We start from the raw sequence: 56,712 nt of genomic DNA on the forward strand, positions 1-56,712 counted from the left end.
GGTTGGGGCTGGGGCTCTACATCGTCGAGCAGGTGGTGAAGGGCCACGGCGGACGTATCGAGGTGAGCTCCACCGCCCAGGAGGGCACCACCGTCCGGGTGACGCTGCCCCGCATGCCGATGGAATGACGCGCTCAGCTGGGGCTCACCACCCGCTCCAGGGTGGCGCGCAACTCGAATAAATCCACGGGCTTGGGCACCGTGGCCCGGATGCCCTCCGGCAGGGGTTGGGAGCTTCCCGCCCCGGAGACCACCACCACCGGCAGGGTGCTCAGCCGCGCGTCCTCGCGCACGTGGCGCATCAGCTCCCAGCCACTCATCACCGGCATCATCAGGTCCAGGAGGACGGCAGCCGGCAGGGGCGGGCGGCTCAGGCGCTCCCAGGCGGACAGTCCGTTGCCCGCCGTCTCCACGGTGAAGCCCTCCAGGGTGAGGAACTCCTCCAACAGCTCCCGGCTGTCGGCGTGGTCTTCCACGAGGAGGACGAGGTTGGGCGTGGACATGAGGCCGTAGCCTTGTACTGAAGTCCAATGTCCGCCAGGGCCCCAGGGCGATGCGTCCGCCCGTGGACGTCTCGGATGTCCACCGCGACACGATGCGGGGGTTGGCAGTGATGTCTGGTTATTCGCGGATGTGTCCGGGGTGACTCATGGGGCCGTGGATGCACGGCGCCTGTCTTGGGGGGGGCCGTTCAGCGTGCAGGGCGGACTGGACGGCGGAAGCCGAGACATGAATGGGCAGTAGGGAGGGGGAGGCTGGCCATGCAGTTGGGCTTTGACAGCCTCGGACCTCTGAACGGGTACTGGCGTGACACGTCTGCCCATGACCAAGCGCGGTCAGGGGGGCGGTGATGACATCAATGCAATGCATCTGCCCGTGGCCCGGCGCCCTGTCGGACCTGTCGGGGAAACTGCGTCCTTCCTCCTGCACGAGGAGTTTCATGGGAGGTGCACATGTCTCTGAGTCGATTTGGGGCCGCGACGCTGATGCTGCCCTTGTTATTGCCCGGGATGGGGTGGGCGAAGGAATTCGCGGAGCCTCAGGCCGGCGAGGACGTGGCCATGCCCGCCGAAGCGCAGGATGGCACTCTGCCTCCGCCTCCTGACGAGAGCAGGCCTCTTGAGCGAGGTGCGCCATCTGAGGTCGCGCCGACGCCGCCAGACCGGGCCCCTGCCCCTGACGAGTTGCCCGTCCTGCCCCCTTCGGCTGCGAGGTGGGGCTACCTGCTGCGCTTGGAGGCCACCACGCTGACGCTACTGCCCAGGCGAGGTGTTGGCGAGGACGAGGGCTTCATTCAACTGGAGCCGACGCTGGTGATCGACGGCGGAGAGAAGTTTGGCCTCAACGCGGGTGCGCCGGTGCGGCTGCGCATGTGGGGAGGGGGAGAAGGGGCGGGCTTGGTTCGAAAGGAGGACTGGGACAGCCTGTCGGACTGGGGCCAGTTGGTGCGCGCCCTCAAGCTGGGCGCGGACACATCCCCCGTCGCGCTGTGGGTGGGGGCAATGGAGGGTTTTCACCTGGTCTCCGGGCACCTGGTGCAGCGCTACTCCAACCGCACGAACCCGGACTACCACCCTGCGGGTGCCCTTCTCACCGGCACGCTGGGGCCTCTGTACATGGAGGCATTCTCCTCTGACGTGCTGGGAGCCCGTCTCATGGGTGGGGAACTCGAGTTGGACGTGCAGCACGTCCTCTTCGGCCGGCCGAAGCAGCCGGGGCGCTACACCCTCTCGCTCTCCGCCATTCACGACTGGGGACGTGGGGAGGTGAAGTCGGCCGAGGTGACGCTGGCGCACCTGGACGCGACGGCGGTGCTGCTGGTGCAGCGCGAGGGGCGGCGCGCCCTGGAAATGCACGTGTTTGCCGGATGGGGCGGCCGCCCCGGTGCAGGAGGCGCCTGGGGTGCCGTGGCTGGCGTCGGCGCAGACTCGGTGACACCGACACTGGACTTGAGGCTGCGGCTGGAAGCACGCCGGCAGCATGGAGGCTTTCGGCAGGGTTATTTTGGCGCGGACTACGAGTTGGCGCGGTTGCAGGCGGCGGGCACCTCGGGCCTGCCGTTGGCCCACGCGTCCTTCCCGGAAGGGTACTCCGTGTATGCGGAAGCCATGGTGGCATGGGACGCGGTGTTGCTGGGCGAGGTATTGCAGCGCCACCTGCACCTCTCCATGGGCGCCGAGGCCTTCAGCTGGGGCCGCGTGGACGTGGACGGACGGCTGGCGGTGCAACTGCTGCACCGCAACCTGGAGGTGGCGGTGAAGGGACTGGCCGTGGGCATGCGTCAGCCGGGGGCCCGCTACCTGGCTTCTGGAGAGGTGCGCTGGCGCTTTTTGGGGGGACGGCTCTATGCGCTCGGGCAGGGCGGTACATTGCTGTACCCCACGGCGGAAGGCCCGTTGCGTCCGGGGGCATTCGCGTCGCTCGGCATGGGGGTGGACAATGGCCGCTGAGTCTCTGGGGAAGTGGGCGGCCATGTTGGGCACCATGCTGCTGGCGTCTGGGTGTGCCACGCTGACGCCTCTGTCCGGCCATGGAGTGGCGCTGGGCCAGGGGGCGCGCGTGTCACACGCCGGAACGTTGAGCCGCAGTGCGGGCAATACGTACCTGGTGGCCTCGTCCGCCGCCGCTTCGACGGATGAGGGCGAGGAAGCGCGGCTTCGTCGTCGCCGCCCTGGGCGCGCCTCCATGGGTACAGCCGTCATCGCGGCTTCTCCAGCCGATATGGCCGTGCTCGCGGTGGAAACAGGAATGCTGGAGGTGGACGCCTTCGAGAAGCTGTTGGTGCTGGCGGGCCTCGGCGACACCGACGTACTCCCTCCGCGCGTCAACCCCTTCACCCCAGAAGAAGCGGCTCGCCTGCTGGCATTGCTGGTGGAGACTCCGGTGACGCTAGGGAACTTCCCGCCTCGAATGGCCGTGGGCCACCTGTTACGCGAGGTGCTGGAGGGCAGAGAGGTGTCCCGGGCCGAACTGCTGCGCCGGGTAGCGCGCTTCCAGGGCGTAGCCGTACTTCGACCGGACGGCTATCTGGCGTGGGTGCGCAATGGGCGCACCCAGCAGAGGGTGGCCGAGGTGGAGTGGAAGGACGGGGCCTTCCGCGCGCACGGCTTCGAGTTGGGTCGTTTCTACGGCAGCCAAGGCGGCGTATTCCGCCTCCTCGACGCCCAATTCCGGGAGCTGAACGAAGGGGCGTATGCAGAGGTATATGACGACGCGGACGTCGTCAGTCGTACGTTAGACGGTGCGGAGGACGCCTTTGTCGAGCTGTACCACGCCCTGGGTCACTTCTTCACGTGTCCGACGGACAGCATCCTCGCGTTGCGACATCTGCCCGCGGGCGTGGCCGCCCTCATTGCGTCTTCCCCCGACTACTGGGCGCGCTTCCGGTACATGACGGCCGGCGAGCAGATGAAGGCGGTCGCCAGGCTGAGTACCTCCCTGTTGATTGCCGGGGGCTCCACCAACGATGTCACGCGGACTCTGACAAGCGCCATGGGTGGCGCCGAAGCCATGGTGCCCGTGCTCTCGCTCTCCGCCCAGGGCGCTCTGGCGATTCAGCGTGTCGCCATGCCGGTTGGGAAGATGGCCACAGTAGTGGGGGCAGGAGTTGGAACCATCGTTGTCCTCAGTCAGGCGGCAGGAAGTGGCGGTGGACCCAAGCTCAAGGGGAGCCTTACGGGACGAAAAACCACCCCAGGGCCGCATGACAAGGATCCAGCCAACAGTAAATCCATTCAGCGAGAGAATGAGTCGGCCGAGATTCTCGCAGATAATGGATATCACGTTGAGCAGAACCCGGCTCCAAAGCCCAATGGCAAGGAGCCTGACTATGAAATCAATGGAGAGTATGCGGACTGCTATGCTCCAAATGGGAGGAGAGTGAGAAAATGTGGGACTACGTCAGGGAGTCCAAAGTGGAGTCAGGGCAGGCGGATCGAATTGTCATGAACTTGGAAGACACTCCTGTGTCAGTCGCCGAGGTTCGGGAACAGTTTCTTAAATATCCCATTCAGGGGCTGAAGGAAGTATTGGGCATCAAAGATGGGAAGGTCTCCTTGATTTACCCTTGAAGCAGGTGCTCGGGGTTCAACAGGGCTGTTGCTGATGACAGATAGGCTTGTCCGACAGGAGTATGTCATGGGTCTTGAGAATGGGCTTAAGTTTGAAGCCGACATGGCGCCAATGCAGGCTCTTCGCCTCCTTGCCGACCAATTTGGTCTTTCATGGGGCGATGAATCTCATTTGATTGGACCCGCCCTATGGATTTGGGCCATGGGTCTCGATGAGGAGAGTCGGTCCCTGTTTGAGGAGGATTTCCACTTCAAGCCCACCATGCTGGTCGGCTTCAGACTCAATCCCAATAGCCCTGAGTATGCCGCCGGATGCCGAACTATGTTGCGCGCATCATTGCTCCTGCTCGAGCATGGCCGCGATGGTGTCCTCCTTTTCAATGGAGAGCACATCGTTTTGCAGCGCATCGGGGGCGTTCTAACGCTCAACGCCGACCGTGGAAACTGGACAGACGGCCTCCATTTGGCGAATGAGATCACTGTTCCCTACAAAATCCAGCCCCTAAATTCGCCATTGCTCTGATACGCAATCCCGGGTCGTGTCCCTATAAGTGTGTAGATGGCGAGGAGGGACGAGCGGGAAAGAGGGAAGCTCCTCGGTGAAACCAACCGAGCCGGTCTCCTCCTAGCAGAGGAGCCGAGGAGTTCCCCGACGTGGACGTTAGCGAGTTTGAAGCCCCGGCGCACGAAGAGGGGCAGGCCGACCTGCGTGCGCTGTTCCGCGGAGCCATCCGGATGACGCTGGAGGCGCTGCTGGAGGAAGAGGTGAGGGAGTTGGTGGGGGCTGGCCGGTGGCAGCGGATAGTGGGCCGGGTGGACGTACGCAATGGCAGCTACCTGCGCACGCTGGTGACGACGGCGGGGGCCGTGGACGTGGCGGTGCCACGCACGAGGCACAGTGGTAGCGCGGGGGACGTGCTGGGCCGCTACAAGCGTCGCAGTGGGGAACTCCCCGAGGCGAAGCTGCCGCGCTGCACGGTGCATCTGACCCGCAACGTGCTCGCCAAGGCCCCCTGGAGGCTGCGAGGACGGCTGGGCAAGGAGACGTCGGCCATCCTTCGAGGCACCCACCCTCCAGGACGCCAGGAAGCGACTGGCGGCACTCCAGGAGGGCCTGGGCCGCCAAGTGTCCGAGGCCATGGAGTGCCTGCGCGAGGGCTTCGCCGCCGCCACCTGCTTCTTCGCCTTTCCCAAGGCCCACTGGAAGCGCCTGCGCAGCACCAACGGCCTGGAGCGTCTCCACGGCGAGGTGAAACGCCGCATCCGCTCCGTCGGCGCCTTCCCGGACCGCGCCAGCGCGCTGCGCCTCATCACCGCTGTCGCCCTCGAAGTCACAGGCATCTGGGACGACCGCCGCTATCTCGACATGGACCTCCTGAAGTCAAACTCAGACACCGCTGAATGATACCGTCAAGGAGCCTTCCTCCCCCGAACCCCCTCCGAACCAACTACACACGATTCGGGACTTGACCGGCCACCTGTGGGAACACGGACGGCCGGAGGCACTTCGGACCTCTTGGTCGACGGTGTCCGCTATGATGTGTATACGCCTACAACCACAAACGCGAACCGCATCATCTCGGCAATTGCCAAGAAAAACTCCCAGGCGGAGGGCATCGTGCTCGATTTGAGCCAGACTTCGGTGACGAGAGCTCAACTCGGCAATGTGCTAGAGCGAGTGCGAGGCGTCGGGGCAAATAACATTCGGGATGTGATAATTTTGGGAGGAAATTAGTGCCTAGCTTGAGCTGCAGGTGTGGACAGCAGATTTCGTACGGCCAGATTCCTTGTCCCGATGAATGGCTGTTTGTGTCGGATGTGGACTTTGATCGATTTTCAGGCCAAGTTGACTCCGAGTCTGTTTACGCCGCCATGAGTAGCTTTCTGAAGTGCCCAAAGTGTCGACGGCTATGGGTGTTTTGGAATGGGTTTTCGGCTCCACCGGAAGAGTATCTTCCAGCTCAGCACTCTGAGAGGAAGGTGGCGCAGGCATAGTCACAAGCGTCTGGGGAGTGTCCCTCTCGCAGTCAAGACACGCGCGCCGACGGAAATAGGCGGGTGAGAGCGGCGTGTCGGTGAGGTGCTGCTATGTGACCTCGCGCAGGGGGGGCTGGCGAGCTTCTCCGCGCGCACCTCGGCGGGCGTCTTCCAGTCGAGCGCCTGGTGGGGGCGACGGGTGTTGTAGTGGCGCCCCCACGCCTCGAGTGTCATGGGCTGCGGGCCATTCACGACAGGCTGAGGCTGGAAGGTGCTCCAGCGCAGCGTGCCATCGCGCGCCCGCTGGTGCAGGGAGAACAACGCCACCGTGTGGTCCACCAACCTCCGTGCGCCACCTGCTGCGCGCACATGTACCGGGGCGCCTGCGGCGCCGAGGTCACCTGGGCGTCCAGGCGCGGCACTTGCCCCAACCCCACCGGCCCCCGCAGCACGTCCGCAAAGAAGGACTTCACCAGTCGCTTCGACAGGCGCATGGCCCCCGTCAGGTAGGTCGTCGACGCCACCAGCCTGGGGCCGAAACTCCCCGACGGGACGACCTCTCCGTGTTCGGCCCCATCCCGAACAGTCGCGCCACTTCGCGCGCACCCGTCCCCATGCGGTGCTGCCGCACCAGCTCTCTCAGCCCGTCCATGTCGGCTCTCCGGTAACTCATCCGCGCGCTGTCCCTGCCCGCGCCGCTCCGGCGGTGCTCATGGACGCGCGAGGATGCTCGCGTGAGGCTGCCGGGTAAGAACTCACCCGACAACGGACCTCGTTTCTTTCAACTCTGACCGCGATCCGCTTGGCCGACCCACTACGAACAACTGCGGTGACCCCGCTGCGGATCCACGACCCCGGCCCATGACACGGCTTGCTGCTGTTGGTGCTGTTGGCATTCAGTCGCGACTTGCCCCCTCCGCCAACCGCAGACCTCTGGACGGGGACTCTTGAGGGGTGTGTATTCATCGTCGATAATGACACCCAGGGGTGTCAGGCATGAATCGCCCCATGTCTGGATTATCAAGAGTCAAGGTGAGGTGTCGTCCATTACCCCGGTGGGGGCGCGGACTTCATACAGGCTGGTGGAAATAATTGTCTCCACGTGCACTGGGAGTCCGTGGTATCCGGGGAAACGAATCGACATAAAAGCGCTGCCTCGTTGAGAGGCATTTCCCCCTGCAGAGCAGGCGTGCTCCCGGCATGCCAGGAACCAGACATGACACGGAATCATGGCGTCTCGACGTTGACGGCGTTGTTTCTTCTGACGGGCTGTGAGGGGGCGCTCCCCGAGCAGAGCCCGGCAGACATCGACATGGAGGTCCTGCGTCAGGAGGCGAAGGAGACGGGGCTGGACCTGAGCGTTGTGGACCTGTCCGCCTCGTGCGCGGCGACGGCGCTGACGCTCTCCGCGGCCATCAAGAACGAGCGGCCCACGGGCATCGGGAACTCCACCGCGGCGGTGTACGCGGGGACGCCGGGGGCTGGCGGCGTGCGGCTGGGCACCATCAGCGTCCCCTGGCTGGTGGGAGGGGAGAGCTTCCCCTTCTCGCTGTCGTACACGGTGCCGGAGGGCACCACGAAGGTGGTGGTCGTCGCGGACGAGGACGGCACCTATCCGGAGGACGACGAGGACAACAACTTCGCCTCCATCGATTTCGAGATTCCCTGTGCCACCAACCAGCAGCCGGTGGCCAGCTGCCAGAGCGTCACCGTCCCCGCGGACGCGGCCTGTCAGGGCAGCGCCAGCATCGACAACGGCTCGTTCGATCCAGACGGCTTCCCGGGGCCGTTCTCCGTGGCGCAGTCGCCCGCGGGCCCCTACGGGCTGGGCACCACGAGCGCGCAGCTCCTGGTCTCCGACGGCGCGGCCACCAGCACGTGCTCGGCGAACGTGACCGTGGTGGACGTCAGCGCCCCCACGCCGGGCGCCAACCGCGGCCTGGTCATCCAGCCGGTCCTGGGGTCTGACTACGTGCTGGTGCCCCTGTCTGACTGCGCGATGCCGGCCGTCGACAACTGCGGCGGCGAGCTCGGCCTGGAGGCGTCGGCCAGCATCATCCGCGTGACCTCCGACGAGTCCAACGACGCCCTGTCCCTGCTCCGGCTGCTGGCGTGTGACGACATCAAGCTGACCCCGGACCGCAAGTCCGCGATGGTTCGCGCCGAGGCGGCCCTGTTGGGCAACGGCCGGGTCTACAACTTCACGTACTCCGTGAAGGACGTGTCCGGCAACAGCGCCATCGGCACCTGCAACGTGAAGGTTCCCGCGCTGCTGGCCAGCCCCGCCATCGATTCGGGCGTCGTGTACTGCCAGGGCGACGACTGCCCCTCCGGTTCGCGCTTCCCCGGGCTGCTCTGCTCGCTGCTGTAGTCGAAGCGCCGCCTCGCCCCTTGAAGTGGGGCGGGGCCTTTCCTCCGCCGGGGGCCCGGAGCACGGGGCCGCCGGCGTTGTTGCGCTTCAGCGCCAGGACAGCGCGTACTCCGTGTCGAGCAGGCCCAGCTCACGCCCCTGCACCCCGATGTCGCGCGCGCCCACGGCTTCCAGGACGGCGTGCAGGACACCCTCATGGTACGCCGTGGGCATGAAGTCCCGCTTCATGACGAAGCGGCCGCTGCGTGGGCCTGTCCACACCATGGTCCGCTCGCCGTAGCTCACCGCCGCCAGGAACCCGGTGGGGAGCTGTCCCAGCAGCAGCCGGGGCTCGTCATAGGCGAGCATCAGCAGGGTGCGGCCCGCGACGGACTCCAGGAAGTCATGCGCGGCCTTCTGGCCCATGACGCGATGAGCGGCGGCCAGGCCCCCGCAATGTTCGGAGAGCAGGTCGGCGGCCTGGAAGGCCAGCGGCAGGAATTGGGTGATGGGGTAGCTGAAGAAGTCGATGTAGCGCTTCTCCGGCAGGGACTGGCGGCAGCGCTGCTCCAGGGCGGAGCCGCCCACGCGCCGCACCGTCTCCAGGACCCCCCGGAAGAACATGCCGCGCGCGGTGTCCTCGGGGGTGGCGAGCGCGCAGCGCTGACGCAGCTCGCGCAAGGCATCCGGCTCCAGGGGCTGAGGCGGCGCGGGGTCTCGCGCCAGGCGCGAGGTCAATCTCAATTCCATTGCGGGGGGACTCCAGAAGAAAGGGGGGCGCCGTCAGGCCGAAGCCAGACGTGCTGTGCTCCAGGGTGGATGCCGGCCCCCACATGCGCGGCGAATGTCCTGGCCGCCCATGCCCAAACTCACGCGTCCGGCCGCGGGCCTCCGGTCCAGGAGGCTGCACAGACAGGTCGCGGAAGTGTTGCCGTAATGATGCACATTGCATGGAGTGGTTTCGCGAGGCAACCCTGGTCATTGAATTTCGGTGGAGGGATTGGCCGCCCCCTCAATGACAGACATGGCGAGTAGGGCCGGATGGACCCGGTGCCGGACGGGCCACGCGGGCTGGCGCCTGGACGTCTGTCCGGTGCATGGCGGCGTACCGGCGAGAGAATGTGTGGTGCCGGGTACGACACTTTTCGCTGAGGGTGCGAGGCGGGAGACTACCCTCCATATCGGTATTTCGCCTAAGGACGTGCTGGGTTATAAGTCGCAGGAAAACTCGTGACCGAGCGCGACCTGTTCCCGGGCAGGGCGTGAGCTTGGCCCGTACTCACAAGGTTGACGCAGTGAAGACCCACCTTGAAGGTCCTGCTCCTCCCCGCAAGCGGCCCCAGCCCCGAAGCCCGGCGGAGCGCGCCCGGAAGTCGCGCGAGCAGCTGGAGAGCCGCCTGGCGGAGAGCGTTGGCGAGGCGGCGCGAGGCGCGCGGCTGCTCGCGGGGCTTACCCAGGCGGATGTCGCGGAGCGTGTGGGTATCGCCGCGGAAGTCTATGGGCGCATGGAGCGGGGGAAGATGATGCCCAGCGTGCCGACCCTGTTCCGGCTGTGCCTGGCACTGCGGTTGTCGGCGGACGTCGGGCTGGGGCTCGCCACGGCGGCCAGCGTCGGCGCCGCGCTCTGGGAAGGAGACTCCGGGCACAGGGACCAGTCGCCGGAGATGCGGAAGGTGCTCCGAACGCTGCGGCGCATGTCGCGCAGCCAGCTCAACCTGATGAACCAGGTCGCGGCCGCCATCCTGCCTGAGCGGTGAGGGCCGGGCTCCGGACGGTGAGGCATTGACCGTCCGGAGGGGCGCTTCCCACGCGTGGATGGCGGTGCCGGTGTGCGTGCGTCCAGCCGAGGCCGGGACTCCGGGCACGTTGGGGAACCCAAGGCTGCGCTTGCCATTGGGCCGAGAGCAGGGCTGGCAATGCGCCGCGCCCAGGGCTGACGCGGCCCGCGCGGGTCCACCCCGAGGCGCTTGTCACTCCGACGTCTCCCTGGCCTCATGGGGGACAGGGTGCGCCGCGCCCTGCCTGGTGAGGGAATGACCCGCGGACTTGGGTGGTGGACAGTCAGGCGAGCAACGCGAACGGCGGCCGCCGTGGTGGCCCTGTTCATGCTTGGGACTCGGGCGCACGCACAGGACGCGGGGACGACGGAGGACGGGGGCGCGGCCCGGGCCGAGCGGGAGCTGCAACGCACCGACGCGGGCTGGGCCGTGGAGACGGATGCGCCCTTGTCGGAGGACGCGGGCGTTCCCGAGCCCGCGTTCACTCCGCCCGTGATGGTGCAGGACTCGCCCGCTCCCTATCCGCCGGGGCTGGCGTCCGACGGCGTCGCGGGGGGGGTGAAGCTGGAGCTGCTCATCGACGACGCGGGCCAGGTGGAGTCCGCCACGCTGGTGGAAGGGCTGCATCCCTTGTTGGACCGGGCGGCGCTGCACGCGGCGCCGTCGCTGCGCTTCGCCCCCGCCACCCTGGACGGCCTGCCGGTGGCCGTGCGCCTCTTCTTCGAGTACCGCTTCGAGGCGCCCGAGCCGGCCATGTCCGAGGGGGCCACGCCCGCGGCGCCCATCACCCTGAAGGGCCTGGTGCGCGCCAAGGGCAACCGCCGGCCGCTGGTAGGGGCCACGCTGGTGTCGGACGCGCATCCGGACGCGCCGGTGCAGGCGGACGTGGACGGACGCTTCGAGGCGCGCTGGCCCGCGGGCGTGCATGCGGTGCGCATCACCGCCCCCGGCCACAAGCCCGGCGTCTTCCGCGAGGGCCTGAAGGCGAACGAGGCGCTGGAGGTGGTGTACGGGCTGGAGCCGCTCATCATCAACCCGTACGAGACGGTGGTGCGGGGAGACCGCGAGCGCACGGAGGTGAGCCGCGTCACCCTGCATGACGCGGAGCTGCGCGAGGTTCCTGGCACCATGGGGGACCCCTTCCGCGTCGTCATGCTGCTGCCCGGCGTGGGCAGCATGGTGTCCGGCGTGGCCTACCCGGTGGTGCGCGGCAGCCAGCCCGCGGCCACGGGCTACTTCCTGGATGGCATCCGCGTCCCCATCCTCTTCCACCTGTTCCTGGGCCCGGCCGTCATCCACCCGGACTTCATCGACGCCATCGACTTCTATCCAGGCTCGCCGCCGCCCCGGTATGGGCGGTTGATGGGCGGCGCCATCGACGGGCGTCTCAGCCGCCCGCGGGATGACGGCGTCCACGGCAGCGCCTACGCGGACCTCATCAACGCGGGCTTCTTCATCGAGACGCCGTTCAAGGACACCGGCACCAACGTCAGCCTGGCCGGCCGCTATTCCTATACGCCCTGGCTCATCGCCCTGGCGGCGAACCAGCTCCAGTCGCCGCCCCCTCCCGGGCGGGAGAACCCCAAGGTGGTGCTCGACTTCTGGGATTATCAGGGCCGGGTGGAGCAGCGACTGGGCGAGGGCACGCTGCGCCTGTTTGCCTTTGGCTCCTCGGACACCTTCGGCTCGGAGGCCCAGGACGCCTGGGGCGACACCGCGATGCAATCCATCATCTTCCACCGGGTGGACCTGCGGCACCGGCACCCCGTGGGGCCCGGTGAGCTGGAGGTGGGCGGGACGTGGGGGCTGGACCGCTTCGCCATCGTCAGCCGCAGTCCCCCTGGCGAGGCCACCGAAATCCATATCGACCAGGGGCACTGGTCCGCGCGCCTGGGCTACACCGCGACGCTGTCCCCCAGCGCCACGCTGCGTGCCGGGGCGGACGTGGAGCACAAGCGCGCCATCGTCGAGCTGCTCCAGCAGGACGGCGGCTCCGACGCGGACGTCGAGGTGGCGCCCGTGGCGCTGGGGACCTTCATGGGCGCGTGGACGGAGCTGGTGTGGCAGCCCCATGAGAAGTGGGCCGTGGTGCCCGGCCTGCGCGTGGACAACTACCACCTGTCGCCGGGGATTGATCGTCGCGCGCTGGAGCCGCGTCTCACCGTGCGTCACAAGGTGTCGGAGGCGCTCACGCTCAAGGGCGGGGCGGGCCTCTTCCATCAGCCGCCCACCACCCTCATCAGCCTGCCCGTGGTGGACGTGGGGAGCCTGCTGCTGGGGCTCCAGCAAGGCGTGCAGCTCTCCGTCGGCGCGGAATGGAAGGCGTGGCGCGGTCTGGAGGTGGGGCTGGACGTCTACCTCAACCCCATGCTGCGGACCCTCGAGCTGACGCCCTTCGCCGACGAAGGCATGGTGGACGACGACACGCCGGACACCGGAACTCCTCCCGCGGGCTCGCGCCGCGGCATGCAGTTGGGGGACGGCGGCGGCATCCCCGACCGCTCGGACTTCGACTTCCCGGACTTCCGCGGCAGCGGCATGGCCTACGGCATGGAGTTCCTGCTGCGCCACCCGCTGGGCGACAACTGGTTCGGCTGGCTGTCGTATTCGCTCCAGCGGAGCACGCGCCGCACGCGCTTCCACCGCTACGACGCGGAGGGCCACCGGGTGGGCGAGGCGGAGGCGAACCTGCCCTTCGCCTTCGACCAGACGCACATCCTCAACCTGGTGCTCAGCTACAAGTTCGCCAACAACATCACGCTGGGCGGGGTGCTTCACTTCAATACCGGGCGCCCTGAGTACGGCACCCTGGGCACGCAGACGCACCGCCCTGGCGAAGACGCCTCCGGCAGGCCCGCCTGGGTCAAGGTGGACAGGGACCGCGTGGACCGGCTGCCGGCCTTCCTCCGGTTCGACGTGCGGCTGTCCAGGTCGTGGGTCTACGACACCTTCAGCCTGGAGGCGTATCTGGACATGCTCAACGTCACGCTCCGTCGGGAGACGTTGGGCTTCGAGTACGAGGGCGGCAACGGCTTCCCGCTGCGCAAGGACGCGGTGGGGCTCCCCATCGCCCTGCCCATCCTGGGCGTGAAGGGGCGTTACTGAGCACGCGGACTGATGGATAGCGCACGCTTGGCGCCGCGCCTTCGCCTTCATCCGGGCACGATGGCGCGCCACGCGGTGTAATTCCGCGCCGCCAGTTGTTCCGGGGGCCAGTCCGCTCCTGGGGGCCCGGAGACGTCGGGCCGAGTTCCTGACCACCGCACACCAGGTGACTTCTTCATGTCGCAGGACGGGATTCCGACGATGGTGCCGTTGCAGCGGGGGGGCATCCCTTTCAGCCGGGGGGCCACCGTGGCCAGCCGGCTGACGCTGACGCACCTGCGGATTTCGGATGAAGGCCCCCATCGCCAGGCGAAGGCCGTTTCGGATGCCCCCGCCGTGCTGCTGGTGGATGACCATGTGTCGAACCTGGTGTCGCTGGAGGCCATCCTCGAGCCGCTGGGCATCCGCATGGACAAGGCCTGTTCGGGGGAGCAGGCCCTGCGCTTCCTGCTGCGCGAGGACTACGCCGTCATCCTGCTGGACGTGCGGATGGCGGGGCTGAGCGGCTTCGAGACGGCGGCGCTCATCAAGCAGCGTGAGCGCACGCGCAACGTCCCCATCATCTTCCTCACCGCCTACGGCCGGGATGACACGGAGCTCGTCACCGGCTACGCCACCGGCGCGGTGGACTTCCTCCAGAAGCCCTTTCCGCCGGAGGTGCTGCGCTCGAAGGTGTCCGTCTTCGTGGAGCTGTTCCGCGCGCAGCAGCAGGTGCGGCGCCAGTCGGAGCTGCTGCGGCAGAAGGAAGCCGAGGCGCGGGATGCCGCGCTGAGGGCCGCGGGCTACATCGACCGGTTGCGGGACTTCACCGCCCGGCTGTCGGAGGCGGCCACCGTGCCGCAGGTGTGCCGCGCGCTCTTCGAACAAGGGCTGGTGGCCGCTGGCGCGAAGGCGGGCACCGTCAACCTCCTGGACGCGGAGGGCGAGGCGCTGGAGGTGGTGGATGCCATTGGCTACCCGGAGAGCGTGCTGAGCCGGTGGCGGCGCATCCCGATGACGGCGGCCATGCCGCTGGTGGAGTCGCTGCGGGAGCAGCAGGCCATCTGGGTGGGGTCGCCGGAGGAGTGGAGCGCGCGTTATCCGCTCATGGATACGCGAGGCCTTCACGAGGCGGCGCTCGCGCTGCCCTTGCTGGTGAAGGGACGGGCGCTGGGCGCTATTGGCCTGTCCTTCGCGCGGCCCCGGACCTTCACGGAGATGGACCGGGCCTTCTTCACCGCGCTGGCGCATGCGTGTGCCCAGGCGTTGGACCGGGTCCACCTGACGGCGGAGGAGCGCCGGGCCCATGCCGTGGCCCGGGCCGCCGCCGCCCGGCTGCAGATGCTCACGGAAGCGTCCGACGCCTTCGATGCGACGAACCGCGACCTGTCCGTGCTGCTGGACACCATCACCCGCCAGGTCGCCTACTTCCTGGGGGACACGTGCACGCTGTGCCTGCTGTCCGACGACGGGACGCGGCTGGAGGTGGCGGCCAGCCACTCCAATCAGGGGGAGGATGGGGCGCCGCTGCTCCCCGGCGAGGGGCTGGGCGACTTCGTGCTCCGCGGCGGACGGCCGCTCCTGGTGCCCGAGCTGTCGGAAGACCAACAGCGGGAGCTGGGGCAGGGCGAGGCGCTGCGCAGCCTGCTGTGCGTGCCGCTGCGGACGCGGGGCAGGGGGGTGGGAACGCTGTCGGTGGGGCGCATGGGCCCGGGCCGGAGCTTCACCCAGGAGGACCAGGAGCTGGTGGAGGAGCTGGCGGCGAAGGCGGCGCTCTCCATCGAGAACGCGCGCCTGTTCGCGGAGCAGCAGCGGTCGCAAGAGGAGCTGCGCCGGCGCGCCGAGTTCGAACAGCAGCTGGTGGGCATCGTCTCCCACGACTTGCGCAATCCCCTGGCGGCCATCTCCATGTCGGCGGGGCTGCTGGAGAAGAAGGGGGCGTTGACGGAGCCGCAGAAGCGCATGGTGTGGCGCATTGGCCAGGCCACCGAGCGCGCGGCCCGGATGATTCGCGACCTGCTGGACTTCACCAAGGCCCGGCTGGGCGGCGGCATTGCCCTGCACCGTCAGACCACCGATTTGCGGGAGGTGGTGCACCAGGTGGTGGATGAGCTCCTGGTGGCCAACCCCGGGCGTCACGTGGAGGTGGCGGTGGAGGGCGAGGTGCGCGGCGAATGGGATTCGGACCGCATCGCCCAGGTGCTCACGAACCTGCTGGGCAATGCCCTGGCCTACAGCCCCGCGGACGCCCCGGTGCGGGTGGAAACGCGGCTGGAGGGCGAGGCCGCGCTGCTGTCTGTCTTCAACGGGGGCGCCCCCATCCCCCGTGAGTTGCTGCCTCGCCTGTTCGAGCCGCTGACACGGGGCGCGTTGAAGGAGGGCCAGTCCACCCGCAGCATCGGCCTGGGGCTCTACATCGTGCAGGACATCGTGCGGGGCCACGGCGGCGGCGTGGAGGTGGTGTCCTCCGAGCAGCACGGCACCACCTTCACCGTGCGCCTGCCACGTGCGGCGGGCTGAGCCGCCCGTCCCGTCCATCGATTGGCTCTCCGATGTGGGAGACCTCCACGGTGACGGCCCATGCGTGCGGTACCAGGTCAAGCGGATGACAGGTGCCGCCACGACGCCGGGGCAGGCCTTGCTCGGCGGTGCCGCCGGCCCCGGGCTGCGCGGCGTCGCCATCATGGATTGAGCCGGTGTCCTGGGCGAACGCGCGGGGCCCTGGCCATTCGCGCAGGGCCATTGCGGAAGGAGGACACCGCGGCGAGGGCCGGGCCGCGTGGCGCGTTGGCACTGGCGCGGAGTGAGCACTGAAGGTCGCGCCGGTACCCACGTACAAGTTCGCGCTCCCGGAGATTTGCCACTCTTGTCCCGTGTGCGTTCCGCGACCGGGCGTCGAGCGTCGGGGCTGGAGGGCATGCCAGGGGGACGTCGATGGGGGTGTGTCTGTCGTCGAAGTGGGGCTCCGCCTGGACCTGGACGACGCATGCGGGAGGCGCCGCGCCCTGCCTGCGCTTCGAGACGGTGCGAGGGCCGGCGGGGGAGGTGCTCGACTTGCGCCAGGCCGCGCTCGAGGCGTCCGCCGAGCCGGTGGCGCAGGATTGGGTCCTGCCTCCATGGGTGTCGCGCTGGGAGCAGGAGGGCGTGCGAGGGCTGCGCCTGGAGGACTGCGTGCGCGTGGTGGACACGGGCGAGCCGGTGTCCGTCGTGCTGCGCGTCACCCGCGAGGGCATGGAGGCGCGCTTCCGGGCCGTGGGCATGAAGGCGTTGGAGGCCTTCGTGCTGTGGCTGCTGCCCGATGACACGGACGACGCGCAGGCGCTCCGCGAGGCGCTGGAGCGTGAGCGCGAGGCCCGCCACCGGGCGGAGGGCGCGCTGGAGCACGCGACGGCCCGGCTGACCCGCGAGGCCCTGGATGGCAACGCGCGCCACCTCGCGCTGGAGCGGCTGACCGAGGAGGCGGAGTTTCGTGAGCGGTTCATCGGCATCCTCGGGCACGACCTGCGCAACCCCCTGAATGCCATTGCCCTGTCCGCGCGAGCCCTGGCGCAACGCACGCTGCCGGCGGCCCAGCAGCAGCAGTGCGCCCAGCGAATCGAGGCGAGCGCCGCGCGGATGGGCGCCATGATTTCCGACATCCTCGACCTCACCCGCGCGCGCCTGACGGGCGGCATCCCCCTGCACCTGGGGATGGTCAGCCTGGCCATCATCTGCCGGATGGTGGTGGAGGAGCTGGCCGCCGCGAATCCGGGCCGGCACATCACCCTGGACGTGGAGGGCGCGTCGGAGGGCTTCTGGGACGCGGACCGGATGGCGCAGGTGCTCAGCAACCTGGTGGGCAACGCGCTGGAGCACGGCGCCGAGGACGCGCCCGTCCGGCTCAAATGTATCGCCGTGGACGGTGCGCAGGTCCTGGAGGTCCACAACATCGGGACGCCCATTCCGCCTCAACAACTGGAGACATTGTTCGACCCGTTCCGCCAGGTGGGCACGGCTCCCGGGAAGGGCCACCGTCGTGGCGCCGGTGGCCTGGGGCTGGGACTCTTCATCGTGAAACAAATCGTCCAGGCGCACGGAGGCGCTGTGTGCGTGTCCTCCTCCGTGGCAGAGGGAACGACCTTTACGGTGAAAATGCCACGAGACGCGCGACAGTCGCAGGAGCCCGCACCCTCGGGCGTGAGACATCGCGTGTGACTGCAACGTTGGCGGCTGGGCGGATTGGACGCTGAGCGTCAGCCGGCGCACGGACTACGTGTTTGCCGCATGACCGACGTGCGCGAACTGCCCGGGAGGGCACCTGTCAGAGAGGAAAAGAAGGACTACCGGTTATCTTGGCCGCGAGAAACGCGGCTACCCCCAAAAACCGGAGGCAGCCATGTATCACCACCCCACCTCGAAGACCTGTTCCAGCTCCAAGGTCACCTACGCCGGACGCCGTTGTGCGCACCGGTGGGAGCTGCTGCCAGCGTTGCTTCTTGTCGCCGCCGTGGGGTGTGGCCCGGCGGAGCCGATGGATGCGGCGCGCGAGACGCTGGGCACCCAGTCGGACGCCTTGGTGTCGTCCAATGGCCTGTCCACCAATGGCTTGTCGACGAACGGGCTGTCCACCAATGGCTTGTCGACGAACGGGCTGTCCACCAATGGCTTGTCGACGAACGGGCTGTCCACCAATGGCTTGTCGACGAATGGTTTCAATACATGGTTCAGCGCGGACCCCGCCAAGGCCGAGGAGGTGATGCGATACATCGTCCGGTGCGCGCTCCCCTCCGGCCAGTCCCTGTCGTACACGCATGCGGGCACCACGCACACCTGGCACGGCTCCCTGGGGTTGGCGCCGACGTGGTCGAGCCCCACGCCTCCGCCTCCGTCGAGCCCGGGCGCCCCGGTGGCCCCGGAGTCCGAGCAGCAGCTGGTGTCGAGCTGCCTGGCGGCACACGTGAACAAGTACGGTGTGCACCTGAACATCTCCGTGCAGGGCAAGGACTCGCAGGGCGTCCTCATTCCGACGACGCCCGAGGAGGTGCAGACCTACAACCAGAACGAGGCCGTCTTCTTCGGCAACCTCTTCAATGGACAGGGGCTCTTCGCGGCCAATGACGCGCCCTATCTGGCCTATGACGAGAGCACGGTGCGCGCGTGCGGCCTGTCGTCGTGGAGCGGGGACCCGGACTGCGCGGCCGTCATCACCCACGTGGGGGCTGCCCTGACGTACTGCCAGCAGGACTCCACGCGGACGTACTACACGCGCTGCACGTACAACGGCGTGACGTACCGCCCGCTCACCACCCGCATCCGCCCCCAGGACATCTACAAGTGCGGTGATGGGACGTGCCAGCTCTCCGAGCGCTGCGGCACCAGCAACACGCCGGACAGCTGCGCCGCGGACTGTGGCGCCTGCTAGGCGCTGACGTCTTCGCGGCGCCCCCCCCGTGCCGCGCGCAGTGGCGGCCTTTCCTCCTACCCCTCGGGAGGATGCCGTGGAAGTCCCAGCCTGTCCGAGCGCTGCGGCCGCCGCATCCAGGCTGAAGATGTGGGTCGTCCCCGGGCCCTCCCCGCACGCCCGGCTCCTTCAAATGGCGGTCCGCGAGATGCATCCACACCTCCCGCGCTTCGTTGGGGGCAGGGCGTGGCTTGCCTGATGCGGCGTTGTTCGTGGCCGTGGGTCAGCGGACCGCGACCTGACGGAAGGTGACGCCTTCGAGCTCCAGGCGCTGAACCGCGTCCACAAAGCGCTGCGTGGCCAGGATGAGCGTGGGCCAGTCCGCGAGGCGGAAGACGTCCACCGTGGTGGGGATGGAGGTCGTGTCGAGAAGATAGGGGGCGGGGAGACCGTAGCTTTCAACGCCACATGTGGGGCACGGAGGCTCCCGGTCGGATGGAAGGCAGTCCGGATGGAAGCGCCCACAGGGCGTCAGCTGGAGTTCGAGCAGCTCGGGTGGGTTCCTTTTGCTTCCCTTCAGTTGCATCGGGCAGCCGTTCAGCCCTTGCAATCCTGATTGCCGCAGTTGTTCCAGCGCTTCACTGCGGAGGCTCAGGGACCACGCTTGAAGATGTAGCTGTCCAAAGGTTCCAGAGGCGCGTCCGGTCATCGGGCCAAACTTGGTTCCGGGCATCAACGCGAACCCGTGGGGCACCTGGGGCCGCACCTGTTCGCGCAATCGAGCCCACTCCTCGTATGGCTCAGCGCGGGGTTCTTCGTACTCGTGCCGTGTCGGGAGCGATGTCAGGTCCACGCATGGATAGTGAAGCCCGGCGGTGCTCCAGGTCGCACCACAGCCGGGACAGTCCGCAAGTCCAGGCAGGCTCCATCGATGCGCGGCATTCAGGTTCCCCGTGTAGCGCGACGGTCGCGGCGTCTCGACTTGATAGATGCGCAATCCGGCCTCTTCCTTGGGGGTCATGGAAGTCGCCGGAAGTAGGGGAGCACGGGACCCGTAAGCTCGAAACGGTAGATGAGTTCACCGGCATGCCGGAAGATGTCTTCTCGCCGCACCTTGTTGCCTCGCGTCTCGATGAATTGGCGCCACGCTTCATTCCACAGGCCTCCGGATGCGCCGCCGCCATGGATGCGCCGGTGGGCATGTGTGGGGATGAGTATCGTGTAGTCGTGGATATTGATGCCACGCTCCTTGAACCACGCCGAGAGTGTTGGGGCCTGGGGGAACAGATGGTGCTTCTGCAACTGGGGGGCGGGCAGGACGGGCGGCGGCCGTAGCGGTGGGCGCTCCGGGTACCAGCGGAACGTCATCACCGGTTCCGCACCCTGACGAAGCCAAGGTGCCCTGCGCCACCACCGTCCGGGCCTGGCCGAACCTATGGGAAATCCCGGCCGCAGGGCCAGCACGTGCCCGGCGGCGGGGGCGCTCACGGACGAGGTCGCGGGCGTGTCGGACTGGCGCATATCCTTGCAGGCGAAGAAGCCGCAAACGCCTTCCTCGCAGCCGAGCACTACGCAGCGGTCCTCATTGGGCGCGGCACAGCGGGCCGCGTCCATTGCTTCCCATGCCTGCTCCAGCGGCGGCCGAGCGGCGCACGCCACGCCCAGCCAGACGACGAGCAGTACGCACCACGACAGGACAGGGTTTCGCACACAGGCTGCGGAAGGCGTGTTTCCCGCTGCGCTCACGAACAGCGTCTTCGAAAGCAGGCTCATGGGGACTCCACGACGATGGGGGCCAGACCACGAAGTAAAGCAGCACTGGCGGCTTTCTAGGGGCCTGCAGCGCACCACCCCTAAATGACTTGCACAGACGCGAACGTCAGGATGGCCGCACCTGGACGCGGGCCTGGCCAGGGGGGAAGGGGTGACAGCCTTCCTGCGGAAACGCCACCTCGCTTCACCCGGACCGTGACGCATGATTTGCCCCCGTTGCTTCCATCGTGGGAGGTGTCGCCATGCGCTGTCCGACGTACCTCGCTGTGACGGACCATGCGTGCATCGTCGCCGACCGTTGCTTGCAGTTGTTCGGAGGGTACGGGTACATGAAGGCGCTCGTCGCCCGTTCCCTGTAGACCCACATCCCCGTCCCAAGGAGGCTCTTCGTGAGCCAAGAAGCATTCATCTTCGACGCCGTCCGGACCCCTCGCGGCAAGGGCAGGAAAGGCGCGCTGCACGGCACCAAGCCCATCACGCTGCTCACCGGGCTGGTGGACGCGCTCAAGAAGCGTCACCCGAACCTGGACCCCCAGCGCATCGACGACGTGGTGCTCGGTGTCGTGTCGCCGGTGGGTGAGCAGGGCGCCGACATCGCCCGTACCCTGGTGCTGGCGGCGGGGCTGCCGGAGACGGTGGGCGGCGTGCAGCTCAACCGCTTCTGCGCGTCCGGCCTCACGGCGGTGAACATGGCCGCCCAGCAGGTGCGCTCGGGCTGGGAGCACCTGGTCATCGCGGGCGGCGTGGAGAGCATGTCGCGCGTGCCCATGGGCTCGGACGGCGGCGCCTGGGCCATGGACCCGGCCACGAACTTCGACACCTACTTCGTCCCGCAGGGCATCTCCGCGGACCTCATCGCCACCATCGAGGGTTTCACGCGCGAGGACGTGGACCGCTACGCGGCCCGTTCGCAGCAACTGGCGGCCCAGGCCTGGGCCGGCGGGTACTTCAAGAACTCCGTCGTGCCGGTGGTGGACCAGAACGGCCTCACCGTGCTGGACCATGACGAGCTGATGCGCCCGGACTCCACCGTGGCGTCGCTCGGCAAGCTCAACCCGTCCTTCTCCGTCATGGGTGAGGCGGGCGGCTTCGACGCGGTGGCCCTGCAGAAGTACCACTTCGTGGAGCGCATCGAGCACGTCCACACGCCGGGCAACTCGTCGGGCATCGTGGACGGCGCGGCGCTGGTGCTCATCGGCTCCGAGCAGGTGGGCAAGTCGCTGGGCCTCACGCCGCGCGCGCGCATCGCCGCGGTGGCCACGTCCGGCGCGGACCCCACCATCATGCTCACCGGCCCGATTCCGGCCACCCAGAAGCTGCTGGAGATTGCGGGCCTGTCGGTGAAGGACATCGACCTGTTCGAGCTCAACGAGGCCTTCGCCTCGGTGGTGCTCAAGTACCAGAAGGACCTCGGCATTCCGGACGAGAAGCTGAACGTGAACGGCGGCGCCATCGCCATGGGGCACCCGCTGGGCGCCACGGGCGCGATGATTCTAGGGACGATGGTGGACGAGCTGGAGCGACGCAAGGCGCGCCGCGCGGTCATCACCTTGTGCGTCGGTGGTGGCATGGGCGTGGCCACCCTCATCGAGCGCGTCTGAGCTTCTCTTCCAACACTTCGACAGGATTCGAGCGAACCCCATGAGCGAGCAGAACACCATCCGCTGGGACAAGGACGCCGACGGCATCGTCGTCTTGACGATGGATGACCCGAACCAGTCCGCGAACACCATGAACGCCGCGTACCTGAAGTCCATGCGCGCGACGGTGGACCGGCTGGTCAAGGAGAAGGACACCGTCACCGGTGTCATCCTCACCTCCGCGAAGAAGACCTTCTTCGCCGGTGGTGATTTGAAGGACCTGCTGAAGGTGCGCAAGGAGGACGCGAAGCAGGCCTTCGAGCTGGGGCAGGAAATCAAGGCGCAGCTGCGCGCGCTGGAGACGCTGGGCAGGCCCGTGGTCGCGGCCATCAACGGCGCGGCGCTGGGCGGCGGGCTGGAGATCGCGCTCGCGTGTCACCACCGCATCATCGCGGACGTGAAGGGCGCCCAGGTGGGCCTGCCGGAAGTCACGCTGGGCCTCTTGCCCGGTGGCGGCGGCGTGGTGCGCACGGTGCGGATGCTGGGCATCGTGGACGCGCTGATGAAGGTGCTGCTCCAGGGCCAGCGCTACCGCCCGCGGGAGGCGAAGGAGGTCGGCCTGGTCCATGACGTGGTGGACTCCGTGGAGGCGCTGCTGCCCGCGGCCAAGGCGTGGGTGAAGGCCCATCCCACCGCGCAGCAGCCGTGGGACGTGAAGGGCTACAAGATTCCGGGCGGCACGCCGTCGTCTCCGGGGCTGGCGGCGAACCTGCCCGCGTTCCCCGCGAACCTGCGCAAGCAGCTCAAGGGCGCGAACATGCCGGCGCCCCGCGCCATCATGGCCACGGCGGTGGAGAGCACGCAGGTGGACGTGGACACCGCGTTCACCGTGGAGTCGCGCTACTTCACCGAGCTCGTCACCGGGCAGGTCGCGAAGAACATGATTCAGGCGTTCTTCTTCGACATGCAGCACATCAACTCCGGTGGCGGCCGTCCCAAGGACTACCCGCAGCACACCGCGAAGAAGGTGGGCGTGCTGGGCGCGGGGATGATGGGCGCGGGCATCGCCTACGTCTGCGCGAAGGCCGGCATCGACGTGGTGCTCAAGGACGTGAGCCTCGCGTCGGCGGAGAAGGGCAAGCAGTACTCCGTGAAGCTGGTGGAGAAGGCCATCCAGAGGGGCAAGTCCACGAAGGAGAAGGGGGACGCGCTGCTTGCGCGAATCCACCCCACCACGGACGCCGCCGACCTCAAGGGGTGTGACCTCGTTATCGAGGCCGTGTTCGAGGACGTGAAGCTCAAGCACCAGGTCTTCCAGGAAGTGCAGGACGTGGTCGCCCCGGACGCGGTGCTCGGGTCGAACACGTCCACGCTGCCCATCTCCGTGCTCGCCGAGGGCGTGAAGCGGACGGAGGACTTCGTGGGCATGCACTTCTTCTCGCCCGTGGACAAGATGCCGCTGCTGGAGCTCATCGCGGGCAAGAAGACGAGCGACGCCACGCTCGCGAAGGCCATCGACATCGCGGTGCAGATTGGGAAGACGCCCATCGTCGTCAACGACAGCCGGGGCTTCTTCACCAGCCGCGTCATCGGCACCTTCCTCAACGAGGCCATCGCCATGGTGGGCGAGGGCATCTCGCCCGCCTCCATCGAGCAGGCCGGCCTCCAGGCGGGCTACCCCGCCGCCCCGCTCCAACTGGTGGACGAACTCACGCTGACGCTGCCGCGCAAGATTCGTCAGGAGACGAAGGCGGCCATCCTGGCGGAGGGCAAGCCCTGGGTGGAGCACCGCGGCTACGCCGTGATGGACGCGATGATTGACCAGCACCAGCGCAAGGGCCGCTCCACCGGCGGCGGGTTCTACGACTACGTGGACGGAAAGCGCACGGGCCTGTGGGCGGGCTTGGCGCAGCACTTCACCAGGCCCGGCCACACCATCCCCTTCGAGGACATGAAGGAGCGGATGCTGTTCGCCGAGGCCATCGACACGGTGCGCTGCTTCGACGAAGGCGTGCTGCGCTCCGCCGCGGACGCGAACATCGGCTCCATCCTCGGCATCGGCTTCCCGGCGTGGACGGGCGGCGTGGTGCAGTTCATCAACGGCTACGAGGGCCGGACGGGCAATGGGCCGCGGGGCTTCATTGCCCGCGCGCGTGAGCTCGCGCAGCGCTACGGTGCGCACTTCGAGCCGCCGGCGTCGCTCGTCGAGAAGGCCGAAAGAGGCGAACTCTTGAAGTAGCAGCTCACACACAAGGAGAGGTCCGATGACGCAGGGCTCCAGTCGTCTCGCCGCCGTTCCACCTTCGTTCGACGCGAAGGCGCTCGTCGAGAAGCAGCGAGCCCGTTTCGAGACCCGTGCCACGCTGCCGCTGGCGTGGCGACGGGAGCAGTTGCAGGTGCTCGAACGGGCGGCACGCAAGTACGAGGCGGAGATTCTCGCCGCCCTGCAGTCGGACCTCTCCAAGAGCCCCGAGGAGGCCTACCTCACGGAGGTGGCCAGCATCTACGGGGAGCTGAAGGACGCGCTGAAGAACGTGAAGGCGTGGATGGCGCCGCGCAAGGGGGCGGCGCCGCTCGCCATCCAACCCGCGCGCGTCTTGCAGTACTCGGACCCGCTGGGCGTGACGCTCATCATCTCCCCGTGGAACTATCCCTATCAGCTGGCGATTGCTCCGCTCATCGGGGCGCTCGCCGCGGGCTGTACCGCCGTGCTGAAGCCCAGTGAGCTGTCCCCGGCGACGTCCGCCGTGCTCGCGCGGATGCTGAAAGAAGCCTTCCCCGAGGACGTCGTCGCCGTCGTGGAGGGCGGCGCGGAGGTGAGCCGGGCCCTGCTCGACGAGCGCTGGGACCTCATCTTCTTCACCGGCGGCCCCCAGGTGGGCCGGGTGGTGGCGGAAGCCGCGGCGAAGCACCTGACGCCCACCGTGCTGGAGCTGGGCGGCAAGAGCCCCTGCATCATCGACAAGAGCGCGGACCTGGAAGTCACCGCGCGCCGCATCGCCTGGGGCAAGTACCTCAACGCCGGGCAGACCTGCATCGCCCCGGACTACGTGCTCATTCCGCCCGAGCTCAAGGGCCGCTTCACGGAGTTGCTCCAGAAGGCCGTCACCGACTTCTACGGCGCGAACACGCGTGAGAGCCGCGACTATGGCCGCATCATCAATTCGCGGCACTTCGAGCGCGTCTCGAAGCTGGCGCAGGATGGGAACGTGGCCTTTGGCGGTGAGAGGGACGCGGACAGCCGCTTCTTCGCGCCCACCGTCATCACCGACGCGCCGCTGTCCAGCCCGCTCATGCAGGAGGAGATTTTCGGGCCCCTGCTGCCGCTGGTGGACTGTCCGAGCATCGACGAGGCCATCCGCTTCGTCCGCGCGAGGCCGAAGCCGCTGGCGCTCTACACCTTCTCCAAGGACGCGGCGGTGAACGAGCGCGTCCTCACGGAGACGTCGAGCGGCGGCGCGGTGGCCAACGACGTGTGCGTCCACTTCGCCGCGAAGGGCCTGTCTTTCGGAGGCGTGGGCGAGTCCGGCACCGGTGGCTACCACGGCCAGGCCAGCTTCGACGCCTTCAGCCACCGCAAGGGCGTGGTGAAGCGGCCCTTCCTGCTCGACATGAAGCTGCGCTATCCGCCCTACACGGGGAAGCTGGGCCTCTTCAAACGCTTCCTGTGACGCGGAGGCCGCGGCCTCCTGGCGGGTTCTCCAGGAGGCCGGCGCCCGCGCTCAGACGAAAGTTGGCATCGAAGCGCTCCCGGAAAAGTCAGACCGATCCGGTATGAATTTTCCTGCGCGGCGCCTTTCAGGGCGTCGCCGAAAGGGTTGCCTTCACAATGAATATGTCATTGATTTCCCTCGGGCTTTTGGTCGGCATGGCAGGGGTTGGCTGCGCGGGGCTCGACGAGGCCGAGGCGGTGGACTCCTCCGTATCGACGGACGCGACCTCCCAGGTCACCCAAGACCTGGTCACCCAGGTCACCGGTACCAGCCCGGTCACCTTCGTCGCCATGTCGGGCAACGAGACGAAGCCTTACGACCAGTCCGCCACGTCGGTGGTGGCATACCTGCGGGACTCATCGACCGGGGCGTTCACGGCCTATCCGGGCACGGGCTCCGCGGACGGCACCATCTCCGTGCCGAACGTCCCTTCCGGCCGCATCTACCTGAAGCTGGGCTCGCGCTACCTGGTGAGCACCGGCCGCGCGTTCGATCTGGGCTCCACGGAGTGGGGCCGCGATGGCACCTTCGCCTCGCTGCCCACTCCCGTGACGGTGTCCGCCACCGGCTTGTCCCCCTGGCATCCGGGGGACTTCCTGGAAATGTATTCGTTGAACGCGGGCGCGTTCGGCTACATGGGCGGCGCCGCCACGGGGCGCCCCCTGGCGGGCGCCACGTCGCTCTCCGGGCTGAGCTTCGATTACGCCCACATGCTCAACCCGGTGCTGCTCGACAGCAGCCGCGGGGATGTGTTCTCGCTGGCGCAGATGCGGTGGCAGACGAGCGCGAATGGAGTGCCCTACCGCGCGATGCACAAGGTGCTCGACACGAGCATGACACAGGTGGAGGGCCAGCCCGTCACCGTCAGCGGAACCTTCACCCAGCCCGTCGCGACAGGCACCTTCGCGGTGGACTGGAGACGCTCGGCCTTCGAAGCCATGCGCACCCAGGTGAACCCGGACGCGGTCAGCACGTACAACGAAATCTGGATGTCCGCCCGGCCGGCCGCGCTGAGCTCGGCGTTCGCGTCCATCAGCGGGCCGCCGCTGCTCGTGAAGCTCAATCCTGACGCGCAGCGGACCGACATCGTAACGGGGAGCATGACCTACAACAACCCGCTCCCGGCGACGTGGCAGAAGGTGGCGCTCGCCGCCGCGGGCTTCACGAAGAGCTACGCGCTGGGAACCGCGACGCCCTACACCATGAGCGTGGACATCCGCGTGGACCAGGAGGCGAGCGCGTTCACCGCCGCGCCCGTGGAGCCCCTCGTCGGGCCGGTGCAGGCGCCCCTGGTGAACACGCGCGGCGCGTTCCAGAACCTCACGGGCGTGGGGACTGACGCCTCGCTGCGCTGGTCGAAGCCGCTGGTCGGCACGGCCACGAACTACGTGGTGAACATCTACCGGCTCGGCACGAGCAACGGCTCCACCACCGCGACGCGCGTGGCGATGCTGCACACGGATCTCCAGAGCGTGTACCTGCCCCCGGACGTGCTGCGGGCGGGCGGGACGTACTTCGCGGAAATCCAGAGCTGGTACCAGCCCGGCTCGAGCCTCGCGACGAGCCCGTTCAAGCGCTCGCTGCCTCGAGGCCGCGCCAGCGTGCTTACCGGCATGTTCAGCCCGTAGACGCTGAAGTCCTGGGAAGGGAGGGAGCCCGCTCCCTCCCTTCCTCACGAGCCGCAGCGCTTCCGGGGGTAGGCTCATCATACGCAGCACGTTAGGGATTTCCGGGGCGGGCTTGAGTCCGTTGGCTGCTGGTGGGAACCGCGTAGGGTGGATGGATGGCTTCGAAGCGCGTTCCCACCGTCACTGAAATCGGGCCCGGCACCTCGGCGCTCCAGGCCGCGTTCTGCGACTCCGTGCCGCGAGTCTTCACCCGCGCTGACTTCCGGCGTTGGACGCAGTGGGGAGCCTGCCTTCCGAACGTGGGCGGGGGCTGGCGCGCGCGGTGATGAACGCGGTGCTGGCGCATTGTGGGGATGCGCCCCCGTGCTGCTGTTCGCCAACAAGCGCGTGCTGGAGTTCTACCCGCGCTTTGGCTTCGAGCCTCGGCGCCAGACGCTGTTCTCCGCCTCGCACGTGGCGCGGCCGGGAGGGGCGACGGCGCCGCGGCTCGACCTGGGGGCCGCGGATGTGCGGGCACGGCTCCGGATGCTCTCGGACGAGGGGCTGCCGGTGACGGAGCGCTTCGGCGCGCGGGGCACGGCCGCCAGTTGGTATGCAGCGAACGGGTTCGCTCGGCCGCTGCGAGCCCTGAATGACGATGCCTGGGTGTTCGCGGAGGTGGAGGGCGAGACGCTGTTCATCGACGACGTCTTCGCGCGTGCGCCCTTTGATTTGCGTGAGGCGCTGCCGCGGCTCATCGACCGGCCGATTTCGTCCATCCAGTTCGGCTTCACGCCGGAGCGCTGGTGGCCCGGCGCGGTGGAGGCGGGCGAGGACATGGAGGCCGACCTGTTCGTGCGAGGACTGGCGTCCCCCCGTGAGGCGAACCTCTTTCCCGTCATGGCGCGGACCTGAGCCTGGGGCCGATGACCTGGAAGTAACAGGTCCGGGGCAGGCGCGTGAAGCTCCAGGCGAAGTTGATGACGGTCAGCTCCAGCACGAGCAGGAAGAGGCGGCGCTTGTACAGGATGCTTGAGGCCGCTTTGCGCCTTTCGTGCCGCTGGCCATGGAGCCAGGCCACCACGCCCGTCCGGATGACGAACACGGGCGCGCAGAGGTGCGCGGCGAACCGCGTGAAGAAGAGGCTGGGCGGCGTGGCGGATATCACCACCGGGGCGCTCACCTGTGCGTGCAGGTAGAAGTACTTTCGCACGTGGTCGACAATCATCAGCGCCATGACCAGCCCTCGGAGGGCGTCGATGCCGACGATGCGGCGGCCCTTGGCGCCCACCGTCTCACGCGACGAGGCGGCGGAAGGGGCGGCGAAGTCGGGGCGTGGTGTCCGAGCGAGTTGTGTCATCGCGAGCGAGGGGAGAAGGCCATCGTCGCGGTGGCTGGTGGAACAAGCATGCGTTCCTGGCCCTGGCCTGCTGGCCCGGTAACGCCCGCGGGGGCTGCGTTGGATTGCAGGGGCATGTCCCGCCTGCAGGAGGAAAGCAGCGGGAAGAATCCCCGTTCTTCCTCGTGGGCGAGGAGTACCTGGGTTTCATTGTATTTGTATCATGATGGCGATAGTTGGGCCTTGCCCAGGCGCGGACGTGCCCTTGAGAGGGCGTCCATGCGGGCCCGCCGTCTGGCGCCTGCTCTCTGTGTTGCGTGCCGCAGCCGTTCGCGAGTCCCCCTGCCCGCGAACCCACGGACGGCGGCACCTATTCGCGCGCCGGACGTGATGGGGCTTGCTTCCGGCGGCGCGTGCGCCCGCCTTCGCTCCCGTGCGACGCGTGCGCCGGTCTTTGTCTGGAGGCCGTGGCAGCCGACAGGAGCTGGCGAAACCTGGGACATGCCATGTGGCGCTGCGCGGGACAGTTCGCCGCGTGCCGCAAGCCATCGCGCATGGCGCTCAGCCGCCGGATGGTGCGGTCGAGTTCCTCCGCCTTCGCGCTCAGCAGCTCCCGGTCAATGCGCGGTGGTCCGTCCGGCGAGAACATCCGAGCCAGCTCATCCAGCGAGAAGCCGGCTTCGCGTCCCAGGGCGATGAGTGCGAGCCGCTCCAGCACGTCCGGATTGAACAGGCGGCACAGGCCTCGCCTGCCCGTCGAGGAGAGCAGGCCCTTTGCCTCGTAGAAACGCAGCGTCGAGGCAGGAACGCCCGTTCGCCGGGCCACCTCGGTGATGTCCAGGTCTCTCACCCTGTTGACCTCAAGTCGACTTGAACTGGCACTGTACGGCCTTCACTTCTTGAAGGCATGTGAAGGGAGACGCCCAGATGGCATCTGGTCACCAGCCCCCGGAGGGGCAGGCAGCGCTTTGGAATGGCCTCGCGGGACAGGCCTGGGTCGATAGTCGGGACCTGCTCGAAGGGATGTTCAAGCCGTTCGAGGACCTGCTCGTCGAAGCTGTCCAAGCCCGTGGCGCGCGTCAGGTGCTCGACGTGGGTTGTGGGACGGGCAGCACGACGCTCGCCGTCGCTCGGCGGCTCGGTGCCCAGGGACACTGCGTCGGCATCGACATTTCCGCGCCCATGCTCGCGGCGGCGCGGGCCCGGGCCGAAGCGGAGCATGTGGCCGCCAGCTTCATCGAGGCCAACGCGGAGCATCACGCCTTCGAGCGAGGGCGCTTCGACATGGTGATTTCACGCTTCGGCGTGATGTTCTTCGACGATGCCGTCCAGGCCTTCGTGAACCTGAGACGTTCCGCAAGGGAGAATGCCAGGCTGAGCTTCATCGCCTGGCGAAGCCCTTCGGAGAACCCGTTCATGACGACCGCCGAGCGGGCCGCGGCGCCCCTCCTTCCAAACATGCCCGCCCGCCAGCCGAACGCGCCGGGCCAGTTCGCCTTCGCGGATGAGGACCGGGTCCATCGCATCCTGGAGCAGAGCGGCTGGATGGACATTGGCATCCACCCCATTGATGCCGCCTGCACCCTGCCTGAGCGGGGGTTGGTCCAGTACCTGACCCGGTTTGGGCCCCTCGGCCGCGTTCTTCACGAAGCCGACGAGAGGACCCGGACTCACGTCATCGAAACCGTCCGCGCCGCCTTCAACCCCTATGTGCACGGCGACGAGGTGCGGTTCACCGCCGCTTGCTGGCGGGTCGAAGCTCGCGCTCCCGCTGAGGTCCTCTCGGCGTGACGTGACGGGCGGCTCCCTGAATGCCGCCGTCACCAGTCCGGGAGAAGGTTCGGGGACTACTGCTGCCGGCCCTCGATGGCGCACATGAGCACCGCCGCCGCGATGCCGAATCGCCGGTCCAGCTGGCGTTGGGTGTCCATGGAGAAGTCCAAATCAATCTTCTGGATGAACGGGTTGAAGCGCTGGTGGAAGGCGAGCACCTGGTTGGTGCCCAGCGTCCCGGTGAAGGACTGGGGAATCAGCGCGGTCAGGAAGCGGCGCACCAGCGCCAACATCATGCTGTCCTCTTCAATCTTCCCCACCTCCTGGTCATTCGCGTCCAGCACCAGCCACTGGTCGCGGAGGATGGAGCGCAGGCCCTTGCGGCGCAGCGCGCCCACGCGCTCGCCCGTGGTGGCATCCGTCACGTCGTACGTCATGCCGAAGTCGAGGATGCCGCGCGCCTTGATGGTGATCAGCTCCTCGCGCATCTCCTCGTCGCTGTAGATGCGGATGTCCTCCTTCAACTTGAAGGCCTTCAGCTTCGAGTAGAAGGCGAGGTTGCCCGCCTCGTCGTAGATGTGGAACGCGTCGCCGAACAGCTTGAAGAACTTGCGGCGAATCATGTAGCGCGTCTGGCCGAAGCGGCCGGGGGCCAGGTGGCTGGGGGGACGGGTCTGGAGTGCAGTCGACATTCCGCCACCCATAGCAAAGGTCACCAGTGACTGGCACGGGGCTCCCGCTCATTGCGAGCCCGGTAATTCCCGGGAGGCGTGAGCGTTTCAGCGGGAAGGCGGGTACTTCTGCAGCTTGCGCTGGAGCGAGCGCCGGTGGATGCCCAGCTTGCGCGCCGCCTCGGAGATGTTGCCGCCGCAGTCCGCCAGCACGCGGTTGATGTGCTCCCACTCGGCGCGCGCCAGGGACGGGGCCTCGAAGCGCTCCGAGGTCGCGACGGAGGGCTCGCCGGACGCGCGCGCGAAGGCCGCGAGCAGGTCCTCCGCGTCCGCGGGCTTCGGCAGGTAGTTCACCGCGCCCAGCCGGATGGCATCCACCGTGGTGGCGATGCTCCCGTAACCGGTGAGGACGATGACGCGCGTGGCGGCATCCACCGCGAGCAAATCCCTCACCACCTCCAGGCCGCTGCGGCCCGGCATGCGCAGGTCCACCACCGCGTACTCGGGCGACTCGCGGCGCGCGGCGGCCAGGGCCTCGTCGTAGTCCCCCGCGGTGGTGACGTCCCAGCCGCGCTCGCGGAAGGCGCGGGCCAGCCGCTCGCGCAAGGTGGAATCGTCATCCACCAGCAACAGGCTGGGGCGCTCCTCTGTGCCCGCGCTCGCGATGCTCATGGCGCGCCCTCCGTCACCGGCAGTGAGAGGCTCGCCGTGGTGCCCCGGCCCGGCGTCGAGCGCAGCTCCAGCGAGCCGCCCAGCTGCTCCACCAGCGTGCGCGCCAGGAAGAGCCCCAGGCCCATCCCTTCGCCGGGTGGCTTGGTGGTGAAGAAGGGCTCGCCCGCCCGGGACAACACGTCCGCCGCCATCCCCGTGCCCGCGTCGCGCACCTCCAGCAGGGCGCCTTCGCCGCGCGCTTGCACGCGCAGCTCCACGGGGCGTGACACCTGGGACGCCTGGAGCGCGTTCTTCACCAGCCCGCGCAGCACCCGGGCCAGCGCCCGGGGCGGGCCGTGGACGTGCCAGTCGCGGGCCTCGGTGGGCAGTTCGACCTTCACCCGCTCCGCGCCGGGAAGCTCCGCCAGCATGTCCTCCACCAGCCGGCCCAGGGGCACGGGGTGGAAGGGCTCACCCGTCGTCTGCCCGGCGTCCGCGGACATCTGCACCAGGACGTCGCGGCAGCGGTCCACCTGCTGGCGGATGAGGCGCAGGTCCTCGCGAACGGACTCGGAGGTGCCCGCGATGGCCAGCGCGCGCTCCACCTCCTTGGTCACGACGGCGATGGTGGACAGCGGCGTGGACAGCTCGTGCGCGGCGCCCGCGGCGAGCGTCGCCAGCGAGGCCACCTTCTCCCGCCGCGCGTGCAGCGCGCGCGCCTGCGCCAGCTCCTGCTCCCGCGCCCCGAGCGCCCGCGTGACGCGCTGGACGAAGTAGACGATGAAGCCCGCGGCCACGGCGAAGGCCACCCACATGCCGTTGATGTGCAGCCGCATCAGCTCCGCGTGGTCCGGCCGAGACAGGCCCGCTGGCAGCTCCACGTCCTGCAACACGAACAGCGAGCCGAAGGCCGTCAGCGTGAAGCCGAGCAGACCCCACATCCACCGCGAGGGCAGCAGCACGGTGCCCAGCGCCACGTTCACCAGGTAGAGCGTGGTGAAGGGGTTGTGCGTGCCGCCGCTGAGGGCCAGCAAGCCGGTGAGCACCAGCGTGTCCCACAGCATCAGCTTGCCAAGGGTGCCCTCCGTCACCCGGGGGCCGCGCGCCAGCCACGCCCGCACCGACACGTTGGTCAGCGCCTCCAGGCCCAGCAGCGCGGAGAGCTCCGGTATCGGCAGCGCCAGCTCCAGCCCGAAGGCCGCCACGCTGATGACGAGCGTCTGGCCCAATAGCAGGCCCCATCGCAAGCGCAGCAGCCACTCCAGGTTGATGCGGGCCCGGGAGTCGGGCTCTGGGAGCGGCGGGGCGGCTTGGGGCGGAGGCGTCATGGTGCGACGGAGGAGGGAGGCACCACCGAGCGGGCCACGTTGCCCACCAGGTCCACGTTGGCGGGCGGTTGCTCGGCGCTGACGCCATCCAGCCACGTATCCCACGAGAGCGCAAAGACGAGCTGCGTGTGAGGCGCGGCTTCCGACAGCGTCACCCACTCCAGTAGCACGTCCACCGAGGCGCGCGTCTGGAAGCTCACCTCGAAGGGCTGGGGCTCGCTGTCCTGTCCGGTGCGCAGGGTGCCACGCAGGTGCAGGCTGCGGCCCACCATGTCCACCGGCGCGTCGCCCTGGGCGGCCGCGGCCAGGCCTTGCGCGTCGTTGCCCGCGGGCTCGAAGTGGAGGCGCGCGTGGCAGTAGCGGCCCGGCGGCGGGTGCACCGCGCCCAGCGGAATGACCGTCCCATCCTCGCCGCCCAGGTTCACGACGTGGGCGGTGTCCAGCCGCGTGGGGTGGGTCACCGTGTGGTGGGCCCACGCGGTGCCCACGGGGGACAGCTGACGCAGGAAGCGCTTCCAGCCGACCTCCGCGCAGGGGAGCAGCTCCACGCTGCCCAGCGTGACGAAGCCGCTGGTGAGGATGGCGTGGGTGCCCTGGTCGTTCATGAGCTCGCGCGCGCCGGCCGCGCCCGAGATGGGCCGCGCCCGGGCGGTGATGAGCGCGAGGTCGAGCGTCATGCCGTCCTGGACGTTGGTGCCGCCGCAGCCGGTGAGAGACAGGAGCGCGGCGGCGCCCACGGTGACGGGCTTGAGGAAGGAGCGCATGGTTCAGAGGTCGTAGGCGACGGACAACATCGCGATGGGCGTGGGGACAACGCGGCCACGCAGTTGGTTGATGAAGGGCACGCGCACGCCCGCCGCGACGACGACGTCCATGCCCGGGCTGAAAATCACGTCGGGAGATGCGTAGCCGATGAAGCCGCCCGTGTGCTCATGGCGCTCGCTGTCCGTGTGGCCCTGGTGCTCGCCTTCCGAGTCGGCCGGCGCCTCCAGGCGGCTGTCGAAGCCCAGGCGCAGGGCCCAGCGGGCCGACGGCTGGTACTGCGCGGCGAGCGTGGTGCGCAAGGAGGCACCCGCGCGGAAGCCCTGGAGGCCGCGGGTGGGGAAGAAGCCGGTGGCGCTGGCCAGGAAGGACCAGCTGCCGCGGAAGTGCTGATAGGCGAGGCCGGCCAGTGGATCCACGGAGCCGCTGCCCAGCTGACTGTCCAGGGCCAGCTGGGCGCCGTCCGGACCGCGCAGCACGGGCGCGGTGGGGAGCTTCACGCCGCCCAGCACGCTGAACAGGTGGTCCGCGGAGAAGGCCTTGTCCTGGAAGAGGAACACCTTCGCGGCGACCTCCACGTCGCCAATGCCCCAGCCGCGGTCCCGGGCGAGGCTGACGTGCCGCACCTCGCGGGCCTGCAGGGGCAGGGTGGCGGAGAGGAACAGCCAGGGGAGCGGCGCGTAGGCCACCGCCAGGTCCATGCGCGCCTCGCGCAGGCGCAGGGCGTCCACCCCCTCCTCGCCGACCGTGTGGCCCCAGCCCCGGATGGTGGAGGACACGCGCAGGCGGCCGGAGAACGGCTGCTCGGTGCCCATGGACATGAGCGTGGGGTCGCCACAGGCGCAGGTGGCGCAGGCCCAGGCGCTCGAGGTGGGGACGAGCAGCAGGGCGCTGGACAACAGGAGGGTGACGGTGAGGGCGTTCTTCACGGCCCGGGCACCATACGTGCTGGCCTGGAGGCCCGCGTGTGGCGTGTTGTCGCAGCGTGCCATGGCCTGGAATGGCTGGCGGCGCAGGGCGAGCGGCCGGGCGAGCGGCCGGTGTCACGCAGGAATCGATGCCCACGTTGAGAATGGCGACGTCCTGCCAGCGTTGTGGGGCTGGGAGGAGGGACGACAGGGAGGATTCATGGGCGTGCTAGCGCCGATTGGCCGGCTGCTCTTTTCGGCCATCTTCATCACCAGCGGCCTGAACCACTTCTTCCAGTGGGAGGCGCTGACGGGCGTGGCCCAGGCGTCCGGGGTGCCGGAGCCGCGCATGGCGGTGCTGGGGTCCGGCGTGGCGCTGGTGGTGGGCGGCTTGTCCGTGCTGCTGGGCGTGTTCGCCCGCCTGGGCGCGGCGGCCATCGCCATCTTCCTGCTGTCCGCCGCCTTCATGGTCCACAGGTTCTGGCTGGTGACGGACCCGGTGCAGGCGCAGGACCAGCTCGTCCACTTCATGAAGAACCTCTCCATGGCGGGTGGCGCGCTGCTCATCGTCTACTTCGGGTCCGGGCCCTTCAGCCTGCGGCGCAAGAAGGCGGAAGGGCTGGGGAGCGGGAGGCTGGGCGTTCCGCTGCGGCCTTGAGGCTCAGGGTGTGGGGGCGCTGACGGCCGGGGCCGCCGCGCTGTCGGGAACCCAGGTGATGAAGGTGGCGGCCTCGGGCAGGTTCTTCTTCAGCTTGTCGCAGGGGACGTGCACGGTCGTGTGGTTGTCCGAGCCCGCCGTCACGAGGAAGCAGCTCTCCGTGCGCGGGTCGATGAGATAGGCGTTCCGGCCATCGATGTTGATGAGGGCGAATTTCCCCGCCTCCGGCAGCTTGACGTAGTCGACGTGAGACGGAATGCAGCCCACGAACGGCAGCAGGAGCACGGCACATCGGAGCAGTGATTTGCGCATGCGGCGCATGTTACCCGCCCCGGCCGTGCGGGAGCAGGTCACCCCGCGCTGACGGCGGCCTGTCGCAGCGTGAAGAAGGCCACCTCCGGCTCGCTGCCCCGGCGCAGGTAGGGGCCGCCGAAGCCGAAGCCCAGGCCCCGGTTCACGTACAACTGGTTGCCATTCACGTGGTAGTGGCCGCGGATGTACGGCTGGCCCGCGCGGCGGAAGAGGGCCTCCGTCAGGCCGCGCACCACGAACTGGCCGCCGTGCGTGTGCCCGGAGAACTGCACCAGCCCCGCGTGCGCCGGCAGCTTCTCCGCCGTGGGCGGCGTGTGGGCCAGCACCAGCCGCGTGCCGGACACCGGCGCACCCCGGAAGGTGGCCTCCACGTCGTCCCGGCCGGTGAGCCCGTCGTCGATGCCCAGCACCGTCACCGGCGCGCCCTTCACGTGCACCTGCCGGTGCTCATTCTGCAGCACCGTGTAGCCCATCCGTTCGAAGGACTCGCGCAGGTACGGCGCGTTCACCCAGTGGTCATGGTTGCCCAGCACCACGTAGACGGGGCCCTGGATGCCAGCCAGCAGCTCGCGCACGCGCGGCAACGGCTTGGGGCTGTGCGTGACGTAGTCGCCGGTGAGGAACACCAGGTCCGGCTTCTCCTCGTTGACCGCCTCCACCGCGCGACGGATGCGCAGCGCCGAGGTGGCCTGCCCCACGTGTACGTCCGACAGCTGCGCGATGCGCAGGCCGTCATGCACGGAGTGCATGTGCTGGACCATCAGCACGTTCTCCGAAAGGGAGAAGTGGTCCCGCCAGCGCAGGCGCCGCTCCGTGCGGAAGGGGTCGGCACCGCTGCGCGCGACCAGCGCATTGCGCCCGTCCTCCTGCAGGTTCCGCCGGAAGCTGTTGGCCGGGGCTGCCAGGGGGGCGTCACGACGGGCGAGACGTCTCAGGCGCATGCGGTTCGGTTCCTTTCGGTGCCGGGACGGCGTGAGGGCTCGATTGTAGCGAGCCTAGCGAGGTGGGTTGAAGCAGGTGTCCCTCGCACGCTTGCCCAGCCAGCGGCCGGCGCTCGAGGTGCGTGGAAAACCCGCGCGATTTCAGGAAGATTCCGAAGCGTCATCAGGCATCCTTCCATCATTGGACAGACGTCCGGGGGGCGTGCAGTGACGGTGACCGTTGGGATTGCTGCAGAAGGTGGAGGAAGCGCCGCGCCCCCCTCTGGCGGCGGTTCGCGGCCGGTGGAGCTGGCCGAGCTCATGTCCACGGTGCCGCTGGGCATGGCCATCATCGACCGCGAGCTGCGCTTCGTCGAGGTGAGCGACGCCATGGCCGCCATGCACGGCGTGCCGCGCGAGGCCCACCTGGGCCAGCCCATGGTGGAGGTGCTGCGCGCCGAGCCCTCCGCGGCCGACGTCGTGCGCCGCGTCCGCCGCGTGCTGGAGACGGGGGTGGCGCTGGAGGGCGTGGAAATCATCCACCGCGAGTCGGACGCCCACGGCGAGCGCACCCGCGTCTACCGCGCCAGCTACCACCCCGTGCGCCGCGATGGCGCCATCGTCGCCGCGTGCATCTACGTGGAGGACATGACGGAGCGTCGCCGCGTGGAGGCCCAGCGCGACGCGGGCGCGGCCCGGGAGCGCTCGGTGCGCGAGCAGGCGCTGCGCGAGACGCAGGAGGCCGTGCGCGCCCGGGATGAGTTCCTCAGCGTGGCGGCCCACGAGCTGCGCACGCCCCTCACCAGCCTGCGCCTGCACCTGCAGCTGCTGCTGCGCCAGGTGGGCGGCTCGAACCAGGAGCCGCCGGCGGAGCTGGCGCCCAGGGCCCGCGTGCTGGACCGCCAGTTGTCGCGGCTGGTGGGGCTGGTCAACACGCTGCTGGACGTGTCGCGGCTGGCCGCGGGCCGGCTGTCGCTGGAGCCCCGGGAGCTGGACCTGGCGCAGATGGTGCGGCAGATGGCGGAGGCCTTCTCCGAGGAGTTCAACCGCGCCGGCAGCACGCTGTCGCTGCACGTGGACGGACCGCTGCTGGGTGAATGGGATTCGCTGCGCCTGGAGCAGGTGCTGGTGAACCTGCTCTCCAACGCCGTGAAGTACGGCGGAGGTCAGCCCGTGGAGGTGTCGCTGGCCAGCGAGGGCCCCACGGCGGTGCTCGCCGTGAAGGACCAGGGCATCGGCATCTCCGAGGACGGCATGGCGCGCCTGTTCGGCAAGTTCGAGCGCGCGGTGTCGGAGCGGCACTACGGCGGTCTGGGCCTGGGCCTCTACATCACCCGTCAAATCGTGGAGGCCATGGGCGGCAGCATCACCGTGCGCTCCGCGCAGGGAAAAGGCTCCACGTTCATCCTCCGCCTGCCCACGCGGCCCCCGGTGCCCACCAAGGCCGCCGCGGGCGCGCGGTAGATTCAAGGCGCGAACCCCCGGGGCGCCCGTGCGTGGCACCCCAGGGGCTTCCCCGCGCTTCAGTTGCCGCGGAGGACCGTCAGGCCCTTGTCGGTGAGGACGTACAGCGCCGCTGGCGTCACCCGCGGGTCGTAGATGAGCTGCCGCACCCGGGAGCCGCTCACGGCCGCCACCTTCTCCAGCGTCTTCTGCGGCGTGAGGCGCCACAGGCCCGAGCGGTCCGTGCCGATGTAGAGCGAGCCGTCACCCGTGGCCGCCAGCGCGTTGATGTTCTGGAGCGCGGCGTTCTGCTCCGCGTTGGCGCCAGTCAGCCGGGTGCCCGTCTGGGCCTGATTGGAGGCCCACGTAATCGTCATCTCCCACAGGCCGTGGTCCTTGCTGCCCAGGTAGTAGCGGCCGTCGGTCGTCTGCTGGAAGCCGCGCCAGCTGTCGAACTCACTGATGCTGTTGAGCTGGGGCAGGTAGGAGGACTCCACTTTCATCAGATTGACGCGCTTGTCCATGTTGTCCCAGTCGCCGTGGTGGGGCGTCGGCGTGACGATGCCGAACATCCACTCGTTGGCGATGAGGACGTCCCCGTCCTGCGCGATGCCGAGCCCGTAGGTGTAGCCCGCCATCTGACTGCCCTTCTCGTTGAGCCACACCGGGTGCCGGTGGGAGCTGTACTCCAGGCCGCGGATGCGAGTGACGCCGTGGTTGGAGCCCACGTAGACGTCGCCTTCGTCACGGCCGTGCATCACCGTCACGCAGCTCAGGATGCTGCGGTCCTCGTCGAAGTGGTGGTCGTTGCTGTTGCGGATGCCCAGGTTGTGCACGTCACCCAGCTGGCGCGGGCCTGTCTGCACGCGGGGATTGCCGTTCGCGTCCGTCGTGTTGCGCACCGACTGGTGCAGGTGTTCCTCAAAAACAATCTGCCCGCTGCCGTCCAGGCGCACCACGTCCACGTCACCCTGCTTGTAGTACTGGAGCCGGCGGTGGCTGTACGGGAAGCACGGCTGCGCCGGGTCGGGCTGGTAGCACTCGTTGGGGCTGACGATGTAGTTGGGTTGCAGGCCCGGGTAGTCCGGGTCCGCGCGCAGGTCGGTCGTGGCGTAGCCCACGTAGGCGCGGCCCGCGCTGCCACCACAGATGACGGTGGAGCCGGTGGCCGCCCGGTCCGGACCGAAGCCGCTCTGGGCCTGGCCAATGGGCGAGCGCGTCCAGACGACCTGCCGCGAGTCCGCGCGCAGCACGCCAATCCGGTCGCCATCCAGCAGCCAGATGTTGTGCGCGGCATCCACGCCCACCGCCTGCACCCGGGAGATGTTGTAGCGGGACGAGTAGTTCGTCACCGCGTCCGTCGGCCACGGTCCTTCAACAGGACCGCTGCCCGCGTCAGGCTGTGGCTCCGAGCCCCCGTCCGGCTCCGTCCCCGCGTCTGGCTGGGTCCCCGCGTCTGGCCTCGTCCCCGCGTCTGGCTGCGTGCCGGCGTCGGGCTCTGGCCGCGTCACCGGTGGAATGTTGTCGATATCGTTGCCCGTCGTGGGGGGCGAGGGCTCGTTCGAGCCACCGCATGCCCATGCCGTCATCACCACTGCCCCGAGACACCCGCCCCACAGTCGTCGATTCACCGCTTCCTCCTCCCGCGGGACGCACAGCAATTCGCATACCGGGCATTGGGCGCCTGGCCGCCTGGGAAACAGGGTCTGCGTGGGCAAAACGCTTCCCTGTCTGGGAAAGAAGAGGGCCTCGCGGTGACGAAAAACGAACGGGCCCGCCTCCGGTGTGGAAGCGGGCCCGTTCCGAGGCACGATGCGCGTGTCGCCAGGACTACCGCGTCGGCGTGCCGTCGAGCTCCTTGTCGACGGACTCATGCGGCTGCGTGCCCGCGCCGCCGGTGCCCGGCTGCTTCTTCTTGGCACCCTTGGGGCTGGTGGCGCGCAGCTCCAGCGCGACGGGCTCATCGCCCTCCAACTGGAACTTCGCGCGCACCGAGGCGCCTTCCGGAATCTCATCCGTCTTGGCGACCTTCTTGCCGTCCAGCATCAGCACCGTCTTGTCGCGCACGTCCAGGTCCGCGTCGGGCAGGCCCGGGCGGGACAGGCTCACGCCGTCCGCGGTGGCATCCTTGAGGGTGCCTTGCAGGCTCATGGCCTTGTCCATCTTGAAGGTGCCTTCATCCTCCGTCTGGATGCCCGTCACGTCCTTGGCGGCCTTGCCGATGGCGGGCCCCACTTCGGTGGCGTCCACGCCGGTGCTCTTCTCCGTACCGGGGCGGGGTAGCTGCGTTTGCGACGGCTGCTGCGCGAATGCGGCGCTTCCCACGCACAATGCGACTGCGGTGATGAGCTTCTTCATCATCCCTCTCCCTGGGTTCAGTTCGGTTGGACCGACTGCTGGGAGCAAGGGTGGGGCCACTTCCTGCTCTCGCCAATCCAGGCCGGGTGTCCCAGCAGCGCCCCTGGCCGCAGGGCAGCCGGGCAGGCGCCCACGCTCAGCCGAGCCGCCGCTGACGGAGCCGCTTCAGCGTGTTGGGCGTCACTCAGTTGCAGCCGTCGCAGAGACCGCGAAGCTGCACTTCCACCGAGCGCTGGGACACCGCGCGGGGCACGCCCTTCGAGGACGCGATGCGGACCGACTCCTCTGGGAGGCAGGCCACGGAGCCGCAGTCCGTGCAGGTGAAGTGCGGGTGGCTGCCGCCGTGCCCCCCGCCCGCGCGCTTCAGTTCGAAGCGCCAGACGTGGTCGCCCAGGTCCGCCCGCACCACGAGTCCGGCCTCGGTGAGGTCCGTCAGGTTGCGGTAGATGGTCACCCGGTCGTAGCCCTCGTCACCCAGCGCGTCCACCAGGTCAGCGTGGCTCATTGGGGACGTGGCGTCCTCCAGCTCCCGCAACACCGCCACACGGGGCGCGGTGCTGCGCAGGCCCGCGGAACGAATCCGGTCCTGGAACTCAGTGAGCTTCGGCTGCACGGCACTTCTCTTTGCTCCCATGATGCCCTTTCGATAACCGATTTGACGGCCACTTTCACCCAGCTGAGACCTGGAGCGTCGAGTCCTCACGCTCCGCGTCATCCATCCCAGCGGGTCTCCCCCGACTCCTCGCGCGTGCTTCCGGTGTTGTATCTGCTTCCAATGCAATCTGGATGCAGAAGAATCTTCGTTGCCACCTTGCTCGGGTGAAATGGGAGTTGAAGGTTCGCCCCCAGGTGCCTGGTGGTTGGCGTGTCTGGCGTCACCCGATGGCGGGGGTGGGGTGAGAGGCTGGAGCTCCGGAAGCCGCGCGGCATGTCACTGGGAAAGACCTCGGCGAGGGCGGGCTGGCCACAGGTGGCCCCTGCTTGCCCGGATGCGACTGTTGACGGGATACCGCTGCCGCCGTGGATGCATCCGCCACGCAAGTGCGTTTCTGGAGGGAGATGCCGAGGGCCGGCGACCGACTGGCGGTCATTTGCACCGGAGAACACTTGCCGCCGGACTGCTTGACTCGCTGCGTCCGGTGCCCAGACTGCGACTCTTTTCTTCATCTGGGGTGTCCGGACGCCCTGGCCGCACGCTCGCCTTCGATTCGTCGTGATGACGCCCTCCCTCCTGCTCATCGAAGACCCTGGTGCCTCCCGGGAAGTCCAGGTGCTTGCCCTGGAAAGTCAGGGCTGGCGGGTCTGGGCTTCCGCGGACGTTCCGGGCGCGCTGGCGCTGCTGCAGACGCAGCCGGTGCAGGTGGTGGTGGCGGCGGCCGGCCTGCTGATATCGGATGGGACGCACCTGGAGTCGCTGCGGAGCGCCCTGTCGCTGGCGGGCGCCCTGTTGCAAATCAGCGCCTTCCCCGCTGAGCGGGAGGCGCTGCGCCCGCTCGGCCTGTCGGTGGAGCGCTACCTGGGCCGGCCCCTGTCGCTGGGGGCGCTGGTGGAGGGGGCGCGGCAGGCCTTCCCGGTGGAGGCGTCCGGGGGGCCGGAGGCACGGCGGCCCCGCGTGCTGGTGGCGGATGACGACCCGGTCTCCCGCAAGCTGGCGCAGCTGCACCTGGCGCCCTTTCGTTTCGACGTGGTGCTGGCGGCGGATGGCGCCACGGCGCTGGACCTGGCGCGGCGCCGCGGCCCGGACGTGGTGCTGGCGGACGCGCTGATGCCGGGCATGGACGGCTTCAAGCTGTGCCTGGGCTTCCGGCAGGACCCCAGGCTGGCCCGGGTGCCCGTCATCCTCACGCACACCATCGCGCCCGACGAGCTGGACCTGCGCATGGCCCACAACGTGGGGGCCAACGGCTTCGTGCGCAGGACGCAGGAGGGCGACGAACTGGTGGGCGCGCTGCTGCGTGAGCTGCGCGCCGGCGGGCCTTCCTACACGGCGCCACCCGCGGACCTGAGCACCGAGGACCACCTGTACCGGATGGTGCGCCAGTTGGAGCGGCGGGTGGGGCTGTTGGAGCAGGCCGAGCGCACCGCCCGGGAGAGCGAGGCGCGCTACCGCCTGGTGGTGAGCGGCTCCTACGACGGCATCTGGGACTGGGATTTGCGCGGCCAGGCCTTCTACTGGAGCCCGCCGCTGCTGGACATGCTGGGCCTGGGGCCGGGGGGCTTCGGCGGGACGTTCTCCGCCTTCCTGGAGCTGATTCACCCGGAGGACCGGCCGGACGTCATGGCCGCGCTGTCCGCGCACCTGGAGCGGGGCGCGCCCTATGACGTGTCCCTGCGGCTGCGGCACGTCACCGGCACCTGGCGCTCGTGCGTGAGCCGTGGCCGGGCGCTGCGGGACGCGCAGGGCCGCCCGGTGCGGATGGCCGGCATCATTGGCGACGTGACGGAGCAGCTGCGCCTCTACCGCGAGACGCAGGAGGCGGTGCGCGCGCGCGACGACTTCCTCAGCGTGGCGGCCCACGAGCTGCGCACCCCGCTGGCGGCGTTGCGGCTGCGCGTGCAGGGCGCCCAGGGTGTGCTGCGCGCGGGCCTGGGCAGCGGGGCGGAGCGGCTGGAGCGCGCGCTGGATTCGGCGGACCGGCAGGTGCAGCGCCTGTCTGACCTGGTGGAGTCGCTGCTGGACGTGTCGCAGCTCCAGGGCGGCGCGCCCCGGCTGCACCTGGAGGATGTGGACCTGGCGCTGGTGGTGCGCGAGGCGGTGTCCCGTTCGGAGGATGCGGCGGCGCGCGCGGGCTGTCTGCTGGTGCTCAGCCCGCTGGAGCCCACGCCGGGACGGTGGGACGTGGCGCGCCTGTCCCAGGTGATGACGCACCTGTTGTCCAACGCGATGAAGTTCGGGCCGGGCAAGCCGGTGGAGGTGGCGCTGGAGTCCGGGCGGGACGTGGCGACGCTGATGGTGAAGGACCATGGCATCGGCATCGCGCCCGGGCGGCTGGAGAGCCTCTTCCGCCGCTTCGAGCGCGCCGTGCCGGTGCGGCACTACGGCGGGTTGGGCCTGGGCCTGTACCGGCTGCGCCGCATCGTGGAGGCGCATGGGGGCGGCGTGTCCGTGGACAGCACCCCCGGAGAGGGCGCCACGTTCCGCGTCCGTCTGCCGCGCGAGGGCCCGCCCACGGTGAGGGGCTGACGGCGTCCCTGTCGCTGAGTGGCAGGTCAGGCAGGAGACAGAGTGGAAGCGGGGCCCACCACTCAAGGTGAGGAAGCCCAGACGGGCGGCGTCCGCACCGCAGGCGCGTCGGGACTGATACCGAGGGTCCGAGGTGGGGCACGCCGCCGTCTTGGACTGTCTGCCAGTGTGCGCTGGCGCGGCCCCATGTCCGGCAATGTCTTTCAACTTCACGGAATCGCTCTAGGTTCGGTGGCCGTTTCCAGGGGACGCCATGGCAGATGTGCTCGTCGTTGATGACAGCAAAGTGATGCGCGACATGGTGGTCGCGTGCCTGCGGCCCTATCCGGGCCTCACCTTCACGCATGCCTCCAGTGGCTTGGAGGCCATCGAGCGGCTGTCGCTCCAGCCGTATGACCTGCTGGTGCTGGACCTGAACATGCCGGACATCGGCGGCATCGAGGTGGTGGAGTTCGTGCGAGGGCAGGACCGGCTGCGCGAGCTGCCCATCATCATCGTCACCACGCGTGGGGACGATGCCTCGCGGACGCGGGCGTTGGCGGCGGGGGCCAGCTGTTTCATGACGAAGCCCTTCACGCCAGACGCCATCCTGTCGGAGGTGCGTGGGCTGCTGGAGGGGAGGCGCGCTTGAGCGCGTCCGTGGACCTCGCGGACTTCCTTCCCGCCTATCTGGCGGAGGCGGAGGAGTTGCTGGGGATGGGGCACCGCCAGCTGTTGGCCATGGAGGCCAGCATCCGGCGGGGGCTGCCGCACCCGCGCGCCGTGCGCGAGCTCTTCCGCGCCGTGCATACCATCAAGGGCCTGTCGGCCATGGTGGATGTGGAGCCCATCGTCGACATCGCCCATTGGATGGAGACGTGCCTGCGCCACGCCGACCGGGCGGGGGGCCGCCTGCCCGAGGCCAGCGTGGAGCCGCTGATGGAGGGGCTGCGCGAAATCGAGCAGCGCGTCCGCCAGCTCGCCGCGGGCAAGCAGGCCGCGCCGGTGCCCCCGGGCCTGCTGTCTCGGCTGGAGGCGCTGGATGCCGAAGGCGCTCCGGGGGGGAGCGCCGCGAAGGCCGCGCCCGCCGCGCTGGCGTTGGAGGAGGCCGTGGCCTCCCGGCTCTCCACGGCGGAGCGGGAGCAGCTCACCACGGGCGCCACCGATGGCCGCCGCGCGGTGCGGCTGGACTTCATCCCCGGCGCGGACCGCGCCGCCAATGGCATCACCATCAACAGCGTGCGCGAGCGCGTGGCCTCGCTGGGCGAGACGGTGAAGGTGTTGCCCCTGTCGGGGCCCGCCGCGGGCGGTGGGGCGCTCACCTTCGTGCTGCTGCTGCTCACCGAGGCCTCCGACGCCGCGCTGCTGGAGGCCGCGGGGGGGCCGCCCGCGGCGGTGCGCCCGCTGGCCGTCGTCGCCCCGCGGGCGCCCGCCCTGGAGCCCTTGCCCGAGTCGGCAATGGCGGACGAGGAGCCCGAGGAGGCGCGGCGTGGCGGCGGCTCCCTGCGGGTGGACGTGTCGCGCCTGGACGAGGCGCTGGAGCGGCTGGCGGCGCTCGTGGTCAACCGTTCGCGGCTGTCCCGCGCGGTGGCGGCGCTGACGGCGGCCGGCGCGCCCACGCGCGAGCTGCAGGCCATCCTCCAGGAGAACGCACGCCAGCTTCGCGACATGCGCACGGCCATCCTCCGCCTGCGCATGGTGCGGGTGGGGGATGTGCTGGAGCGACTGCCGCTGCTGGTGCGCGGCCTGCGCCGCAGCACGGGCAAGTCGGTGCGGCTGGAGCTGGACGTGGGCGACGCGGAGCTGGACAAGGCCGTGGCGGACCGGCTGCTGCCCGCGCTGGTGCACCTGGTGCGCAACGCGGTGGACCATGCGCTGGAGTCGCCGGAAGCGCGCCGCGCCGCGGGAAAACCGGAGGAGGGCGTGGTGCGCGTGGCCAGCCATGGCCGGGCGGGGGGGCTGCTGGACCTCACCGTGGCGGATGACGGGCGCGGCGTGGATGCGCGGGCGGTGGCCGCGCGCGCGGGCGTGCCCGTGCCTCCGACGCCGGACGCGCTGCTGGAGGTGCTCTGCCGGCCCGGCTTCTCCACCCGGGATGCCGCCAACGCGACCAGCGGGCGGGGCATGGGCATGGACATCGTCCAACGCATCATCGTGGACCAGCTGGGCGGCGAACTGGGGATGGAGACGCGGCCGGGCGCCGGCACCACCTTCCGGCTCCGCGTGCCGCTCACGATTACGCTGCTGGACGCGCTCGTCTTCGAGTGCGCCGGGCTTCGCTACGCCGTGGCGGTGGGCTCCGTGGAGGAGCTCGTCGAGGTGGACGCCGCGCGGCTGGTGTGGCCCGCGGGCGCGGGGGGCGTGGCCCTGCTGGAGCGCCGGGGGGACTCGGTGCCGCTGATGGGGCTGGCCCGGCTGCTGGGGCGCGGGGCCGCGGACGGCCGCGGAGGCTCGGTGGCCAAGGCGCTCCTCGTGCGCCAGCGCGGTGAGCTCGCCGCGTTCGGCGTGGACCGGCTGGTGGGGCAGCAGGAAATCGTCCTGCGTCCACTGGAGGACCCCTTGGTGCGCGTGCCCGGCGTGGTGGGCGCCACGGACCTGGGGGATGGGCGGCCCACGCTGGTGTTGGACCTGGCCGCGCTCGGGCTGGCGCGGGCTGGCGGCGCGCCGCACCGGCGCATGGCTCCCATCCGGGAAGAGGGGCGCCTCGCATGAGCGTGCTGCACGTCGTGTTCAAGGTAGACGGAGCCGAGTACGTGCTGCCCGCGGCGGACGTGCTCCAGATGGAGTCCTTCACGGGGGCCACGCCCGTCCCGGGCGCCGCGCCGCACGTCGCCGGGTTGGTGCAGGTGCGCGGGCGCGTCATCCCGGTGGTGGATGCCCGCCTGCGCTTCGGCCTGCCGCCCGTGGAGCGCACGCTCGACTCCCGGGTGGTGGTGGCGCAGCTCGGTGGCCGGGTCGTGGGGCTCGTGGTGGACAGCGCCCGCGAGGTGCTGAAGCTGGAGCCCCAGCAGCTCAAACCGCCCCCTCCGCTGGTCGTGGAGGGAGCGCGCGGTTTCGTGAAGGCCGTGGCCCAGGTGGGCCCGCGCCTGGTGATGCTCATCGATTTCCCTCGGGTCATCGGGGAGGAGACGTTGGATGGCGACGGACAGCGGTAACGCAGGGTTGGCGCTGGAAGAGGCCCGTACCCTGGCCGAGGACGCGGCGCGCAGTGTCCAGGAGAGCGTGGGGTTGGTGCAGGCGGTGGAGGGGCTCGCGACGCGCCTGGCGGCCGGCGGCAACGAGCAGGCCGCGGCCTCCGAGCAGGTGCGCGCCGCCATCGAGTCGGTGGCCGCGCACGTGGAGGAGACGGGGCAGTCCGTCCATGAGCTGGTGCGCTCGCAGCGCACGGTGAGCGACTCCGCGCGGGCCCAGGTGCAGGAGGCCGAGGCCACCGCGGGCACCCTCCAGGAGGTGAACGCCTCGGTGGCCGGCGTGCGCAAGGACGCCGCGCACCTGGCGGCCTCGGCGGACACCACGGCGGGGGCGCTGGAGGAGGTGTCGCGCTCGGTGAAGGGCGTGAGCGCCAACGCGGAGGAGCTGGCCGCCTCCAGCGAGGAGCTGCTGGCCTCCATGACGGAGATGAACGCCACCGTGGCGGACCTGGTGGCGCGCAACCAGTCCAGCGCCGCCGCCACCGAACAGGTGGCCGCCACCGCCGAGGAGATGGCCAAGGGCATTGCCCGGCTGTCCACGGATTCGCAGGGCGTGGGCGAGCGCGTGGCGCAGGTGACGCAGGCGGTGACGGGGTTGGTCCGCTCCCTGTCCGAGGTGTCCCGGGACGCCACGTCCATGGCCTCCAGCGTGGAGGAGACGGCGGCCACGGTGGAGGAGCTGGCGCGCAGCGTGAAGGGCGTGGCGGAGAACGCCCGGACGCTGGAGACCCACTCCGCCACCACCGCGTCCACCGTGGAGGAGGTGGCCGCCAGCGTGGAGGAGGTGGCCGCCACGGCGGAGAAGAACGCGGCGACCGTGGAGGCCAACGCGGCCACCATCGAGCAGCTCGCCCGCTCCGCGCAGACGGTGGCGAGGGCCTCCGAGCAAATCAACACCCTGGCGGCTGGCAGCGCCACCGCCTCCGCGCAGCTGGAGTCGTCCACGCGGCGGGTGGCGCAGATGATGGAAGAGGCGCGCACCACCGCCGAGCGCGTGGGGACCACGGCGCGAGAGGGGGGCGCCACGGTGTCGCGCTCCATCGCCGGCTTCGGCCGCATCCGCGAGTCCATCGTCGGGTCGGCCGGGGTGATGAAGGAGATGGGGCGGCGCGCCGAGGAGATTGGCGACATCGTGCAGACCATCAACCTCCTCGCGGACCGCACGAACCTCTTGTCCCTCAACGCCAGCATCGAGGCGGCGCGCGCCGGTGAGCACGGCCGGGGCTTCGCGGTCGTGGCGGAGGAGATTCGCGCGCTGGCGGACCGCGCGGCGGCGGCCAGCGCGGACGTGGCGAAAATCGTCCGGGGACTGCAGACGACGGCGCGCGAGGCGGCCACCGCCTCGGGCGAAGGCGTGCGGGCGGCGGACGAGGGCGCGGCGCTGGCAGGGGAGGCCGAGCGCGCGCTGTCCACCATCCTCAAGGGGGTGGAGGACCTGGGGACCAACGTGCGCGAGGTGTCGCGCGCCTCCAGCGAGCAGGTGCAGGCCACGCAGGCGCTGGTCCAGGGCACCGCGAAGGTGAGCGAGCAGGGGCGGGCCATCGCCACGTCCGCGGCGGAGCAGGCGCAGGCATCCCAGTCGCTGGCGCAGGGCGGCGCGGAGATGCGGCGCATGGCGCGGCAGACGATGCAGGCCACCTCCGAGCAGGCGCGCGCGCTGCGCGACGTGGTGCGCTCCAACGGTCAGCTCGCGGAGGCGGCGCAGAAGGTGTCGCGCGCCGTGCAGGAGCAGGCGCTGGCGGCGGCGGACCTGGCCAAGGGCACCTCCCAGATGCGCCAGCTCGTCCAGGGCGTGAGCGTGGCGGTGACCACCCAGAGCCGGGACGTGGCGGGGGTGGGCACGTTGGCGCAGGAGGCGGCGGCGGCCACCCAGCGCACCCTGGTGGGGCTGGCCGAGCAGGCCACGGCCGCCCAGGAGGTGACGCGGGCCATGGAGGAGACGCGCAAGCAGGTGGCCCAGTCCGCGCGCGGCATGACGGAGCAGGCCCGCGCGCTCAAGCAGGGTGAGACGGCCAGCCGCCAGGTGGCGAAGCTGGCCGCGTCGGTGACGCGGGCCGCCGAGGAGCAGTCGAAGGCGCTCGGCGGGCTGGCGCGGGAGGCGGACGAGGTGCGGCGCGTGGCGCGGCAGACGTCGCGCGCGCTGGACGAGCAGGCGGAGGCGCTCGGTGCGCTCACCGCCTCCGCCAGCCGTCAGGCCACGGGCGTGGCCGTGGTGGCGCGCGCCAGCGCGGAGGCGACGGCGGTGATGGAGGGCCTGGCCAAGAGCGTGGAGGAGATTCGCGTCCGGGCGCGGGACATCACCACCGCCACCGCGCAGCAGTCGCGCGCGACGGCCACCACCGCCACGGAGGTGCAGGAGGTGGCGGGCCGGCTGGCCCACCTCACGCGGCTGCAAGGCGCGCAGTCGGAGAGCCTCGCGCGGCTGCGAGGCGCGCTGGGGGGCGTGAAGGACAGCCATGAGGCCGCGGCGGCCTCGCCGCGGGAGCAGCGGGCATGACGGCCGCATCCTCGACGTCGGTGCACCCGCTGACGCTGTCGGCGGAGGACCGCTCCCAGGTGGATGAGGTGGAGCAGCTCGCCCGGCGCGGCACCGCCAGCCTGGCGCTGCTGGTGGGCGGGCTGGATGCCCAGAGCTGGGCGGTGCGGCGCGCCGTGGTGGGCGCCCTGGCGAAGCTGGGGACGCCCGCGGTGGCGCCGCTGCGCGACGTGCTCATCCACCGCCGCGACAGTGAGGCGCGACTGGCGGCCGCCGTGGAGGCGTTGGTGGCCTCCACCGGTGATGTCGAGGGCACGCTGGAGGCGCTGGGGGAGGACGCCAACCCCGCCATCGTCTGTGACGTCGCCCAGGTGCTGGGCCGGCGCCGCAGCCGGCGCTCGGTGCCGCTCCTGTCCCGGCTCACCGTGCACCCGGATGACAACGTGGCGGTGGCGGCCATCGAGGCGCTGGGCCGCGTGGGCGGCGGCGCGGCGGTGGACGCGCTGCTGGCGGCGCTGGGCAGCGGGAACTTCTTCCGCATCTTCCCCGCCATCGACGTGCTGGGCCGGTGTGGAGACCCCGTGGTGGTGCCCGCGCTGCTGGGCCTGCTGCCCGACCCCTTCTACACCCTGGAGGCGGCGCGCGCGCTGGGGCGCACCGGTCAGGAGGCCGCGGTGCCCGCGCTGGTGGGGCTGCTGCGCAAGGGCAATGACGCGTCGGTGCGCGCGGCGGCGGTGGCGCTGGTGGACATCCACGAGGCCCAGGTGCAGCGCTTCGGCGGCTCGCGCACCGTGCACACCGCGGTGCGGGGGCCGGAGTCGGCGGTGCTGGGACGGCGGCTGTCGCAGTGTGTCCCGAGCGCGGACACGACGGAGAAGACGGCCCTCTCACGCCTGCTGGGCTGGGTGGGGGGACAGGACGCCGCATTCGGGCTGCTGAAGCTCCTGGACGGGCCGGACCCGTCGGTGGCGCGCGCGGCGGCCGGCGCGCTGTCGGAGCTGGGCGCGGACGCGGACACCCAGATTCTCCAGGCGCTGCGCGAGGGCGACAGCGCCCGGCGCCGCGTGCTGTTGCCGCTGGTGGGCCGCAGGGCCGCGGCGGTGCCGGACGTCATGTCGTGCCTGGAGGACCGGGACGCGGCGGTGCGCGCCCTGGCGGCGGACACGCTGTCCCGCATTGGCAGCCCGGCCGCGGTGCCTGCCTTGTTCGAGCGGTTGGTGGACGAGGACCTGCGCGTGGTCCAGGCCGCGGTGGGGGCCATCCAGTCCCTGGGCAGCGACACCACGGAGAAGCTGGCGTTGCAGGCGGCCCGTTCCCCTGACGCGCGCCTGCGCCGCGCGGCGCTGCGCATCATCTCCTACTTCGGCTATCCGAAGGGATTGGAAGTGCTGCTCCAGGCCATGCGGGACCCGGATGAGCGCCTGCGCGACGCGGCCATCTACGGCCTGCCCTTCATCGAGGACCCGCGCGCGGTGGACGCGCTGCTGACAGCCGCCAACCACGAGTCGGAGCGCACGCGCGCGGCGGCCATGCGCGCGCTGGGGCAGACGGAGAAGGAGGCGCGCATCACCTCCGCGCTGCTGCGGGGCCTCAACGACCGCGACCCCTGGGTGCGCTACTACGCGTGCCAGGCGCTGGGGAAGCTGAACGAGGAAGCCGCCGCGGACGCCATCGTCGCGCTGGCGGACGACGCCGCGGGCCAGGTGCGCGTGGCGGTGGTGGACGCGCTGGCGCACATGCACACGGAGAGCGCGATGACGGCGCTCCAGCGCGCGGCGGCCAGCGCGGACGCGGATGTGCGGCGCGCCGCCCTGCTGGGGCTGGGCGTGGGCCGGCGGCCGGACGCGCTGCCCGTGCTGCTGGAGGCGGCGAAGTCGGAGGACGCGGCCACGCGGCTCGTCGCGCTGTCCGCGGTCGCTGAATACGAGGCGCCGGAGACGCTGCCCGCGCTGCTGCATGCCGCGGGTGACGGCGACGACAGCGTGCGCAGCGCCGCGGTGGGCTTCATCGCCACGCGCCCCGGTGTCCCGGCCACGCAGGCCCTGGTGTCCCTGCTGGGGGACATGACGCTGCGCGAGCGGGTGGTGAGCGCCTTGGCGCTGCCCCTGGAGGGACGGCTGCCGGGGCTGCTGGCCGCGCTGGAGGCGGCGGACGAAGTCACGGCGCCGCTGCTGGTGGCGGCGCTGGCCCGGATGCGACGGGCGGACGCGCGCGCCGCGCTGATGCAGCTCCTGGTGTCCGCCAGTCCGGCGGGCCGTCGCGCCGCGGTGCCCGCGGTGGCGGCATTGGGGACGTTGGAGGCACGCGAGGCGCTGGAGCGCGCCTCCCATCAGGACGAGGACACCGAGGTCCGGCGGGCCTGCCGGCTGGTGCTGAGCCGCTGACGCCCCGCCATGTTCTCACTGCCCATGTCTCCCCAGGTGTTCGCCATCCTGGCCGCGCTCATCGAGCAGCGCTCCGGGGTGCACTACGCCCCCGAGGACCGGGAGCTGCTCGCCGACAAGGTGGTGCCCCGCGCGCTGGACGCGGGCTTCGACTCGCTGCTCGACTACTACTACTTCCTCCGCTACGACCCGGCGGGCTCCGAGGCGCTGGACGCGCTGGTGGACTCGCTGCTGGTCCACGAGACGTACTTCTTCCGGGAGGCCCTGCCGCTGCGGGTGCTGGCCGAGGACCTGCTGGTGCCCGCCGTGCGCGCCGGACGGCGGCCCCGCGTGTGGAGCGCGGCCTGCTCCACCGGAGAGGAGCCCCTCACGCTGGCGATGATTCTCGCGGAGCTGGGCGTGCTCGACGAGGTGGAGCTGCTGGCCAGCGACTTGAGTGCCCGCGCGCTGGAGCGGGCCCGCGCCGGGGAGCACAACCTGCGCTCCCTGCGCGCGCTGCCTCCGGGCGTGGAGGGCCGGTGGCTGGAGACGCGCGAGGGGCGCCCACGCGTCCGGCCGGGGTTGGTGCGCGCGGTGGACTGGCGGCGCGTCAACCTGGTGGATGCCAGCGCGGTGGCGCAGCTGGGCACCTTCGACGCCATCCTCTGTCGCAACGTCCTCATCTACTTCCAGGACGACACCGCGCGCCGCGTGGTGTCGTCCCTGACGCGCGCGCTCGCTCCGGAGGGACACCTGCTGGTGGGGACCTCTGAGTCCCTGATGCGCTTCGGCACCGCGCTCACCTGCGAGGAGCGGCGCGGCGCCTTCTTCTATACCCAGGCAAGGCCATGACGGCGGTGTCTCCCATTCGCGTGCTGGTGGTGGATGACTCCGCCTTCGCCCGCAAGGTGCTGCGGCAGGTGCTCTCCAGCGCGGAGGGTTTGGAGGTGGTGGGCGTCGCGCGCGACGGCCTGGACGCGCTGGAGAAGGTGGCCGAGCTCTCTCCGGACGTGCTCACGCTGGACCTGGTGATGCCGGGCCTGGACGGGCTGGGCGTGCTGCGCGCGCTCGCCTCCAGCGCCGCCGCGCCCCGCGTGGTGGTGGTGAGCAGCGCGGGCGAGGAGAGCGAGCTGGCGGTGGCCGCGCTCCAGGCCGGCGCGGTGGAGCTGGTGAACAAGCCCACCGCGCTCGCCACCGAGCGGCTGTATGAGCTGGGCGGCGAGCTGGTGGCGAAGGTCCGCACGGCCGCGGGCGCGGTGGCTCGCGCGCCGCCGGAGCCGGCGCCGTCGCAGGAGGTCTCCTCCGCGCCGGTGGCTCGCGCGGCCGCGAAGAGCCTGGTGGTGGTGGGCACCTCCACCGGCGGCCCGCAGGCGCTCACCCGCTTGTTGTCCGAGCTGCCCGTGGACTTCCCCGCGCCGCTGGCGCTCGCGCTCCACATCCCCACGGGCTACACGGAGGCGGTGGCCCGGCGCCTGGACGCGCACTGCGCGCTGGAGGTGCTCGAGGCGGTGGACGGGCTGGAGCTGCGGCCCGGCCGCGTGGTGTTGGCGCGCTCCGGGCAGCACCTCAAGCTGGAGCGCCATGGGACGGTGACGCTCGCGCGGCTGGACCGGCAGCCGCTGCGCACGCCGCACCACCCCAGCGTGGACGTCCTCTTCGAAAGCGCCGCGCGAAGCTGGGGCTCGGACGTGGTGGGCCTGGTGCTCACCGGCATGGGTGACGACGGCGTCGCGGGCGCCCGGGCCATCCGCGAGGCCGGAGGCACCGTCCTCACGGAGAGCGAGTCCTCCTGCGTGGTGTACGGCATGCCGCGCGCCGTGAAGGAGGCCGGGCTGGCCACCGCCAGCGCTCCGCTGGAGGGCATGCTGGCGCTGCTGCGGCGCCATGTGCGCTGAAGGCCGACCTTTCCTAAAGACGCGTGGGTGATGGTCCCGGAGCGTCGCCTGGGTCAGGATGGCCGGCATGCTCCGATACGCCGCTGACCGCCGGACGATGTTGTGGTGTCTGGCCATGCCCGTGGTGGCCCTGTCGATGTACGTGGCCCCCGGGTGGATTCCCTATCTCTGCCCCCTGGCGTGCTACCTGGCGCTGTCGGCAGGCGTCATCGCGCACAACCACAACCACTGCCCCACCTTCCGCAACCGGAAGCTGAACGAGGCCATGGGCATGTGGCTGTCGCTCTTCTACGGGTACCCCACCTTCGTCTGGATTCCGACGCACAACCTCAACCACCACAAGTTCGTGAACAAGGCGGGCGACGCCACCATCACCTGGCGCTACTCGAAGAAGCACAACTTCCTGGTGGCCTTCCTCTTCCCCTTCGTCTCCACGTACTGGCAGCAGGAGCCCACGAAGGCGTTCATCGACAAGGCGCGCGAGCGCAACCGTCCGCTGTACCGCCAGATTCTCACCCAGTACGCCGTCTGGGGCGGCACGCACGCGGCGCTGCTGGGGCTGGCCATGGTGATGCACGGCGTGGCCGGCGGCGCGCGCATCTGGGCGTTCGCCTTCCTGGTGCCCGCGCTCTTCTCGCTGTGGACCATCATGTTCTTCAACTACATCCAGCACGTCCACACGGACCCCTGGAGCGAGCACGACCACAGCCGCAGCTTCACCGGCCGCCTCATCAACTTCTTCCTCTTCAACAACGGCCTCCACGCAGTCCACCATGAGACGCCGGGCCTGCACTGGAGCCTGCTGCCCCAGGCGCACGCGAAAATCGAGGCCGCCATGGACCCGGCCCTCAAGCCGGTGAGCTTCTTCGCCTGGTGCTTCCGCTCGTATGTGGTGGCCCCCTTCCTGCCCCGCTTCGGCACGGCGCAGGTGGGACGCGCGCCCTATGAGCCGCCCGAGGGTGTCGCGCTGGACGTGCGCTTCGGGGACGACCTGCAGGCCGTCGACTCGGGCGTCAACGTCGCCCGCGTCTGACGCGCCTTCGTGGCGCCGTGGACACCGGCTGCGGCTCCAGTCGGAGGTGGGTGTCCTTTATTTCTCATCTGTCATTGGAATCTGACCCAGGGGGATTTTCTCTGACTGGACGTTTCTCATACTTCGAAGTCGCAGGATGAGCGCGGTGGGCGGGCCGGGGGGGACGAAGACACGGGAGGCTCCGCATGATGACGGCTCCAGGACGCGTGCGTCCTTCACCAGGGCCGGTGGAAGCAGCGCCGCGGGTGCTGTGTGTGGGGGCCACGAGCGAATCCTGGTTGGCGCTGTCACGAGCCCTGCGTCCCTTGCGCTGCGTGGCCTTGCAGGTGCCTTCCCTGGAGTCCGCCTTCCTGGAGGTGCAGCACACGCGGCCTGCCCTGGTGCTGGTGCACTGGCGGCAGTTGGTGGCCGGCGCGGGCATGGGCCTGCGCGCGCTGAAGCTGCGCCTGGGGGGGGATGGTCCGCCGGTGGTGCTGGTGGCGGAGCCGGAGACGCCCGCCGAGGTGCTCGAGGTGGGAGACGCGGAAGGGGTCGAGGACTGCCTGCTGTCGCCTCTGCGCACGCACGAGCTGCGCGCGCGGTTGGCGATGCTTGCGGAGGGCGGCGTCCCGGCCGCGCCGGTGCGTGCATCCCGTGTGCGTTCGCGCCTGCTGCTGCTGGCCGGCGCCAGTGGCCCCCTGGCGTGGAGCGGGCTGGGCGCCCTGCTGGAGGCGTGTGGTCATCGCATCCTCTACAGCGCCACCGTGGGCGGTGGCGCCGCGCGCGTGGCCGAACACGGTGAGCGGCCCGACCTGGTGGTGTCTCGGGAAGGCGCGCCAGGTGTGCCCAGGAGCCTGCCCTCTCCACGGTTGCAGCCGCTGCTGGCCGGGGTGCCGTCGCTCACGCTGGACGCGGACGCGCCGGTGCGCCCGGCCTCGTTGCTGCCCCGCCTCCACGCGCTGCTGGGGCGGGAGGACGCCTCGCTGCGAGTCGAGGCGCGGGTGCGTTTCTGCTGTCCGGTGTCCTTCGGCGAGGCGGGGCCGCGCGGCGCGGAGTGGCGCTCCGGCGTGTCCAGCGCCCTGAGCCCTGGCGGCCTCCTGGTGCGCACGCTGGTGCCGGCGAAGGCGGGGACGGCGGTGGAGCTGCACATCCTGCTGCCCACCCTGGGCGAGCGCCTGGAGACACACGGCGTGGTGGCCTGGGCCCACGCCTACGCGCCTCGCAACGGCGTGTCCCACCCCTACGGCATGGGCGTGCGCTTCCTGGGCATGGGCCCACCGCGCCTCATGCAATTGCGCCAGCTGTGCCAGGCGGAGGTGCGCCCGTGACAGCGCAAGGCGCATCGAGGCGCAAGAAGGTCCTGCTGGTGGATGACTCGGACACCGTCCTGTTGCTCCAGCGGATGCTGCTGGCGGAGCTGGGCCACGACGCCATCGTCGCGCGGGACGGGCTGGAGGCGCTGACGCGCGCGGAGCAGGAGCGGCCGGACCTCGTCTTCCTCGACGTGCTGATGCCGCACCTGGACGGGCTGGAGACGTGCCGGCTGCTGCGCGACCGGGAGCCGACGCGGCGCACGCCCATCATCCTTTGCAGCGCGCGCGCCGAGGCGCGCAGCGTGCGCGCGTGCTTCAACAGCGGCTGCAACGACTTCGTGGCCAAGCCCTTCGACGGCGCCGCGCTGGTGGCCCTGCTGCGGCGCTACCTGGATTAGTCGCGCGAGCTTCCGGTGGGAGGCGGGGGCGGCCGGGCCGGCATGGAGCGGCGCGGCAGCGTCACGGTGAAGGTGGTGCCTTCCGCCTCATCGGAGCGGACCTCGATGGTGCCGCCGTGCGCCTGGACGATTTCCCGGACGATGAAGAGCCCCAGCCCGTAGCTCATCTTCAGCGTGCGCGAGCTCTGGGGCCCGCCGCGGAAGGGCTCGAAGAGGTGGGGCAGCAGGTTGTCCGGGATGGGGCGGCCGGCGTTGTGGACCTCCAGCACCACCCGGGTGCGCAGCCCGCGCGCCGTCAGCCGCACCGGCGTCTCCGGCGGGCTGTACTTGAGCGCGTTCTCCACCAGGTTGGACGTCACCTGCGCCAGCCGGTCCGGGTCCCACACGCCCTGGGTGTTGCCCTTGGGGTCCACCTCGACGGTGCGCTGGGGGAAGGCCACGCCGAACTCGTGGGCCACCTTGGCCAC

General features: G+C 69.9%; 50 protein-coding genes and 2 pseudogenes (1 of these 52 only partly in view). 33 read left to right on the forward strand and 19 right to left on the reverse strand.

Translation table 11 applies throughout. The features are described 5' to 3' along the window. Positions 1-128, forward strand: a 128-nt coding sequence (locus HNV26_RS14750; RefSeq protein WP_171452816.1) for a sensor histidine kinase, incomplete at its 5' end; no start/stop codon positions are given. A gap of 5 nt (positions 129-133) precedes the next feature. On the opposite strand, the gene HNV26_RS14755 is transcribed toward HNV26_RS14750, so the two are convergent. Continuing rightward, positions 134-502, reverse strand: coding sequence for a response regulator (locus tag HNV26_RS14755; protein WP_090487127.1), 369 nt, complete (start codon positions 500-502; stop codon positions 134-136). 450 nt (positions 503-952) lie between these two features. Here HNV26_RS14755 and HNV26_RS14760 point away from each other — a divergent pair, with 450 nt between their 5' ends. The 6 genes and pseudogenes from HNV26_RS14760 to HNV26_RS39535 all read left to right on the forward strand — a co-directional run bounded on the left by HNV26_RS14760 (position 953) and on the right by HNV26_RS39535 (position 6,064). Next, positions 953-2,449 carry a hypothetical protein gene (locus HNV26_RS14760; RefSeq protein ID WP_436410043.1) on the forward strand — a complete coding sequence of 499 codons (1,497 nt, stop codon included), beginning with the start codon at positions 953-955 and terminating at the stop codon, positions 2,447-2,449. After that, positions 2,439-4,069, forward strand: a pseudogene (locus HNV26_RS14765) (SitA3 family lipoprotein polymorphic toxin). Before HNV26_RS14760 ends, HNV26_RS14765 begins: the two are co-directional and overlap by 11 nt. Positions 4,070-4,136: 67 nt before the next feature. After that, on the forward strand, positions 4,137-4,592 hold the full coding sequence (locus tag HNV26_RS14770; protein ID WP_171445116.1) for a SitI3 family protein: 456 nt from the start codon (positions 4,137-4,139) through the stop codon (positions 4,590-4,592). Positions 4,593-4,723: 131 nt separating this feature from the next. Then, positions 4,724-5,474: pseudogene (locus HNV26_RS14775) on the forward strand (transposase). Between the two features lie 75 nt (positions 5,475-5,549). Continuing rightward, positions 5,550-5,804, forward strand: a complete 255-nt coding sequence (locus HNV26_RS39295; RefSeq protein WP_366816872.1) for a CdiA C-terminal domain-containing protein — start codon at positions 5,550-5,552, stop codon at positions 5,802-5,804. Beyond that, positions 5,804-6,064, forward strand: coding sequence for a DUF8617 domain-containing protein (locus HNV26_RS39535; RefSeq protein ID WP_491630652.1), 261 nt, complete (start codon positions 5,804-5,806; stop codon positions 6,062-6,064). Before HNV26_RS39295 ends, HNV26_RS39535 begins: the two co-directional genes overlap by 1 nt. On the opposite strand, the gene HNV26_RS39300 is transcribed toward HNV26_RS39535, so the two are convergent. Then, positions 6,065-6,280, reverse strand: coding sequence for an integrase core domain-containing protein (locus HNV26_RS39300; protein WP_366816875.1), 216 nt, complete (start codon positions 6,278-6,280; stop codon positions 6,065-6,067). A 14-nt stretch (positions 6,281-6,294) separates the two neighbouring features. Beyond that, positions 6,295-6,570: a hypothetical protein gene (locus HNV26_RS14790; RefSeq protein WP_171445114.1), complete on the reverse strand. Its 276-nt coding sequence runs from the start codon at positions 6,568-6,570 to the stop codon at positions 6,295-6,297. A 692-nt stretch (positions 6,571-7,262) separates the two neighbouring features. On the opposite strand from HNV26_RS14790, the gene HNV26_RS14795 reads away from it, so the two are divergent. Beyond that, positions 7,263-8,417, forward strand: a complete 1,155-nt coding sequence (locus HNV26_RS14795) for a CARDB domain-containing protein (protein WP_171445119.1) — start codon at positions 7,263-7,265, stop codon at positions 8,415-8,417. An 87-nt stretch (positions 8,418-8,504) separates the two neighbouring features. Here the strand turns inward: HNV26_RS14795 and HNV26_RS14800 are convergent, their stop codons facing one another. Next, positions 8,505-9,146, reverse strand: coding sequence for a DUF2378 family protein (locus HNV26_RS14800; RefSeq protein WP_171445120.1), 642 nt, complete (start codon positions 9,144-9,146; stop codon positions 8,505-8,507). A 545-nt stretch (positions 9,147-9,691) separates the two neighbouring features. On the opposite strand from HNV26_RS14800, the gene HNV26_RS14805 reads away from it, so the two are divergent. From HNV26_RS14805 to HNV26_RS14825, 5 genes are all read left to right on the forward strand, one after another. Next, a complete protein-coding gene (locus HNV26_RS14805) occupies positions 9,692-10,153 on the forward strand; it encodes a helix-turn-helix domain-containing protein (RefSeq protein ID WP_366816873.1) in 462 nt (153 codons plus the stop codon). Positions 10,154-10,501: 348 nt separating this feature from the next. Continuing rightward, entirely contained in the window at positions 10,502-13,279 is a 2,778-nt protein-coding gene (locus HNV26_RS14810) for a TonB family protein (RefSeq protein ID WP_171445122.1), read from the forward strand. 177 nt (positions 13,280-13,456) lie between these two features. Beyond that, positions 13,457-15,778 carry a hybrid sensor histidine kinase/response regulator gene (locus tag HNV26_RS14815; RefSeq protein ID WP_171452818.1) on the forward strand — a complete coding sequence of 774 codons (2,322 nt, stop codon included), beginning with the start codon at positions 13,457-13,459 and terminating at the stop codon, positions 15,776-15,778. Between the two features lie 414 nt (positions 15,779-16,192). Further along, positions 16,193-17,452, forward strand: coding sequence for a sensor histidine kinase (locus HNV26_RS14820; protein ID WP_171443119.1), 1,260 nt, complete (start codon positions 16,193-16,195; stop codon positions 17,450-17,452). Between the two features lie 181 nt (positions 17,453-17,633). After that, positions 17,634-18,659, forward strand: a complete 1,026-nt coding sequence (locus HNV26_RS14825; RefSeq protein ID WP_171443120.1) for a hypothetical protein — start codon at positions 17,634-17,636, stop codon at positions 18,657-18,659. Positions 18,660-18,921: 262 nt separating this feature from the next. Here HNV26_RS14825 and sitI6 read toward each other — a convergent pair whose 3' ends face one another. Together sitI6 and sitA6 are read right to left on the reverse strand one after the other, a co-directional pair. Beyond that, positions 18,922-19,635 (reverse strand): SitI6 family double-CXXCG motif immunity protein, encoded by a 714-nt coding sequence (gene sitI6 / locus HNV26_RS14830; RefSeq protein WP_436410044.1) that lies wholly within the window; start codon positions 19,633-19,635, stop codon positions 18,922-18,924. Between the two features lie 20 nt (positions 19,636-19,655). Next, positions 19,656-20,348 (reverse strand): SitA6 family polymorphic toxin lipoprotein, encoded by a 693-nt coding sequence (gene sitA6 / locus HNV26_RS14835; RefSeq protein WP_436410045.1) that lies wholly within the window; start codon positions 20,346-20,348, stop codon positions 19,656-19,658. A 452-nt stretch (positions 20,349-20,800) separates the two neighbouring features. On the opposite strand from sitA6, the gene HNV26_RS14845 reads away from it, so the two are divergent. The 6 genes from HNV26_RS14845 (at position 20,801) to HNV26_RS14865 (ending at position 28,226) form a co-directional block, all read left to right on the forward strand. Continuing rightward, on the forward strand, positions 20,801-22,012 hold the full coding sequence (locus HNV26_RS14845; protein ID WP_171443123.1) for an acetyl-CoA C-acetyltransferase: 1,212 nt from the start codon (positions 20,801-20,803) through the stop codon (positions 22,010-22,012). A 40-nt stretch (positions 22,013-22,052) separates the two neighbouring features. Further along, the gene (locus tag HNV26_RS14850) at positions 22,053-24,230 is read left to right on the forward strand and encodes a 3-hydroxyacyl-CoA dehydrogenase NAD-binding domain-containing protein (protein WP_171443124.1); all 2,178 of its coding nucleotides are present in this window, start codon (positions 22,053-22,055) and stop codon (positions 24,228-24,230) included. Between the two features lie 25 nt (positions 24,231-24,255). Beyond that, the gene (locus tag HNV26_RS14855; protein WP_171443125.1) at positions 24,256-25,662 is read left to right on the forward strand and encodes an aldehyde dehydrogenase family protein; all 1,407 of its coding nucleotides are present in this window, start codon (positions 24,256-24,258) and stop codon (positions 25,660-25,662) included. Between the two features lie 158 nt (positions 25,663-25,820). Beyond that, positions 25,821-27,332, forward strand: a complete 1,512-nt coding sequence (locus tag HNV26_RS14860) for an ABC transporter substrate-binding protein (RefSeq protein WP_171443126.1) — start codon at positions 25,821-25,823, stop codon at positions 27,330-27,332. 155 nt (positions 27,333-27,487) lie between these two features. Further along, on the forward strand, positions 27,488-27,658 hold the full coding sequence (locus tag HNV26_RS38395) for a hypothetical protein (RefSeq protein ID WP_253816571.1): 171 nt from the start codon (positions 27,488-27,490) through the stop codon (positions 27,656-27,658). A gap of 37 nt (positions 27,659-27,695) precedes the next feature. Continuing rightward, positions 27,696-28,226, forward strand: a complete 531-nt coding sequence (locus tag HNV26_RS14865) for a hypothetical protein (RefSeq protein WP_253816572.1) — start codon at positions 27,696-27,698, stop codon at positions 28,224-28,226. Here HNV26_RS14865 and HNV26_RS14870 read toward each other — a convergent pair. Both HNV26_RS14870 and HNV26_RS14875 read right to left on the reverse strand, forming a co-directional pair. Beyond that, entirely contained in the window at positions 28,210-28,671 is a 462-nt protein-coding gene (locus HNV26_RS14870) for an acetyltransferase domain-containing protein (RefSeq protein WP_216612300.1), read from the reverse strand. The two genes, HNV26_RS14865 and HNV26_RS14870, sit on opposite strands and share 17 nt — an antisense overlap. 349 nt (positions 28,672-29,020) lie before the next feature. Beyond that, positions 29,021-29,500, reverse strand: a complete 480-nt coding sequence (locus HNV26_RS14875) for a helix-turn-helix domain-containing protein (RefSeq protein WP_171443127.1) — start codon at positions 29,498-29,500, stop codon at positions 29,021-29,023. A gap of 59 nt (positions 29,501-29,559) precedes the next feature. On the opposite strand from HNV26_RS14875, the gene HNV26_RS14880 reads away from it, so the two are divergent. Continuing rightward, positions 29,560-30,441 carry a class I SAM-dependent methyltransferase gene (locus HNV26_RS14880; RefSeq protein WP_366816874.1) on the forward strand — a complete coding sequence of 294 codons (882 nt, stop codon included), beginning with the start codon at positions 29,560-29,562 and terminating at the stop codon, positions 30,439-30,441. Between the two features lie 56 nt (positions 30,442-30,497). On the opposite strand, the gene HNV26_RS14885 is transcribed toward HNV26_RS14880, so the two are convergent. The 5 genes from HNV26_RS14885 to HNV26_RS14905 all read right to left on the reverse strand — a co-directional run bounded on the left by HNV26_RS14885 (position 30,498) and on the right by HNV26_RS14905 (position 34,827). Beyond that, positions 30,498-31,115, reverse strand: coding sequence for an LURP-one-related family protein (locus tag HNV26_RS14885; RefSeq protein WP_171443129.1), 618 nt, complete (start codon positions 31,113-31,115; stop codon positions 30,498-30,500). Between the two features lie 87 nt (positions 31,116-31,202). Then, a complete protein-coding gene (locus HNV26_RS14890; protein ID WP_171443130.1) occupies positions 31,203-31,766 on the reverse strand; it encodes a response regulator transcription factor in 564 nt (187 codons plus the stop codon). Beyond that, entirely contained in the window at positions 31,763-33,073 is a 1,311-nt protein-coding gene (locus tag HNV26_RS14895; protein ID WP_171443131.1) for an ATP-binding protein, read from the reverse strand. The genes HNV26_RS14890 and HNV26_RS14895 overlap by 4 nt, the downstream gene beginning before the upstream one ends. Beyond that, complete coding sequence (locus tag HNV26_RS14900; RefSeq protein WP_171443132.1) at positions 33,070-33,837, reverse strand: hypothetical protein; 768 nt, start codon at positions 33,835-33,837, stop codon at positions 33,070-33,072. The genes HNV26_RS14895 and HNV26_RS14900 overlap by 4 nt, the downstream gene beginning before the upstream one ends. 3 nt (positions 33,838-33,840) lie before the next feature. Further along, positions 33,841-34,827, reverse strand: a complete 987-nt coding sequence (locus HNV26_RS14905) for a transporter (RefSeq protein ID WP_216612302.1) — start codon at positions 34,825-34,827, stop codon at positions 33,841-33,843. A gap of 136 nt (positions 34,828-34,963) precedes the next feature. Between HNV26_RS14905 and HNV26_RS14910 the strand changes: the two genes are divergently transcribed. After that, the gene (locus HNV26_RS14910) at positions 34,964-35,401 is read left to right on the forward strand and encodes a DoxX family protein (protein WP_171443133.1); all 438 of its coding nucleotides are present in this window, start codon (positions 34,964-34,966) and stop codon (positions 35,399-35,401) included. A 3-nt stretch (positions 35,402-35,404) separates the two neighbouring features. Here the strand turns inward: HNV26_RS14910 and HNV26_RS14915 are convergent, their stop codons facing one another. Both HNV26_RS14915 and HNV26_RS14920 read right to left on the reverse strand, forming a co-directional pair. Next, a complete protein-coding gene (locus HNV26_RS14915; protein ID WP_253816573.1) occupies positions 35,405-35,713 on the reverse strand; it encodes a hypothetical protein in 309 nt (102 codons plus the stop codon). 38 nt (positions 35,714-35,751) lie between these two features. Beyond that, on the reverse strand, positions 35,752-36,654 hold the full coding sequence (locus HNV26_RS14920; RefSeq protein ID WP_171443135.1) for a metallophosphoesterase: 903 nt from the start codon (positions 36,652-36,654) through the stop codon (positions 35,752-35,754). A gap of 282 nt (positions 36,655-36,936) precedes the next feature. On the opposite strand from HNV26_RS14920, the gene HNV26_RS14925 reads away from it, so the two are divergent. After that, entirely contained in the window at positions 36,937-38,097 is a 1,161-nt protein-coding gene (locus HNV26_RS14925; protein WP_171443152.1) for a sensor histidine kinase, read from the forward strand. 59 nt (positions 38,098-38,156) lie between these two features. Here the strand turns inward: HNV26_RS14925 and HNV26_RS14930 are convergent, their stop codons facing one another. The 3 genes from HNV26_RS14930 to HNV26_RS14940 all read right to left on the reverse strand — a co-directional run bounded on the left by HNV26_RS14930 (position 38,157) and on the right by HNV26_RS14940 (position 41,068). After that, complete coding sequence (locus HNV26_RS14930) at positions 38,157-39,950, reverse strand: hypothetical protein (protein WP_171443136.1); 1,794 nt, start codon at positions 39,948-39,950, stop codon at positions 38,157-38,159. Further along, the gene (locus HNV26_RS14935) at positions 39,907-40,434 is read right to left on the reverse strand and encodes a hypothetical protein (protein WP_253816575.1); all 528 of its coding nucleotides are present in this window, start codon (positions 40,432-40,434) and stop codon (positions 39,907-39,909) included. Before HNV26_RS14935 ends, HNV26_RS14930 begins: the two co-directional genes overlap by 44 nt. A gap of 184 nt (positions 40,435-40,618) precedes the next feature. Then, positions 40,619-41,068, reverse strand: a complete 450-nt coding sequence (locus HNV26_RS14940; protein WP_171443138.1) for a Fur family transcriptional regulator — start codon at positions 41,066-41,068, stop codon at positions 40,619-40,621. 582 nt (positions 41,069-41,650) lie between these two features. Here HNV26_RS14940 and HNV26_RS14945 point away from each other — a divergent pair. The 11 genes from HNV26_RS14945 (at position 41,651) to HNV26_RS14995 (ending at position 56,245) form a co-directional block, all read left to right on the forward strand. Then, positions 41,651-43,618: an ATP-binding protein gene (locus HNV26_RS14945; RefSeq protein ID WP_216612306.1), complete on the forward strand. Its 1,968-nt coding sequence runs from the start codon at positions 41,651-41,653 to the stop codon at positions 43,616-43,618. Positions 43,619-43,871: 253 nt separating this feature from the next. Then, positions 43,872-44,249, forward strand: coding sequence for a response regulator (locus tag HNV26_RS14950; RefSeq protein WP_171443140.1), 378 nt, complete (start codon positions 43,872-43,874; stop codon positions 44,247-44,249). Continuing rightward, on the forward strand, positions 44,246-46,309 hold the full coding sequence (locus HNV26_RS14955; protein WP_171443141.1) for a chemotaxis protein CheA: 2,064 nt from the start codon (positions 44,246-44,248) through the stop codon (positions 46,307-46,309). The genes HNV26_RS14950 and HNV26_RS14955 overlap by 4 nt, the downstream gene beginning before the upstream one ends. Continuing rightward, entirely contained in the window at positions 46,306-46,752 is a 447-nt protein-coding gene (locus tag HNV26_RS14960) for a chemotaxis protein CheW (RefSeq protein ID WP_171443142.1), read from the forward strand. Before HNV26_RS14955 ends, HNV26_RS14960 begins: the two co-directional genes overlap by 4 nt. Continuing rightward, the gene (locus HNV26_RS14965) at positions 46,733-49,285 is read left to right on the forward strand and encodes a methyl-accepting chemotaxis protein (RefSeq protein ID WP_171443143.1); all 2,553 of its coding nucleotides are present in this window, start codon (positions 46,733-46,735) and stop codon (positions 49,283-49,285) included. Before HNV26_RS14960 ends, HNV26_RS14965 begins: the two co-directional genes overlap by 20 nt. Next, positions 49,282-51,648, forward strand: coding sequence for a HEAT repeat domain-containing protein (locus HNV26_RS14970; RefSeq protein ID WP_171443144.1), 2,367 nt, complete (start codon positions 49,282-49,284; stop codon positions 51,646-51,648). The genes HNV26_RS14965 and HNV26_RS14970 overlap by 4 nt, the downstream gene beginning before the upstream one ends. 9 nt (positions 51,649-51,657) lie before the next feature. After that, positions 51,658-52,479 (forward strand): CheR family methyltransferase, encoded by an 822-nt coding sequence (locus HNV26_RS14975; protein ID WP_171443145.1) that lies wholly within the window; start codon positions 51,658-51,660, stop codon positions 52,477-52,479. Then, entirely contained in the window at positions 52,476-53,522 is a 1,047-nt protein-coding gene (cheB, locus tag HNV26_RS14980) for a chemotaxis-specific protein-glutamate methyltransferase CheB (RefSeq protein ID WP_171443146.1), read from the forward strand. The genes HNV26_RS14975 and cheB overlap by 4 nt, the downstream gene beginning before the upstream one ends. Positions 53,523-53,580: 58 nt before the next feature. Beyond that, complete coding sequence (locus tag HNV26_RS14985; RefSeq protein ID WP_171443147.1) at positions 53,581-54,555, forward strand: fatty acid desaturase family protein; 975 nt, start codon at positions 53,581-53,583, stop codon at positions 54,553-54,555. A gap of 185 nt (positions 54,556-54,740) precedes the next feature. Continuing rightward, entirely contained in the window at positions 54,741-55,862 is a 1,122-nt protein-coding gene (locus HNV26_RS14990; protein ID WP_171443148.1) for a PilZ domain-containing protein, read from the forward strand. Next, entirely contained in the window at positions 55,859-56,245 is a 387-nt protein-coding gene (locus HNV26_RS14995) for a response regulator (protein WP_171443149.1), read from the forward strand. Before HNV26_RS14990 ends, HNV26_RS14995 begins: the two co-directional genes overlap by 4 nt. Here HNV26_RS14995 and HNV26_RS15000 read toward each other — a convergent pair. Continuing rightward, positions 56,242-56,712, reverse strand: the final stretch of a protein-coding gene (locus tag HNV26_RS15000; RefSeq protein ID WP_171452819.1) for a sensor histidine kinase. 1,035 nt of this gene lie beyond the right edge of the window; the window shows 471 of its 1,506 coding nt (coding positions 1,036-1,506); its start codon lies beyond the right edge, outside the window; it ends in the stop codon at positions 56,242-56,244. The two genes, HNV26_RS14995 and HNV26_RS15000, sit on opposite strands and share 4 nt — an antisense overlap.

The sequence above is a fragment of the Myxococcus xanthus genome (assembly GCF_013116825.1).
Taxonomy (GTDB): Bacteria; Myxococcota; Myxococcia; order Myxococcales; family Myxococcaceae; genus Myxococcus; species Myxococcus xanthus_B.

Excerpts from the sequence above, each read along its gene's own strand:
- HNV26_RS14890 (WP_171443130.1), bottom strand. The coding sequence starts at position 31,766 with ATGAGCATCGCGAGCGCGGGCACAGAGGAGCGCCCCAGCCTGTTGCTG.
- HNV26_RS14885 (WP_171443129.1), bottom strand. The coding sequence starts at position 31,115 with ATGTCGACTGCACTCCAGACCCGTCCCCCCAGCCACCTGGCCCCCGGC.
- HNV26_RS38395 (WP_253816571.1), top strand. The coding sequence starts at position 27,488 with ATGGCTTCGAAGCGCGTTCCCACCGTCACTGAAATCGGGCCCGGCACC.
- HNV26_RS14910 (WP_171443133.1), top strand. The coding sequence starts at position 34,964 with ATGGGCGTGCTAGCGCCGATTGGCCGGCTGCTCTTTTCGGCCATCTTC.
- HNV26_RS14795 (WP_171445119.1), top strand. The coding sequence starts at position 7,263 with ATGACACGGAATCATGGCGTCTCGACGTTGACGGCGTTGTTTCTTCTG.
- HNV26_RS14760 (WP_436410043.1), top strand. The coding sequence starts at position 953 with ATGTCTCTGAGTCGATTTGGGGCCGCGACGCTGATGCTGCCCTTGTTA.
- HNV26_RS14895 (WP_171443131.1), bottom strand. The coding sequence starts at position 33,073 with ATGACGCCTCCGCCCCAAGCCGCCCCGCCGCTCCCAGAGCCCGACTCC.
- HNV26_RS14905 (WP_216612302.1), bottom strand. The coding sequence starts at position 34,827 with ATGGCACGCTGCGACAACACGCCACACGCGGGCCTCCAGGCCAGCACG.
- HNV26_RS14870 (WP_216612300.1), bottom strand. The coding sequence starts at position 28,671 with ATGACACAACTCGCTCGGACACCACGCCCCGACTTCGCCGCCCCTTCC.
- HNV26_RS14975 (WP_171443145.1), top strand. The coding sequence starts at position 51,658 with ATGTTCTCACTGCCCATGTCTCCCCAGGTGTTCGCCATCCTGGCCGCG.
- HNV26_RS14815 (WP_171452818.1), top strand. The coding sequence starts at position 13,457 with ATGTCGCAGGACGGGATTCCGACGATGGTGCCGTTGCAGCGGGGGGGC.
- HNV26_RS14915 (WP_253816573.1), bottom strand. The coding sequence starts at position 35,713 with ATGCGCAAATCACTGCTCCGATGTGCCGTGCTCCTGCTGCCGTTCGTG.
- HNV26_RS14855 (WP_171443125.1), top strand. The coding sequence starts at position 24,256 with ATGACGCAGGGCTCCAGTCGTCTCGCCGCCGTTCCACCTTCGTTCGAC.
- HNV26_RS14930 (WP_171443136.1), bottom strand. The coding sequence starts at position 39,950 with ATGAGTCCGTCGACAAGGAGCTCGACGGCACGCCGACGCGGTAGTCCT.
- HNV26_RS14965 (WP_171443143.1), top strand. The coding sequence starts at position 46,733 with ATGGCGACGGACAGCGGTAACGCAGGGTTGGCGCTGGAAGAGGCCCGT.
- HNV26_RS14990 (WP_171443148.1), top strand. The coding sequence starts at position 54,741 with ATGATGACGGCTCCAGGACGCGTGCGTCCTTCACCAGGGCCGGTGGAA.
- HNV26_RS14950 (WP_171443140.1), top strand. The coding sequence starts at position 43,872 with ATGGCAGATGTGCTCGTCGTTGATGACAGCAAAGTGATGCGCGACATG.
- HNV26_RS14960 (WP_171443142.1), top strand. The coding sequence starts at position 46,306 with ATGAGCGTGCTGCACGTCGTGTTCAAGGTAGACGGAGCCGAGTACGTG.
- HNV26_RS14900 (WP_171443132.1), bottom strand. The coding sequence starts at position 33,837 with ATGCGCTCCTTCCTCAAGCCCGTCACCGTGGGCGCCGCCGCGCTCCTG.
- HNV26_RS14850 (WP_171443124.1), top strand. The coding sequence starts at position 22,053 with ATGAGCGAGCAGAACACCATCCGCTGGGACAAGGACGCCGACGGCATC.
- HNV26_RS14825 (WP_171443120.1), top strand. The coding sequence starts at position 17,634 with ATGTATCACCACCCCACCTCGAAGACCTGTTCCAGCTCCAAGGTCACC.
- HNV26_RS14820 (WP_171443119.1), top strand. The coding sequence starts at position 16,193 with ATGGGGGTGTGTCTGTCGTCGAAGTGGGGCTCCGCCTGGACCTGGACG.
- HNV26_RS14940 (WP_171443138.1), bottom strand. The coding sequence starts at position 41,068 with ATGGGAGCAAAGAGAAGTGCCGTGCAGCCGAAGCTCACTGAGTTCCAG.
- HNV26_RS14770 (WP_171445116.1), top strand. The coding sequence starts at position 4,137 with ATGGGTCTTGAGAATGGGCTTAAGTTTGAAGCCGACATGGCGCCAATG.
- HNV26_RS14970 (WP_171443144.1), top strand. The coding sequence starts at position 49,282 with ATGACGGCCGCATCCTCGACGTCGGTGCACCCGCTGACGCTGTCGGCG.
- HNV26_RS39300 (WP_366816875.1), bottom strand. The coding sequence starts at position 6,280 with ATGACACTCGAGGCGTGGGGGCGCCACTACAACACCCGTCGCCCCCAC.
- HNV26_RS14945 (WP_216612306.1), top strand. The coding sequence starts at position 41,651 with ATGACGCCCTCCCTCCTGCTCATCGAAGACCCTGGTGCCTCCCGGGAA.
- HNV26_RS14755 (WP_090487127.1), bottom strand. The coding sequence starts at position 502 with ATGTCCACGCCCAACCTCGTCCTCCTCGTGGAAGACCACGCCGACAGC.
- HNV26_RS14985 (WP_171443147.1), top strand. The coding sequence starts at position 53,581 with ATGGCCGGCATGCTCCGATACGCCGCTGACCGCCGGACGATGTTGTGG.
- HNV26_RS14810 (WP_171445122.1), top strand. The coding sequence starts at position 10,502 with ATGCTTGGGACTCGGGCGCACGCACAGGACGCGGGGACGACGGAGGAC.
- cheB (WP_171443146.1), top strand. The coding sequence starts at position 52,476 with ATGACGGCGGTGTCTCCCATTCGCGTGCTGGTGGTGGATGACTCCGCC.
- HNV26_RS14935 (WP_253816575.1), bottom strand. The coding sequence starts at position 40,434 with ATGAAGAAGCTCATCACCGCAGTCGCATTGTGCGTGGGAAGCGCCGCA.
- HNV26_RS14860 (WP_171443126.1), top strand. The coding sequence starts at position 25,821 with ATGAATATGTCATTGATTTCCCTCGGGCTTTTGGTCGGCATGGCAGGG.
- HNV26_RS14920 (WP_171443135.1), bottom strand. The coding sequence starts at position 36,654 with ATGCGCCTGAGACGTCTCGCCCGTCGTGACGCCCCCCTGGCAGCCCCG.
- HNV26_RS14800 (WP_171445120.1), bottom strand. The coding sequence starts at position 9,146 with ATGGAATTGAGATTGACCTCGCGCCTGGCGCGAGACCCCGCGCCGCCT.